Below are 55,013 nucleotides of genomic sequence, written 5' to 3'. Positions count from 1 at the left end.
CATTGAAAGGATGAACACAATGAGCCGAACCAGTCATATCTGCCTGATGGCAACCTATAACGAGTGGATGAACGCAAAGATTTATGAGGCAGCCAGAAGCCTGTCAGATGAAGAACTCTCAGTGGATAGGAAAGCATTCTTTGGTTCAATTCTCGGGACGTTGAACCACCTGGTGGCCGGCGACACGGTCTGGCTAAAGCGATTCGCCAAGCACCCAGCTAACTACTTGGCGCTGGAACCGATTCAGCAGCTTCCTGCCCTCAAAAGCCTCGACCAGTTGTTGTTCTCGAATATCCGAGAACTTTCGGCACATCGAGTGTGGCTCGACCAGAACATTGTCGAGTGGTCTTGCTCCATTGCAGAGTCGGATCTGGATCACACCCTCCATTACTCAAGCATGAAGGGAATACCCGCTGACAGGAACTTTTATGGTTTGGTCATGCATTTCTTCAACCATCAGACGCATCACCGCGGACAAGTGACTACCTTGCTTTCACAAGCGGGTGTCGACATAGGTGATACGGATCTGGTTGCCCTTATTCCATCCAAGTCCTGCACAAAGTAGAAAAGCCTGGCGCTAGACCAGGCATTGTCACATCCGATCGGGTCGGCGAAACAGCGCAGCCATCCGGACTGGTCGCCGATCCCGAGCAACGGTAAACGGTCGAAAGCTGCCGGTCGCGACAGGCAGAGAACGGCCAATAGCAGCCATCCATCTATGACCGTTGTCGACCCAAAGTAGACCTAGCCGGTTTCTGAAGCCATCCAGGTCAAAAAATTATGCAGCTGAGTCGTAAACTCTTTTGGCTTAGCGTAAGGGGTCCTTGCCTGGGACAAGAAAAAAGAGATCTGCATGCTCATACACGGGTAATGCTGAACAAACAGTTCGACATGCTCTTCCAGTGTTTGCGGCCACATCAGGTCCTGCTCAGAGCGAAGTACTTGAGTTGACCGGATGAGTTTGCGCGAAGCTTCGCGTTGCAAGCGTAGCGATTGCGTCGATGTCGCCGCCTGATCGATAAGATCGGCATACCGGGTCAGTACGGATTCGAAGTCACCATTTACGGCAATGGCGATATCACGCGACGGCTTGAACCGGTCGAAGCGCTTAGTCAGATCATTTCCCCATAAGCAACGACATTGATGCTTGAGCCAATACCCCCAGCTCAATCGATTGTCTGCCGCCAATACTTGAGAACGACTACCTATGTCGAAATCGATCTTGATGACTTCGGTATGCCGACTTTCCAGCGTGCGCCTTTTCGACTCCAGCATTTCCAGATCCTGCGACGCAGGAGTGCTGTGCAGAACAAGGGTCAGGTCCAGGTCGGAAACCCCTGGCACGGCGTCGCCTCTAGCGACGCTGCCATAAAGATAAATCCCGTCCAGCAGAGGTTCCGACCGAGTGAGCGTCATGCAAACATCAGCCAGCAAATCCTGAAACTGTGACTGCACCTCGACATTGGGCACGGTGAGGATATAACCGTCTGCATCAATGCCACTAGGATGGAATCGTTCCATGAAGCCGTCCATGAGTTGTGTTCAGAGAGGTACTTTAACAGAGCCAATAGTGTCCGCTTCTGGCCGTTACCTGCCATTCGTGACGGGCAGAGAACGGCCAGGAGCCGACGCACGACTCCAACAATAAATTCCCCCCTTTGCTCGTGAAACTTGTGTTGAGGCCCACAGTCTTAGCCCAGCCTTGGAATCCATCTGCGAGCCAATACAGCGAAACGCTCTGCGGTCATTCCTCTGCCCACTATCACCATTACCGTCGTCATCCCATCAGAGCTGCCCGCCTCATGCGCCAGACCGTTCGTTCCTCCTGCGTTTTCTCGCTCTGCCTTATTCCTTTGCTCCCCCTGTTCGCCAGTCCCGCCCATGCCGGCGGGGAAAGGCAACTGGTGGAGGACATCAACGACTACCGCGCCCAACCGCAGCGCTGCGCGGGGCGCACGGTCCAAGCCTTGGCGCCGCTGGCTCTGAAGTCGAGCCTGGCCTTGCCGATCGGCTATGGCGGCGTTACACGGGAGACGTTGAAGGATTCCGGCTATCAGGCGGTGTCTGTGCGGACTATCCGCCTGGTCGACGCAGAAGATGCCGAGGAGGCCTTTGACATGCTCGAGAGCCGCTACTGTGGGGCCCTGCTCGATACCCAGTTCACCGATATTGGCGTGTATCGCGACGAGAGTGAATGGCAGGTGGTGCTGGCGCGGCCCTTGCTCGATAGGCATCTGGACGACCCGCGAGCGGCGGGCAAGACGTTGCTGGCACAAGTCAACGCGGCACGGGCGAAACCGCGCCTGTGTGGTCGTCAGCGCTTCGCCGCTGCACCACCGCTGACCTGGAATGCCGCCCTGGGGACAGCGGCGCAGGGGCACAGCCGGGCGATGGCCAACGACAATTACTTCGCGCACCAGGACCCCAACGGTGATATGCCGTGGGACCGAGCGAAGGCCGCCGGCTACGGTGGCCGGCAGATCGGAGAGAACATCGCCGCCGGGCAGCGTTCGCCGGACAAGGCTATGGAAGGCTGGCTGGCCAGCCCCGGGCATTGCGCCATCCTGATGAACCCGATGTTTACCCAGGTTGGCGCGGCCTATGCCGCGAACTCGCGTAGCGACAACGGCATCTATTGGACGATGCTGTTCGGCGCGAAATGAGGAAATGAGGGACACCCGTTAGCCGGTCCTGCGTCAAGATCCAAAGCCTACCCACGAAGACTACGCTGCTGTGCTGTCGGTGAACCTGAATGGTTTCTTCTCCATCAGCCAACTCGCCATCGCCGAGATGGAAAAACAAGGCAGCGGTCATGTCGTCAGTATCACCACCAGTCTGATGTACTCAGCCCGTCGCGACAGGCTGAAATCGGCCAGGAGTGGGCGCTGGGATAAAGCTGAAACAACCAAAATCTACTTCCCTTCAAGCTTTCGTTTCAGTCGCCTGAGATCCCTATTGACGATCAGCTTATGGGCTAGACCTACGGGCAACATGTAGATGCGCCCAAAGACGTTATGCGTTACGACAGATGAGGTGATCGTGAACACACGATCTGTTATCGAAAGGCAAATCATGACATCCAGATGCCGGTCACGTTCGGTCAGAACCAGCATGTCGGGAGCACTATGTTCCACCAGAAAGAAATACAGTTGTTCGCCAGCGTGTACTGTCTCTCGCCTAGCGCCGGAGAACCCGCCGACCCGCTTCACGCCGAATAACGAGGAAATCGCGTCCCTCGTTCGGAACGCTAGCCGCATGAGCAGTCCCGGTTCGGCCGTCATGATGTTCCAAGCGTCAAGAGTGGTGATTTCAACAGGGAGCGAAACCGACCTGCTGTCATAGTAATCAAGATCGGACAGTGCACACAGAGTGTGAGCAGGTGATGGGGTAGCCAAACATTATTCCTTTCAGTGGCCCGACTGCCATTCCCGATAAAATCGGAAGCTGATTATCATGTAGCCATGCTACGTCATAATTACCCCCCAATATCCCTTAACTGTTCGCTGAGTGAATATCTGCCGGCTACAGGCCGGTATGGGTTGTGGATTCAACCGGTCGATGCAACAGATTGAATCCACAGCCCATAGCGGACGGTGGTGAACCGAGTTTGGGCCAGGCTACCCATTCGTCCCTATGCCGACCAAGCTCTTGAATCAATCATTGTCGACCTGGAGCTCCTGCAGAAGAAATCCAAGTGAATCCGGGGTTGAGCGATGACTTTTTTCCGAGCGTTGTTCATCCCATGGCATAGCGTCATCAGTGCAGAAATCTCCAACACACTCCATGCTCAGTTCGCCATCGAGAAGTCCAAGCGGAATCCAGAAGTAAGGCATCTCGCGAAGAGCATTAGGCACGGTCGAGCCACATCGTGAGCAAAAGTCATTTCTGTACCCGCTGGATTTGCGCCAACTTGTGATCGCAGCTAGCCCTTCTTCCCATCGAAAGTCGCGAGCTTTGACCACTGTGGCTAGATTATGGCCGACCCCGGTTTGCTTGCGGCATAGGGTGCAATGGCATCGATAAAAAAATCGTGGTTCAACCCCGAGGGAAAAGTGTACAGCCCCGCAAAGACATTGCCCTGATGCCATGGATATCTCCCTGAAGAACGATTCATCGGTATTCTGCCGGTTCGAGTGTTGGTACCGGAAAAGGGGTGGCCGTCATAGTACTGGCCTTTGATTGCCATGGATAATGCCCAGCCTGATTCAACGCCGAATGTCGAACACTGGATCATACGCAACGAGGATGCTCGCCCATTTCGAGCCTCCTCAGAAGCAATGGGTCAGTTGCCGACCGTAGCGATTTGCTTCGCACGATCGTTCTGTTTGCCAATCAGAAACACCAATAGCGAACCGATAGCGGTCACGATGCAGAGCGGCATCAGTGCAATTGGAAAGCTCCCGGTCTGATCACGCAGTACACCGATCACCGAACTCATGGCGCCCGTACCCAGGTGGGCAAAAGTATTGATCGCTGCAATCCCGGTGGCCAACGTCGCCGGCGGCAGGGATTCGGAGCAAAGTGCCCAGAACGGCCCCTTGATCGCATAGTTACCCATCAATACGAGCGTCAGCAGTACCAGCGTAATGGTCAGGGAGTCCGTGAACAGCGTGGCAGCAAAGCTCACCGCAGTAATGGCTAGCGGAATAGCAGTGCTCTTGATCCGCTCCCCGCTCTTGTCCGCACGCAGTCCCCAGAAAATCATGAACGCTGCGGCCATGCCGAACGGAATCATGTTCAGCAGACCCGTTTGCATGTTGGTCAGATGGAAGGATTTCAGGATCTGCGGCATCCACAACGACAGCGTGTTGCTGGTTGCCGAACTGCCCATGTAGATAATCGAAAGCACCCATACATATTTGTTGGTAAACACGGCCTTGAGGGTGCCACTTATGCTGTGAGCGTGCTGAGGAATGCCACTTTCGCGCGCGGCCTTATCGTTAGTCAGTTGCTCGCCTAGCCAACCCTGTTCCTGTTGAGTCAACCATTTCGCTTCGCTTGGCCGATTTGGCAACACTTTCAGCGCGAGCAATCCCAGCGTGATGGCGGGAATGGCTTCAAGCATCAGTAACCACTGCCATCCCTTGAATCCGGCCAGACCGTCTAATTGCAACAGCAGTGCCGACACCGGTGAGCCGAGAAAGTTGGAGAGTGGTATCGCCACCATGAATAGCGCAACGATTCGAGCCATGTACGCTTTGGGGATGCATTGCGTGAGGTAAAGAATTACGCCGGGAAAGAAGCCGGCTTCGGCTGCCCCCAAGAGGAATCGGGAGATCGAATAGGATATCGGTCCGACCGCAAATGCCGAACAGAAACCGACGATGCCCCAGGTGATCATGATGCGCGCGATCCACCGGCGGGCACCGAAACGTTCCATGGCCATGTTACTGGGCATTTCGCAAAGTACATAAGCGACGAAAAACAGCGTGGCGCCGAACCCGAAGGCACTGGCCGTCAGGCCGATGTCCTGGTTCATGGTCAGGGCAGCGAAACCGATATTGACTCGGTCAATGTAGGCGATGAAATAGCAGAGTACGAGAAAGGGGATCAGGCGAATCCCCAACTTGCGCATGGTCGATTTTTCAATTTCAGTATTGGATGGCTTGTTCATGGAAACTGCTCTCTTGTAGTTGTAATAGGCTGCTCTTGCGCAGAACCTCTCGATGCGGCACGAGAGGTTTGACTGCAACGTCGCATTTCAGACTGTCTGCAAGTTTTCGTTACACGTGGGTGGGATGAAGGGTCATCTGCAAAGGCGTGGGTGAGCTTCAGCCTTCACGTTTTGCAAAACCGAATAACCGTCGAGGTGCTTGCACGAGCAACGAATGGCTCAGTTGCATCGAACACTCCAGGGCTTGCCGCTGATCGATTACGGTGTCGAAACCGATGTTTTTCTCATGCTGCGTGTGTGGCCAGTCGCTGCCCCATACCAGTTGGTGGCGGCCGAAACTTTGCTCCAACAGCGGTAATGCCGATCGGGCGAAATTGAGGTTTTGTTGCGGCGTACCTCCCAGACGATAAATTCCCGATACCTTCATCCAGATCGACCCTCTCGATCCCAATTCCAGTAACTCGGAAAACCCTGGCTGATCGACGCCCAAACTGGCGTCCGGCCGTCCGAAGTGGTCGATGACCAGCTTCAAACCGAACGGCGTCAATTGATGGATCAGTGCCGGCAGATCCTTTACCTCCCGATGCAATTCGACATGCCAGTCAAGGTCAGCGATGTGGCTGAAAAATTCTCTCCAGGCGCGATTGCGAAAATCAGGTAACGCCTTGCCCATCAGGTTCAAGCGAACGCCAACCACGCCTAGGTGAGCCATGTCATTCAACAGGGCACGGCTAACACCCGGCTCTAGCACGACCACTCCTCGCAACTGCTCCGGCACTTGCCTCAGCGCCGCCAGCAGGTAGCTATTATCGGTGCCCAGAAAGCTCGGCTGCACCAATACGCCGTGACTCAAGCCATGGGCACCCAGGTGATTCAGATACTCCGCAAGCGTGGCATCGTAGTCAGGGGTGTAGCGCCGTGTAGCGGCCAGCTTCAGCTCCCGACTAAAGACATGAGCATGGGAATCGATGCCAGTGATCGGTGTTGAACAGGTATCAGACATGGGTTTCATCTATCGCAAGTAATGATCATCACGCTCGGGCGCTCTCGCTGCCTTGCACCGAGACGGATGGGATCGCAGCGTCGAGACTGCGACCACGGGTTTCCGGCAGGCAAAGGGCCGCGATAACGGCCACGCCGTAAGCGATCCCGGCGTCGATGCCAATGGCCGAGCCCAGTGACATGGAGTCACTCATATGGCCGACCAGAAACGGGAATACCGCCGAGAGCACTCGGCCGAAGTTGTAGCAAAACCCCACGCCAGCGCCGCGCACGTCCGCCGGGTACAGCTCATTGAACAGTGCGCCGAGGCTGGCCGGAATGCCCGCCGCGAAGAAGCCGAGCGGAAAACCGAGGAATAGCATTTGGGTATTGGTCAGGGGCAGGAACACGTAGCACTGCACGGTCACGACGCAGCACAGGGCGAACAGCACGATGTTTTTGCGGCGGCCAATACGGTCGATCAAGAATCCGCTGACGACGCAGCCACACCAGAAGGCAAGGATGATCACGGCAAGGTAGCCGCCAGAGTTCAGCACCGACAGGTTGCGTTCGGTCTTGAGGAAGGTCGGTAGCCACGTCATCACGGCGTGGTAACCGCCGTGTGCGCCCAGGCCCAACAGCCCGCCGAACAGGGTCACGCGGATCAGTTCAGGACGGAAAATACCGGCCAGGGATTTGAAAAAACTTTGTGGGATAACGTGTTCTTTTTGCAGACGCTGGAAGCTGTCGGGCTCCTCGACATTGCGCCGAACCCAGATGATCAGGAGTGCCGGCAACAAGCCGACGATGAACATCACACGCCAGGCCATGTCTTGCGGTACGAACGAATAAATCAACGCAAAAACCCCGACCGCCACGCCCCAACCTACGGCCCAGGCACTTTGGACGGTGCCCATCACTTTGCCGCGGTATTTCGGGTTGATGGTTTCGGCCATCAGTACCGCGCCGGCAGCCCACTCACCGCCAATGCCGAAGCCTTGCAGCGCCTTGACGATCAGCAACTGCTGGAACCCGGTGACGAAGGCGGACAGAAAGGTGAAGAAGGAGAACCACAAGATCATCCACTGCAACGTACGCACCCGGCCGTAGCGGTCGGACAACGTCCCCCCTACCCAACCGCCAATGGCCGAAGTGACTAACGTGACACCGCTAATCAGCCCGGCATCGCCCTTGGTCAGGGCGAAGGCGGCAATCAATGCCGGAATCGCCAGGCCGAACATTTGTACTTCCAGTGCGTCCAGCGACCATCCACCGAAGCAGGCCCAAAACGTTTTGCGCTCCCGAGGAGTGACTTGGCGATACCAGCTGAACATGATTTCTTATCCTTATAGGTGGAACATGAGGCAGCCGAGAGCGAACCGCGCCGCTACGAGGCCAGTCATGGCAAACAAAACGATGAATCCGCCAGCGATCGATTCGCCGGTGAGCGATCCGCTATTCAGGCAATGCGCTAGCGAATGTCCACGCTGTAACGGAAATGCTCGGCATGCCCACGGGAGCGCCGCCACTCCAGAGGCGTACCGGCGTAGTCACGCGCCAGACGCTCGATCACCACCACGGGACTGTTGACCGGTATTTTCAATAACCGCGCATGCACGTCATTTACAGACTCGGCGGTGAGTGCTTCTTCGGCAGAGGCGACGACCTGACCGCAGACTTCTTCGTAAATCGGGTAAAGCAATGGCCCTTTTCGATTCAGGTCGATCTCCAGTAGCGGCTGAAACCGGCTGCGAGGCAGCCAGATTTCTTCGGCAAGTACCGGCTGAACATCCAGAAGACGAACGCGGACAATGCGAATAACCGGCGCGTCGATTGGCAGCCCTAACACCTGGGCCACTGCCGAGGGTGCGGCCACCGATTCAATAGACAGGATGCGACTCTCCGGTACCTGGCGTTCACCCGCAGCGGTCTGGAAGCGGAAGAATCGGAAAAGCGAAGATTGAAACTGAGGCCGACGCACGAAGGTGCCTCGACCTTGCTGACGCTCCAGAACGCCCTCACTGACCAGCGCGTCGACCGCTTTGCGCACGGTGCCAGTGGACAGTGTGTACTCCGCTGAAAGCGCAGCTTCAGTGGGAATGGCCTCCCCCGGACGCCAGCGATTGTTGGCAATCTGTTCAGCCAACTGATCACGCAGGCGTTGATAAAGCGGTAGGCGGACATCACTGGACAGGGAATTCATCGACTTTATTCACCTTGTTATCTAGTCATATATATGAATATTGGCCGAGTATTCTCCTGATGCATTTTTCTGTCAATAAGGGTTACCGAACCTGGCGGACGAACGGTGGCGGCAGTCCTTTACCTACTAGCGCGCGCGAGGGGTGACGGTCAAGCACATGATCGAGGCGCTCGGGATACCGAGGTCGAACTGGTGCTGCTCAATGGCGAGTCGGTGGCCTTCGAGCGGGTGATCTTCGACGGTGACCGGTTAGCGGTGTATCCCAAGTTCGAAACGCTGGACATCAGCCCCCCGCTAATGGCTTCGAGGATGGCGCGTCCACCTAATCCCTACTCGCAAAACGCCTTGATCCAAAGCCCGACGGCTGGTGTATCGCGTCTCACGCGCCAGTTTGCTCAGCGCGCGCTTTCGCATGGCGCGCCAGACCAATCTTGATGCCGATCAGCATAGGCGCGGCGACCACAAACAGCAGGGCCACAGCGTAGAACGCGGTATCGAAAGCAATCACCGTGGCTTGACCTGACACGACCTTGCCCAGCAGGCTGGGCGCTACCCGGCCAGCGGCTGCTTGATCCATCCCCTTCCCCACCAGCATCGCCGTGATGGTCGTCAGCCGTTCGATGACGGCATTTCCCCCTGGGGTGACGTTGGCGCCGAGTGCCGCGACATTGATGACGATGTGATGATCGATCAGGGTTTGGAGCCCGGCGACGCCCATTAAACCGCCCAATTGACGTCCCGTATTGAACAGGCCAATGCCACTGGCGAGGTTGCGGCTGTTGAGGTCGCTGAAGGCGATCAGCGTGATCGACAGAAACAGGAAACCAAGGCCCAGGCCACGTAACAGGATGGCCGCCATCATGTCGTCGGTGCCGCTTTCGCTGGTGGAACCGGACAGCATCCACATCGCCCCCATGATCAACAGGATGCCAAAGGGCACTGTCGCAACCGGTGGAACGCGACGGACTTTGATGAGAAAGGCAGCGATGAGCAGCGAGCCAACAAAAAAAACACCACTGGGCAACAGGAGCATGCCGGCATCAGTCGGTGTGAACGCAAGCACTGACAGGGCGAACGCCGGAATCAAAAACGCACTGCCGAACAAGGCGGCACCGGCGACAAAACTGACGATAAAGGCAAAGGTAAAATCGCTCGATTTGAACACCGTGAAATCGAGCAATCCCTGACCTTTGGCCAACATTTGTTGGCCGAAAAATGCCAGCAGCGCGGCTGTACCGATCATCGTCAACATCAGGACCCGAGGTTCCTCGAACCAGTCCCATCGGCTGCCCTGGCTGAGGACGTAGGTAACACAGATCAGGGTGGCCGAGATCAGAGAGAAGCCGAGCCAGTCAAAGGGACGCTGCCGGCCCTTGGCGGGCATGGGGTGGTCTGCAATGAGCAAAAGGCCGGTTGCCGCCAGGGCCAGCGGCACCACACTGAAGAAAATCCAGGTCCAGGACTGGCTGTCGATCAACCACCCTTGAAGGGCCGGGGCGAGAGTCGCCGGCGCGACCACGGAGCCCATGGCAAACACGGCTTGAAGGATCGGCTGAAGGGCACGCGGCCAGGCACGAAAAATCATCGTCTGGCCCGCCACCAGCAGGGTGCCGCCAGCGAAGCCTTGAATGATGCGAAGCGCGATCAGCAGGTCCAGCCGAGCGGTGATGGCGGCGATGCAGCACGCCAGACCCATGGCCAGGGTTGAACCGATGATCAGGTTACGCGCAGTAAAACGCTGCATCAGCCATGGAGCCATGATGAAGCCGATCAGCTTTAGCGCGGTGTAGCCGACGTCCAGCCAGGCAAACTCATCAGGTGTTGCGTAGGTGTCACCGATGATATGGCCGCGCCCGATCGATAGAACGGTGCCGGCGATCGCTTCCGTCAGCGTGGCCAGTACGATGCCCACGATGAGCAAGGCGCCCGTCATAGCCTTGGCGCTGCTCGGCGTGGCGCTGGCAAAGGTGTTCATGAGCCTTTCCCTTGCCTCACCTCCACCCGCACGGACAAGCCAGGCACGATGCGTCCCGGCAGTGGATTGTTGGCCAGCCGGATCTTGACCGGAACCCGCTGCACGACACGGACAAAGTTTCCGGTTGCGTTGTCGGGCGGCAGCAAGCTGAACGCCGCCCCACTCCCCGGTGCAAAGCTATCGACCACGCCTTCAAGTACCGCGTCAGGGTAGCCATCGACCGTGATGCGCACGTGCTGACCGGGGCGGATATGTTCGAGCTGGGTTTCCTTGAAGTTCGCCACGACCCACACATCATTGACCTGCACGATATCGAGCAAGGCAACACCTGGCGTCACGAGCCGGCCGATACGAACCTGGCGATTTCCGACGACGCCACCCACAGGCGCGCGGACAATGGTGTTGTCGAGATCAATCTGGGCGAGATCACGTGCAGCCTGTGCTTGCGACACGGCAGCCACGGCAGCCTCTCTCTCGGCGGCATAGACGGCGATGTGTTGCTGTTGCGCCTCAACCGTTGCCGAAGCGGCCGATACCGACGCTTCGGCTCTGGACCGCGCCGTGTCGGTTTCATCGACCAGGGCTTGGCTCACCGCGTTGCTGACGATCAGTTTGCGGCTGCGATCATGGGTCTTGGTCGCAAGATTCATATCGGCAGTGGCCGAACGTCTTTGGGCTTCGGCCTGCCGAATCAGCGCACGCTGAAGCTGGGTCTGCGCATCAACATGGATCAGGCGCGCCTGGGCAGCGCTGACATTAGCCTCTGCTTGCACAAGCTTGGCGCGATAGTCCCGGTCATCGATACGGAACAGGACGTCACCCGCCTGGACGGTTTGGTTGTCCTCGACCTCTACCGCAGTGACGTAGCCGGCCACCTTGGCGGCGAGTGAGGTCACGTCACCACGAACATAAGCGTTATCGGTCAAGGTTGAACTGCTCGAAACAGCCATGGCCCCCCAGGCAGCCACGACCACCACGGCGCCAACACACAGCAGTATGCCGAATGTCTTGCGCTTGTTTTGCCGAGCCACTACGACGGGGGGCTCGGCGCTTGCACTGGAAGCAATGGCAGCCTTGTCCTGGAGCGAGTTCATTTTTTCATTTCCCGTTCAATGCCATGCACTGCAGCAGCCCCAGGGCGGCGGTGGCCTGCCGCCCGGCTGTCGAGTATTTATGAGCGCGTTGATCGGCTCACTTTTTGATCGGTGTGACGAGCGTCTTTTCGTCGGTGTCGAGGACGAACACGGCCAACAGGCGTGCAGGTTCGGTGGCGCTGGCGTTGGCGCTGACTTCGTGCACGGAACCCGGTTCCTCTACGAAGTTTTCGCCGACGTGGTAGATCTTTTCCGGCTGGCCTTTGACTTTGATACGAAATGCGCCCTCGAGGACCGTTGCATAGATGAAGGCCGTTTTCGGATGGGTGTGGGACGGCGACGCGGCGCCCGGCCCATACTCGACGACCACACCCTTCATGCTCTTGCCAGGGATGTTGGGAATGGGACGGTCAAACACGACTGTCACCTTGCCGGCGGGCGGCTCAGTGGCCGACGCTGCGTTGATCGACAGTGCTGCGAAAGCAGCGGCCAGGAGAAATCGGGTAACCATGGCAATACTCCTTCGTGGGTAGGTGTTGTGACGGCGCGCCCCATTACCGGGGCGACGCCTTCCTGAGTTGTCCCTGGAGGCCTCAGCGGCCCGCTTCGGCCATTGACTGGCTGAGCCAATCTTCGAAACGGATCGCGCCCAGGCGCGGATTCTTGCCGGGTGTCAGCGATTGATCGTCAAGCACGGCGCCGTAGTAGCGCGCGTGTACGTCCGGTACGACCTGGCGAGTATCCTGAGTGGCCCGCAGAAAGCGCCTGATCAGCTCGTCGAGCGGCATGGCCTCGGGCCCTGCGACTTCGACTGTGCCATTCACCGGAGCTGCCAGCACGACGTCGGTGAGTGCCGCCACCACGTCGTCGGACGCCAACGGCTGGATCAGCGCCGGCGAAACGCAAAGCTCTTCGCCGACGGTAAACGAATGGGCAATGCCGCCGACAAATTCGAAGAACTGCGTGGCACGCAAAATGGAGTAAGGAATGCCGGATGCCTTGATCAGGTTTTCCTGCGCGACCTTGGCCCGGAAATAGCCGTTCTCGGGAAGCCGTTCGCTCCCGACAATCGACAGGGCAACGTGATGCCGAACCCCGGCGGCCGCTTCGGCGGCCAGCAGGTTACGGCTCGACGTTTCGAAAAACTCGAGGACGGCCTGGTCCTCCCATGACGGAGCATTCGCCACGTCGACTACGATGTCAGCACCATCCATCGCCTGGGCCAGGCCCACGCGGGTGATGCTGTTTACGCCCGTGCTGGGGCTGGCTGCGAGCACGTCATGGCCGCGCTCGCGGAGGTTCTTCACAAGTTTCGATCCGATGAGGCCGGAGCCTCCGATGACGACGATCTTCATGGGCTTTCTCCACGTATCGACTGCAACCATTGCGTCGGTGTAAGGGAAGATTGCCTGCAGGTGTGAACGAAGTCCTTGTGCCTGCTGTGGATTCCCCTCCACGAAAGCTTGGTTTTACGTCCAAAGACGCCGCAGTCCGACGTCGTCTCTGCCGCAGACGGTGCGGCGGGTTTAGCGCTGCCGTATCATCAATATCAAATACTAATCGCCAGCCGCCTGGGACACGGAGTTGAGGGCGCGTCACCAGGGGATCCTCACTTTGCCATTCATGTTTGAAGACTATCTGCTCGATGAGGAACGCCGGGAACTCACCTTGCGCGGGCAAGTCGTGGCCGTCGGGCCGCAGGTTTTCGATCTATTGCTGCTGTTCGTCAACAACCCCGATCGCGTCGTCAGCAAAGACGACCTGCTCAAGGCGGTGTGGAACGGACGGATCGTCTCGGAGTCGACGATCACCAGCCACATCAATGCGGTGCGCAAGGCCATTGGCGATACCGGTGAAGAACAGCGCCTGGTGCGCACCGTCGCCCGCAAGGGCTACCGCTTCGTCGGCCAGATCAAGGTCGGCGGGATCGGCGAAGCGCAGCAGCCTGACTGGCCTGCCATCGACGAACGCTCACCCACAGACCCGAAGGAAATGCCCTCCTCCTCGCTCGTCCTCCCGGACAAACCTTCGATTACCGTCTTGCCCTTCCAGAATTTGAGCGGCGATCCAGAGCAGGAATATTTCGCTGACGGCATCGTGGAAGATCTCATCGCTGCCCTGTCGCGTATCCGCTGGCTGTTCGTCATCGCGCGTAATTCGAGCTTCACCTACAAGGGGCGGACGGTGGACGCCAAGGGCGTCAGCCAGGAGCTGGGCGTTCGCTACGTGCTGGAAGGCAGTGTGCGCAAGTGCGGGAACAAGGTACGCATCACCGGCCAGCTCATCGACGCGACGAACGGGACGCATATCTGGGCGGAACGCTTCGAAGGCGCGCTCAACGACATCTTCGAGCTGCAGGATCAAATCACCGAAAGCGTCGTCGGTGCCATTGCGCCGCAACTCGAACGGGCAGAAATCGAACGCGCCAAACGAAAACCCACGGAAAGCCTGGACGCCTACGACTACTATCTGCGCGCAATGGCAAAACTGCACAACGGCACCCGTGAAGCCATCGACCAGGCGCTGCCATTGTTCTACAAGGCTATCGATCTCGATCCGGAATTTGCATCGGCCTATGGCATGGCAGCCTGGTGTCACTTCTGGCGCAAGCTGAATGGCTGGATGACCGATCGGACGCAAGAGATCGCTGAGGGCGTACGGCTTGCGCGTCTGGCGGTAACGCTTGGCCGGGATGATGCGGTCGCGTTGACGCGAGGTGGACATGCGTTAAGCCATCTCGCCGGTGATGTTGACGGCGGCATTGCCTTGCTCGACAGGGCACGCCTGCTCAATCCAAACCTCGCCCCTGCCTGGTTCCTGGGCGGTATCCTGCGCGCACTGCATGGTGAAACGGACGCCGCCATCGAGCATCTGACCCATGCCGTTCGCTTGAGTCCGCTGGATCCGGAAATGTTCAGGATGCAGGTCGGAATGGCGCTCGCGCATTTCTTCGCCGGACGCTTCGATCTCGCGACGGACTGGGCGGAAAAGGGCTTGGGCAACTTGCCCAGTTTCCTGCCCCCGGTGGCTCTGGTGGCGGCCAGTCACGCCCTCAGCGGACGAATGGATAAAGCGAGGTTGGCGATGCAGCGTTTACGCGAGCTGGATCCCACTTTGCGCCTCTCCAACCTGAAAGACTGGCTGCCCATCCAACGGCCCGAGGATTTCACGCGCTTCTTTGATGGACTGCGGTTGGCCGGACTGCCTGAGTGACCGTGGAACCGTTCCATGTACTCAAACTCAACAGGAATGTGCAGGCAGACATAACCACGATTGATCTCAATATTTTCGCTAATCAAGAGGCTTCTATCTTCATGCCGCAGCGTTGGTGAGCTGACTCCTGTATCAGCTCAAATCAGCTCACCAAGATGCTGGTCGAGCGGGCCCTTGAGGCCGAAATGATCGAGCACCTGACACAGCGTGCAAGTGAGATCCGCCAGTTGCTGACGCATCTATGGGGCCTGCTGGAGAAGATCTCCGGATTGGACTCGCTCATCCTGCTGCCCTGCCATACTGTTCAGCATGACCCGTGCAACCTTCCGCTTCTACGAGGAGCTCAACGATTTCCTGCCGGCCGAATGGCGGCGGCAGTCCTTTACCTGCGAGTGCGCGCGAGGGGCGACGGTCAAGCACATGATCGAGGCGCTCGGGATACCGCACACCGAGGTCGAGCTGGTGTTGCTCAACGGCGAGTCGGTGGGTTTCGAGCGGGTGATCTTCGACGGTGACCGGCTGGCGGTGTATCCCAAGTTCGAAGCGCTGGACATCAGCCCGCTGCTGAAGGTTCGCGCGCAACCTTTACGGGTGCTGCGCTTCGTCGCTGACGCACACCTTGGCGGGCTGGCCAACCTGCTGCGCATGAGCGGCTTCGACACCCTCTACGACAATCGCTTCGAGGATGGCGAGATCGCCGAGATTGCCGCGCAGCAAGGACGCATCGTGCTAACCCGCGACCGCGAACTGCTCAAGCGGTGGATCATCAGCCACGGCTGTTACGTGCATGCCCTGAAACCGTCGCTGCAACTGCGCGAAGTGTACGAGCGCCTCGACCTGGCGCGTAGCGCGCAGCCCTTCAGCCTGTGCCTGCATTGCAACCTGCCGCTGCACGAGATCAGCCCGGAACTGGCCCGGCCGCTAGTGCCGCCACGCGTTGGCGCGCTCTATTCGCACTTCGTGCGCTGTGACGCCTGCCAACGGATTTACTGGGAGGGTTCGCACTGGCGTGGCATGTGTGCCCTACTGGCACCTTTGCTGGACCGATAGTCGAGCGCTTCGGGCAGATAACGGTCAAAAGCGCTCAAGTGCATACCTCAAGGCTCTGACCCAATATTTAAGCTGATATCATTCGAAAACGTACAAACCGAGTAGAGAAGATGAATCGTCGTAAAAAAATAAATCAGTTATTAAAGGCTAACGCCAAAAAGGCCAGCGCCAAATTGGCACCGAAAAGCAAGTCTAAATACATTTGCAAAGCTGACCGATTGAAGCTGGCGGCTGAAGCCAGTCACGACTCAATCACTTCTTCCGAGAGCGGATCTGTGTAGCATAAGCACCACCTGAACTTACAAATCAGCAGGCGGTGCTGTCGACGGACTTATCCCGTGGCTACGTATTAGCGACGATAGTAGCGGTGATCGTCCTCGTAGCGATGCTCATGATGGCGCTCCCAATCACGATGGCGTTCGGCTTCCCGGCGCTCTTGCTCTCTGCGCCATTCCTCCCTACGCCATTCGTCTCGGCGCCAATCTTCTCTACGATCGTGCCAACGGCCGTCACGCCAGTATCGGTCGTCATGGGCAAGCAACGGCCCTGGCTGCTTGCCGGCCGTACTGGCCAAGCTTGGCCAAGGGTTTCCGGCAGCCTGGACCGGAGCCTGAACGGCTGCGACTTCAGTTGTGAAAACAGGGGTTGAGGTCTTCATCTGTGTTGCTGATGCCGAGCCCACTGCCGCAAACGCGAACAGGCTGAGGAGCACCATCCGTGGGACATAAGATTTCATGGGCGAAGACAACCTCTGATTGACAATTGGACGTGGCGCCATTTGGCTGCGGGAAACCTTCGGGTCGCGCTTACCGAGCTTTATGTGCGTATCCACATAGACCAGTAAATAGGGAAAAGTTCTAGGAAGCCGCCGCATAAATAGCCGACGGGACACTCAAACAATAGATGGGTGCGACGCACTTCCTGACCCGGAGGCTTGCAGGTGTAGGCGCAGAAATGAGCTTGAACGTGCCCGCTATGGCGAGATAAATTCGCCGACAGCACTGGCTGCTAACTCGCCGGAAAGGTTGAATCCACAGTCGATAACGGCCCTTCATGAAGACCCTCAAGCCCTGCGCGTGGAGCAATACTCCACAATGAGCTGAGTGATCGCTGCCGCAATCGCCTGATCCGCTTCAGGCGAGGTAAACAACCGAAACTGCACATCCGGCAAACCCGGTAACCCTTGTTCGGCCCCAAGAGCCATCAGTCCTTGCCCCAACTGGCTGAGTGTCATGGGCGCGACCGCGAAGCCGGCAAGCGCCGCCGCCCGCAACCCGGCAGCGCTGCTGCATAACATCGCCGTGCGTTGGGCGATGCCCGCCTGGGCCAGCCTCGTCAATGCTATTTCTCGATAAGGGCACGGCTCGGGGAACAGGGCCAGCGGCAATGGCGTCGGTAACCGGGTGACCGGTTGCGCTGGCCAGGCCCACACCAGCGGTTCTTGCCACAGCAGCAGCCCCGCTTCGCTGGTTTCGCATAGAGAGCCGATGACCAGTTCCAGATGGCCTTGCTTCATCAGGTTCAGCAACGTGCCAGGAATACCCACCTGCACGTCGATCTCCAGGCCCGGGTACTGCGCCGCGAAATCCTGAAAAGTGCGCAATAACCGCGACTCGACAAAATCCTCGGACACCCCGATCCGCAGCCGTCCGTGAAACGGCGTGCGCGTCAGTTCTGCCCAGGCATCACGGTTCAGCACAAGGATTGTGCGCGCATAAGAGACCAGGCATTCGCCATCGGGAGTCAATTGCTGGGAGCGAGTGGTACGCGTCAACAGTGGTTTACCAATCTGTTCTTCCAATCGCCGCATATGGCCACTGACCGCAGACTGAGTGAGGTGCAGCTTCCGGGCTGCACGGCTGAAGCCTTCTTCATCGACGACCGTGACAAATGTCTTGAGCAGCAGCGTATCGAACATAGTTTTATTCGTGATTAATGGCGTATGGATTTACGATTTATATTTCAAATTCAACTATGTTGCAATGAGCCACCTGCCCCCCACCACTCGAGGCGCGTCATGACGACTCTTCTGCATATTCAATGTTCTCCACGCAAGCAGCGTTCGGCTTCCCTTGAAGTCGCTCGCAGCTTTATTGCGCGCTATCAAGAACACGCCCCAGACACCGAAATCATCACGCTCGACCTTTGGAACATGGCGTTACCGGAATTCGATGATCTGGCAATGGAGGCCAAATACGCCGGACTCAATGGCACGCCTTTGACCCCGGCACAACAAGACGCCTGGAACACGTTGAAAGCGTTGGCAGATCACCTGCACCGTTCGGATGTGCTGGTGATGTCCGTACCGCTGTGGAACTTCAGCATTCCGTACAAACTCAAGCACTTCATCGACCTGGTTTCGCAGAAAGACATCCTGTTCAGCGTTGACGCGAAACGCGGCCTGGAAGGCATGCTGCTCAACAAAACCGCTGTGGTGATGTACGCCCGCGGCCTGGATTTTTCGGCGCAGTCGATCACGCCGGCAACGCGCTTCGATTTTCAGAAGCCCTATGTTGAAGCCTGGCTGAAATTTGTCGGCGTGACCGATGTGCATTCGGTGATCGTGGAGAAAACCATCCTGGGCGAAGACGTTGATCGCAGCGCACGTGAGGCCGCGACTCAGCAGGCCAGGAGATTGGCAGACAGTATTTGTCGCTGACGTTTCAGGAGGCTGGTTAGTGATAGCATTTTTCCATCCTGCCGCTCTCCTCCTTGAACGCAATCGGTCTAAAAAAGCCCGGCCTGCGCTTTAGAGTTTTTGCTATCCTGAAACTGTAGGTGAAGACGCAGACTGATGCGCAAGAGGATAGCAAGGAAACGTGGGGCGACGTTCCGAAGGGTACACGGTTAGAAAGATCTCCGCGCTGAGATCCAGCCCTTATGCCGTGTGAAGCAGAAGAGCATATTTTTGTTCCCGTGCAATTCTGTGAGAGGCCTGATAAACCTTGTAAGCCGGGGACCAGCGCCGGCCACCTACTCGATTTTCAAAGCCCGCCTTGTGCGGGCTTTTTCGTATCCGCTGGTGCAAGAAAGGCCCCCTCTCCAACCGCGCTCGTGTCCAGAGCCCGCTCATTGCTGGGTTGTGCGCACACCTCCCGAAGGCAACCGCGCAACCAGCGATGCGCCAGGTCGGCATCCAGCCGTGGATGCCAGAGCATTGAGACGGTGAACGTCGGCAAGCTGAGTGGAAGCGCAAAGCTGTGCATGCCGGCGCGCAGGCTTTCGGTGTGCCGCTGCGGAACGCTGGCGACCAGGTCGCTGGCCCTAGCTAGCGCCAGTGCGGTCGAAAAGCCGCCGACGATGGTCACCACTTCCCGTGCAAGCTCGAGCGACTTCAGGGCTTCATCAATAGGTCCTCTGTCGAGCCCCCGCCGGGAAACGTAAATGTGCCTGCCCGCCGCGTAACGGACGGGCGTGATCTCGCCCTGGCTCAGCGGATGCCCCTTTCGCACAACGCCAATGAAACGGTCCCTGAACAGTGCCTGCGTACGCACCTCGGGGCCTTCACTTTTTCCCACCACACCCGTTTCCAGATCGACGCTCCCGTCGCGAAGTGGCGTGCTGTCTTTATCGGGCTTCTGCACAAAGCGCAGCCGCACACCGGGGGCTTGCTCGCCGACGCGTGCAATCAGCTGCGCGCCGAAACGCTCCACAAAACCTTCACTGGTGCGCAGCGTGAACGTGCGAACCAGCCGTTGGAGGTTGAGTGTTTCAGCCGGGCGCAGAACCGCCTCGGCATCCTGCACCAGCTGACTGACCTGCTCGCGCAGTTCGAGTGCTCTCGGGGTGGGCACAAGACCGCGTCCGGCCCTGACCAGCAGTGGATCGCCGGTGGTTTCTCGCAATCGCGCCAGTGCCCGGCTCATCGCCGACGGGCTCAGCCGCAAGCGCTTCGCGGCGCGTGCCACGCTGCCTTCTGCAAGCAACACATCGAGGGTGACCAGCAAGTTGAGATCAGGTGTCGACATGGATCGCCCCTGGAATGGCGTGAGAGTGATAAGGCGTTGAACGCACGAATAAAGTGCAAATGCTGCGTCTTCCGCCATGTTATGCGCCAGCGTAGATTTCTGACAGCTCCGTTTCGAACGTCGCCAAACAAAGGGAACATGATGAAGCCAATCAGTGCAGCACGAGATGAAGCCGTCGCCGGCAGCGCACCACGAGTACCCTCGGTTCGCTGGGCGCTCGCCAGCCTTTCGTTATCCATGTTGCTGTCCTCGCTCGGCACCAGCATCGCCAATGTCGGCTTGCCGACGTTGGCACAGGCGTTCAACGCTTCCTTCCAGGAAGTCCAGTGGATCGTCCTCGCTTACCTCCTCGCCATCACCACCCTGATCGTCAGCGTCGGACGCCTCGGCGACATCACTGGTCGTCGACGGCTGCTACTGGCCGGCATTTTCTTGTTCACACTGGCCTCGACCCTGTGCAGCGTCGCGCCCACGCTTTGGCTGCTGATCGCCGCCCGGGCGCTGCAAGGCCTCGGCGCGGCCATCATGATGGCCCTGACCATGGCCTTGGTCGGCGAGACGGTTTCGAAGGCGAAAACCGGTAGCGCGATGGGCTTGCTCGGGACGATGTCCGCGATTGGCACCGCGCTGGGGCCGTCGCTCGGCGGCGTGCTGATCGCCGGCCTCGGCTGGCAGGCGATCTTTCTGATTAGCGTACCGTTGGGCATCCTGACGTTTCTGCTTGCGCATCGTTACCTGCCCGCCGATCGCCAAGCGCCGAAGCCCGAGCGCGCCGGCTTCGACCCGTTGGGCACTTTGCTGCTGGCGCTGATGCTTGCGGCGTATGCGCTGGCCATGACGATTGGGCGCGGCAGTTTCGGTCCACTCAATGTGGCCCTGCTGTTGGCGGCTGCCTTCGGCGTCGGCCTCTTCGTGCTCGTCGAAGCGCGAGTTGCCTCGCCGTTGATTCGATTGGCGATGTTCCGCGATCCGGTGCTGAGCGGGAGTCTCGCCATGAGTGCGCTTGTCTCGACGGTGATGATGGCGACGCTGGTGGTCGGGCCTTTTTATCTCTCGCATGCCCTCGGGCTTGACGCCGCGCTGGTTGGGATTGCCTTGTCGGTCGGACCGATTTTCGCAGCCCTGACCGGGGTGCCAGCAGGTCGTCTTACGGACCGTTTTGGCGCGCAACGCATGACCGTCTTCGGGCTCATCGCAGTGGCGACCGGTTGCCTCATGCTCTCGCTGATACCGGAGACGCTCGGGGTCCTCGGCTACATCGCCCCGATGGTTGTCATCACCATCGGCTACGCCTTGTTCCAGACGGCCAACAACACCACGGTCATGAGCGATATTCGCCCGGACCAGCGCGGCGTTATCTCCGGCATGCTCAACCTGTCGAGAAACCTGGGGCTGATTACCGGTGCGTCCGCTTTGGGTGCAGTGTTCGTGCTCGCATCGGCGACAAACGACATCACCGCGGCGCGTCCCGAGGCCGTTGCCAGCGGTATGCGGATCACCTTCGCCGTCGCCCTGGCGCTGATCGCCGCTGCGCTCGTCATTGCGCAGGGAAGCCGCGCTCTGGCAATGCGCTCTACACTGCCTGGAGACGTCTCATGACGCGAAAAACAAAATCGGCTGCAGCCTAAAAAGGCATTGCGCTGGTTGGGGCTAGTTCGCGCATCATGGACGCAGTCAGCTCAAGGGAGAGTTTCATGCGCGTCCTGTCATCCGTTATGCGTCTTGCCACGTTGTCGCTGGGGCTGGTGTTTGCCGCCACTGCCGTGGCAACCGAAGAGTCGCAGCTGGTCGAGTCAATCAACACCTACCGCAGCCAGGTGCAGCGCTGCGCCAGCCTGGTGTCTCAGGAGCTGCCACCGCTCGCGGCCGATCCGCGCCTGATCCTGCCCGGCAACAATATCGGCGACCTGCAGCAGGCGCTGGCGCGTACGGCTTATCCGATGGTCAGCGTACAGGCGATCACGTTGGCCGGCCCGCGAGATGCGCCATCGGCCATGAAGGCTGTACGGGAGAGTTTCTGCCAGGTCGTGCTGGACCCGCAATTCGTCGATATCGGCGTGAGCCATGAAGGAACTACGTGGCGCATTGTGCTCGCGCGCCCACTGTTGGCCGGCCGCCTGGGCGACTGGCAGGCCGAGGGACAGAAGCTGCTCGAGATGATCAACAGCGCCCGCAAGCAAACGCGCCAGTGCGGTGCTCAATCCTTTGCCGCCACCCAACCGCTGGCCTGGAACGCCACGCTGGCGACGGCCGCCCAGACGCACACCCAGGCCATGGCCAATCAAAACTTCTTCGACCACAAGGACCGCGATGGCCGCACGCCGGGTGATCGGGCCGAACTGGCAGGCTACGCCGGCCAGCAGATCGGCGAGAACATTGCCGCCGGGCAAGACACCGTGCGCAAAGTGATCGATGGCTGGCTGTCCAGCCCCGGTCACTGCGCCAACCTGATGAACCCGCAGTTCCGCGAGTTGGGCGCGGCGTATGCGGTTGATCCCAAGAGTGATGCGGGGATTTACTGGACGGCGATGTTCGGTACGCCGTAAGGGCCTTTGGCGGACCTGCGTTGGACCTATACTTTGTGGATTACCACACTCGATGCGACACGCAATCGTGTTCGATGGACTGCGTGACGTGTCGAGCGGTCCGTTCACGCAGGCGCAGGCCTGCCTTCGTATGAAGGAGAACATCATGTCGCGTAAATACATCGATTGCCGTGAATTTCCAAGCGAAACCAAGTGTTCTGTCGCACTGTCCGCCGATTCTGAAAAAGAATTGCTGGATGCCGCCGCACAGCATGCGGTCAGTGTTCACAAGCACGTCGATTCGCCAGAGCTGCGCGCACAACTGAAGACCATGTTTCACGATGGCACGCCGCCGCTAGAAGCCCGACGCGCTTGATGCAGAAGGCTTGGCGGGGGATTCAGAATCGTCTGCGGGGCTCATCTTGATGAGCCCCGCAGTTCTAACGCGTCTATCGAAGCCTGTCACCCGCCTCACTCAACCCACTCAACTGCCGGTTCTGTCGTGGCGACCAGTGATCCCCTTCGAGCCGTCATTCCAGCGACTATGATGAGGGGGCAACACCACTGAGGAGTTGAACGATGTCGCTGACTCTTTACTACCATCCGCTGTCGTCGTACTGCCACAAAGTGCTGATCGCGCTTTACGAAAACGCTACCGAATTCGAAAAGCGGATCATCGACCTGACAGACGATGCAGATCGCGCGGAGCTTCAATCCCTCTGGCCACTGGTCAAGTTCCCGGTCATCAGTGACCACCTGCGCCAGCGCGCTCTGCCGGAGGCCACGATCATCATCGAGTACCTGGATCACTACTATCCGGGTGAGCAACCGTTGGTTCCGAACGATTGGGAGGCCGCGCTGGAGGTGCGTCTGTGGGACCGCTTTTTCGACAACTATGTGCATGAGCCGATGCAACAGATTGTCGGTGACCGCCTGCACAACGCCAACGCTGATTTGAGCAAACAACGGTCCACGCTGGAGACGGCCTACGCCATGCTCGACCATCGAATGGCGTCGCGAATCTGGGTGGCCGGCCAAGGCTTCAGCCTGGCCGATTGCGCCGCAACCCCGGCGCTTTTCTACGCCAGTACGCTCGTGCCGTTCCCGGACGAATTCAAGCATCTGCGGGCCTATTTCGACCGGTTGACGCGCAGACCGTCCATCCAGCGAGTCATCGACGAAGCCCGGCCTTACTTTTCGCTCTACCCGTTTGCAGACGCCATTCCCAAGCGGTTTCTCCGGGCGCCGGACATCACTTGACGACCCGCTACAAGCCCCGGCGACACACGACTAACGGTACTTGAGCGCACGCTCCCACCTTCCTAGGATAGTTCTGCGCAACTGTTAAATGCTCCAACAGTTGCGTAGGTGGTGAGTGATCTGAACCCCTACCAAGCTCACCACTTGCTTCACGTGCATCTTGAGCCTCTGGGCTCTACTTCCTCCCCATCAAAGAGCTTTGAGGCTCTTTTTTGGCCGCAAAAAACGCCAGAAACGATAAAGCCCGGCACGAGTCCGGGCTTTATTGTTTCTGATCGGTCCAGCGCGCAAGCCCCGCCAAACAGTGTTTGGCGGGGCTTCGTCTTACAGGGCCATATCAGACGCTGGATTGCTTTCTTTCTGTGGTTGCGCTGGAGCTGGAGCGGCTGGTTGCGCGGCCGCTGCCTTGCCAATCACAGGCGGTGTGGCAAGTTGCAGAATTTGACTGGTGTAGGTCCATTCCTGGTAAACACGCTCAGGACTGTCGTTCAGCTTGGTGCCGTAACTCGGGATGATCTGGTGCAGCTTTTCCTGCCAGGCAGGAGTCGCAACCTTGTCCTTGAAGATCTTCTCAAGCACGCCCAGCATGATCGGAGCCGCAGTGGACGCACCTGGCGATGCACCCAGCAGACCAGCAATGCTGCCGTCCTGGGAACTGACAAGTTCGGTACCCAGTTTCAGGATGCCGCCCTTCTCTTCGTCACGCTTGATGATCTGAACGCGCTGGCCGGCTTGCCACAGGCGCCAGTCTTCCTTCTTGGCGTTCGGGAAGTATTCCTTCAGGGCATTCATGCGGTCGTCGTCCGACAGCATCAACTGGCCGGCCAGGTATTCAACCAGTGGGTACTGCTCGATGCCCACCTTGGTCATTGGCCAGAAGTTGTGCGTGGTCGTGCTGGTCAGCAGGTCGAAGTAAGAGCCTTCTTTCAGGAACTTCGTGGAGAAGGTCGCGAATGGGCCAAACAGAATGACGCGCTTGCCATCCAGCACGCGGGTATCCAGGTGCGGAACCGACATCGGCGGTGCGCCAACCGAGGCCTTGCCATAGGCCTTCGCCATGTGCTGTTCAGCGATTGCCGGGTTATCGGTCACCAGGAACGAGCCACCGACCGGGAAGCCTGCATACTCTTGTGCTTCAGGGATGCCCGACTTCTGCAGCAGATGCAGTGCACCGCCGCCCGCGCCGATGAACACGAACTTGGCGTCGGTCTGGGTTTCGGAACCGTCTTTCAGGTTCTTGTAGGAAACGCGCCAGCTGCCATCTTCATTGCGCTTGATGTCTTCCACTTCACTCGAAAGCTTCAGTGCGAAGTTCGGCTTGGTTTGCAGATAGCCGACGAACTGGCGGGTAATCTCGCCGAAGTTCACGTCCGTACCAATCGGCGTCCAGGTTGCTGCGACCTTTTGATTCGGGTCACGGCCTTCCATCATCAGCGGAACCCATTTCTTGATTTGCGCCGGGTCTTCCGAGTACTGCATGCCGGCGAACAACGGGCTCGCCTGCAGGGCTTCGTAGCGCTTCTTCAAGAACTGGATGTTGTCATCGCCCCACACAAAGCTCATGTGCGGAGTGGAGTTGATGAACGAATGGGGATTCTTCAACACGCCATTCTTGACCTGCCAGGCCCAGAATTGACGCGTGATCTGGAAGCCTTCATTGATTTCAACGGCCTTGGGGATCTCCACCTTGCCATTCTTGTCTTCTGGCGTGTAGTTCAGCTCAGCCAGAGCAGAGTGACCGGTGCCGGCGTTGTTCCAGCCGTTCGAGCTTTCCTCGGCGACGCCATCAAGACGTTCAACCATCTCCATGGACATGCCGGGCTCAAGTTCATTGAGATAAACGCCCAAGGTCGAACTCATGATGCCGCCGCCGATGAGGAGCACATCGACTTTCTTTGTCTCAGCTGCGTGCAAGGGCATAAGGACCATCGACATGGCCAGGCCGAGTAGCCCTGTGTTGACTTTTTTTAACATTCAGTAATACCTAGGATAGAACGCCATCCACCCACCATTCTTGATCATGAGCTGCCCGGGCTCACCGCATGCAATGCCGCATGCCGTCGAACCCTGTACTCGGAAAGACTGATGGGTAGACATATAAGACCGACAGACACCATCGGTCTCACGTTTAGGCCCCTCCCGCGCTGACTTTTTATTAGTCATTGGCTTCAGCTACTCGGGTGACACTAATTCTGTTTTTAAAATATCGGACGCAGAAATGAACAGAAGAGCGTCCAGAGCGCGATATTCTACCTCAGGTCTGCCAAATCGACGAAGACGCATAATGTTCTCACTCTTCGACGGGTGCTGCATAAAGGACCTCGCGCAGCACCTGTTCCAAAATGGCAAAAAAACCTTTGATGTGGGCCTGCTTCAACGCTTGAGGGCGGGTCACCAGATAGACCTCCATATCCGGCAGCTGGATATCCGGAAACACCGCGATCAGGTCCTTTGCCAGAATACGCGGCAGCACTGCGACGCCCATCCCGCGCCTTACCGCTTCGATCTGTGCTGCAAACGAATTCACTCGGATCTGCGCACGCTCCAGACCCGCGGCCCTTGCCGCACGCATTTGCGGCAACATGTCCAGCGGCGGGAGCAAGGCAATATTCACCGCGGTGGCTGGAGCCGCTGCTGGAAAACGCTTCAGATAGGCCGCATCGGCAAAGACACCATAAGCGAGCTTGCCTATGGGTCGATAAACCAGCGACGGCTCGCCCAAATGGGCCGTACGGATAGCGACATCCGCCACGCCGCGGACGATCTTGTGAAAGTCGGCGGTGACCAGCAACTCCACCGAGCAGCGCGGATGCACAGACGTGAAGCGATGCGAGGCCTCCAGCACACAAGACGAAAATCCTTCGCCAACGCTGACCAGGACACTGCCGCTAAGCTCCGTCGGCAATTGCGATGCGCCAGCAGCGGCCTGACGCCTCAAGCCCTCCTCCGCGGCCAGCGCAACTTCAACCAGGGATTGGCCCCGCGAGGTCAGCCAGCAGCCTTCAACTCCACGCTCGACGAGTGGCTCGCCGAGTGAACCTTCAAGCTGAGTGATCCGTCGGGACACCGTCGACGCCGCGATGCCCAGCAATTGGCCGGCCTGAAGAAAGCTGCCACGTCGCGAGACGGCCAACAACAGACGCAGATCGTCCCAATTCGCTTCTGAACTCATGTACATGCTCGCTGCTTTGCAAATGTGCAAAACCATTATGCACCAGTCGCTGTTTTTCGGGAGTGGCGGCACGGGTATATCTATCCGCTTTAATCAATGTAAGGGATGACACATGCGCAGTACATTCGTCACCGGCGCAACCGGTTTGCTGGGCAACAACCTCGTGCGTGAACTGGTCGCCGGTGGCTACGAGGTCAAAGCCCTGGTCCGTTCCAGAGCCAAAGGTGAACAACAGTTCAAAAACCTGCCAGGCGTGAGACTGATCGTTGGCGACATGGCCGATGTCGATGCCTTCGCCGCGTCGATGCAGGGCTGCGATACGGTGTTTCACACGGCGGCGTTTTTTCGCGACAACTACAAGGGCGGCAGCCACTGGGAGGCGCTTGAAAGGATCAACGTGACTGGCACGCGGCGCCTGCTTGAGCACGCCTACGCAGCCGGTGTCCGCAGCTTCATCCACACTTCGTCCATTGCCGTGCTCGACGGCGCTCCCGGCACATCGATCGATGAGACGTGCCAGCGCGACGAGGCCGATGCGGATGACTACTATCGCAGCAAGATCCTCGCTGACCGTGTCGTGTTGTCATTCCTGGAAGACCATCCCGACCTGCATGCCTGCATGGTCCTGCCTGGCTGGATGTGGGGGCCTGCCGATATCGGGCCGACCTCCTCGGGGCAGTTACTCAACGATGTCGTGCGCAATAAGCTGCCCGGCCTGGTTCCCGGCAGTTTTTCTGTCGTCGATGCCCGCGATGTGGCATTGGCGCAAATCGCCGCTGCGCAGCACGGGCGACGTGGCGAACGTTACCTGGCGGCGGGACGCCACATGACCATGGCTGAATTGGTGCCCTTGCTGGGCAAGGTAGCGGGCGTCAAGACGCCGCTACGGCAATTGCCGCTACCTCTGCTATACGCCTTGGCGTTTACACAAGAGCTCTATGCGCGCCTGACCGGCAAGCCGATTCTGCTGAGCATGGCGACCGTGCGCCTGATGGTGCGCGAAGCCGGGCGCACGCATTTCAACCCTCGCAAGAGCGAGCAAGAGCTTGGCCTGCGGTTTCGCCCCGTCGAACAGACCCTTACCGATACGCTGGCCTGGTACCGCGATCATGGCTGGTTTGAAAAGCCCTGACACTGCACCCGCGTCATCGCGGATTACACAGATTCACCTTGCACGCCAACAGCGGCGACACTCAGGCGATTTCTGCCCTGGGACTTTGCCAAATACAGTGCGCGGTCGGCCAGATCGATCAGCGACTTTTCATCATGGTCGCTATCGTAGGTGGTAAAAGTCGCCAGCCCCAGGCTGGCGGTCACGCTACCGAAAGGGCTCGACAGGTGTTCAAGTCGCGCATGAGCAATGCCGAGGAGAATGGCCTCGGCAACCGAATGGGCGCCCGACTCGTCTGTGTTGGGCATCACCACAGCGATTTCTTCACCGCCGTAGCGGGCGGTCATGTCGGCTGGACGGCGCACGCACTGCTTGATCGACTGGCTGATGATGCGCAGGCATTCATCTCCGGCGAGATGCCCATAGTGATCGTTGTAACGCTTGAAAAAATCCACATCGATCAGGATCAGCGACAGAGGGCTTCGCAGGCGCTTGGCGCGCTTGAATTCGATGTCCAGAAACTGATCGAAATGCCGGCGATTGGCAAGACCGGTCAGCTTGTCCTCGCTGGCGAGAACTTCCAGCGTCTGGTTAAGCTCGATCAGCGCAGTCTGGGTGGTTCGCAACTCTGCCTCTGCCCGAATACGATGACTGATATCGGCAATCAATCTGCGCCCAAGCGTAATCAGGAGTCCCAGCAACACCATCACCACCGTAACCGTTTGCCTGGTCTGGCTCCACCACGCTTGCATGGCCTCGTCCTGGCCCACCGCAACAGTCGTGACGAGGGGATATTGATCACTTCTGGTGAACCCGTAGATTCGATGTACACCATCGACTTTTGAAGCAAAATCCACGGTGCCTGACGACATCTTGCGCAGGTACTCGGAAAATATCGGTGCCGGTGACAGATCACGCCCGATGTCCTGCTCCTGGAAGGGATACCTCACCAGAAGACGCCCTTCGGATGAGGTCAGGCTGATCGCGCCGAACTGCCCCACTTGAATGGTTCGATAAAGCTTGAGGAAGTGCTCGAGACTCAAGGTGGCGGCGATCACCCCGGCAAAACTTCCATCCGGATGATCGATTCGTCGACTGACCGAAATCACCCAGACGCCAGTGGCACGACTGAGAATCGCCGGACCGATGAAGATGCCGCGGTCCGGATTATCACGGTGATGCTTGAAGAACGCTCGATCAGCGTGGTTGCTGTTGGGTGAGGCACGCTTGTTGGTCGAGAATATCCAGTTCCCCTGAGCGTCATATAGCGCCACGCTGTTCAATTGCGTCAGCGCCTTCATCTCCTGAGCAACCAGTACTCGCAGGCGCTCGAGCTGCTCCGGGCCGGTGCCGTCTTTCTCGATCCTGTCGGTCAGCCCCAGCAGTACCACTTCACTTTGCTTGAACGTGCCCTCGGTGTACGTGTTGAGCGCATTGGTCAAATTCAACGTGTCGGTTTCGATGTCACTCAGGGTGTTCTCACGGGCTGTCCAGATCTGCCAGGCAATCAGCACCACCACGGATACACACACCAGGGAGGTCAGCAAAGTGGCAAGTCGGAGATCGCGTTTCAAGTGAGTACCCAGGCGGTTGAGCGCACGTTTATCAAAAGCCCGCGCAGTATAAACGCCTTCGAACGATACAAATGACTGAAATGAAAGCTATTGGCCATCTTTCTTCCATACCAAAGATTGACTGCGTTGCTCCGAAGCGGTGAGTTAGCCGCCATTCAGCGGAGCCCTGAAACAGGGCTCCGCCGCTCACTCAATAGCCCAGCGACAGTCCGGTGTTACGCCGCGGATCGTTCGCGCCATAGAAGCGGTTCTTGCCGACCGGTTTTGCACCGAGTGCCGGCGCACCGACCAAAATCGCCGCCAGGTGGTTGGCGTCCTGCGGACCAATGAACTTCTGCCCCCAGCTTTCGAGAATTTTCCGGGTATCCGGGCTGACCGCAAAAGCTTCGAGATTGGTCTCTTCAGGCAACCACTGTTGGTGGAATCGCGGTGCATCGACCGCTTCCTGAATATTCATTCCGTAGTCGATCACGTTGAGGATGGTCAGCAAGGTCGCGGTGATAATCCGGCTGCCTCCCGGCGTGCCGACGACCATCACTGTCTTGCCGTCCTTGGTGACGATGGTCGGGCTCATTGACGACAGCGGTGCTTTGCCTGGAGCGATCGCGTTCGCTTCACCTTGCACCAGACCGTACATGTTGGGCACGCCCACCTTGGAGGTGAAGTCGTCCATCTCGTCGTTGAGCATGATGCCGGTCTTGCTGGCCATGACCCCTGCCCCAAACCAGTCGTTGAGGGTGTAGGTCACCGAGACCGCGTTACCCCACTTGTCGACGATCGAGTAATGCGTGGTGTTGTTGCCCTCGTGTGGCGCTACCCCAGGCTTGATATCGCGGGAGATACCGGCTTTTTGTGGGTCGATGGCCCCACGTAGCTTCTCTGCATAAGCTTTGTCCAGCAGATGCGCTATCGGGTTCTTGACGAAATCGGGGTCGCCCAGATAGCTGTTGCGGTCGACATAGGCGTGACGCATGGCCTCGATCTGATAGTGCAAGCCCTGCGCCGAGTGAAAGCCCAGGCTTGGCATCGGGTAGCCTTCGAGGATGTTCATGATCTCGCAAATAATCACCCCGCCCGAGCTTGGCGGTGGCGCAGAGACGACGTGGTAGCCACGGTAGTCGCACTCGATCGGCGCCAGCTCGCGGGTCTGATACTTGTCGAGGTCGGCTTGGGTGATGAGGCCCTTGCCGGCCTTGCTTGAGTCGACGATGGCCTGGGCAACCCAGCCCTTGTAGAAGCCGTCAGCACCTTTGCTGGAAATTTCCCGTAGCGTCTTGGCCAGGTCCTTTTGCACCAGCTTCTGGCCCACCTGAAGCGGCTCGCCATTGCTCAGGAAGATCGCGCCCGAGTCGTGAATATCTTTCTTGAACTGGTCGGTGGCGGTATCGAGCAGATCGACATCGCCCTGCTCAAGCACGAAGCCGTCCTCGGCGTACTTGATGGCCGGGGCAATGACATCGGCACGCTTCATCGTGCCGTATTTTTTCAGCGCCAGCTCCATCCCCGATACCGTTCCCGGCACGCCGACGGCCAAATGACCTTTAGAGCTCAGGTCCGGGACAACGTTGCCATCCTTGTCGAGGTACATGTTCGCAGTCGCGGCCAGGGGCGCCTTCTCGCGGAAGTCGAGGAAGGTTTTGCGACCATCGGCCAGCTGAATCGTCATGAACCCACCGCCACCGATGTTGCCTGCCGCGGGGTAGACCACCGCCAGCGCATAGCCCACCGCGACCGCTGCATCGACTGCGTTGCCGCCGTCCTTGAGGACGTCGACACCAACGTGGGTGGCCAGACGCTGGGCGGTGACCACCATGCCGTTTTCGGCGGCGACCGGGGCTTGCGAAGCGGCCTGTGCGCAGGCGCAACCAATAACGAGTGCTGTCGCTATCAGGGATTTGGCAAGGGGCTCGAATGTCATAAGTCGATTCTCTTGTTTTTGTTTTGTGGGAAAGGGGGCGTCGTATCGGATGGCGACACCCCACAAACTGTAGGACAGTTTTGGCATTCCCGAACCGGCAAATCTTCACAATGGGGCTATCGCCCCTGCTGCCCACTGAAGAGTCGACTTTTTCAACACAATCGACCCTGACCGGACATTCGCCAACGACAGATCCAGGTCGAAAGCAACGTGCTCCACAACCGCTATTGCAACGGAATATAAATATCGGTTTGCCATTGATCCTGTGGTGTCTCGGGATAAGCACTCAGGTAATCGAAGTACAGCGGTTGGTCACGAAGCTCCTCACCGCTGGCAGGCAGCCAGTCGCGGTAGATCGGATAGATCGTTTCGCCGATATGATCCGTCGAGCCCACGTGTCGCACCACCACGCAGCGGCCGCCAGGAATGACGATCTCGCGCACGCCAAACTCATTCGGCGCCACTGCCTCGTGAATTTCGCCGCAGATTGCGAAGCGGAATTCTTCCGGCGGTGTCGTATCGGGATTGCCGTAGGGAATGCCAAAAGTCCGACTCGATGCCACCGGCGACTGTCCGCTCTGCATACGCCACTCGATGAACTTGCGCACGCTCTCATCGACGAGCCCGGCTGGCCCACGGTGCTCAAGCGCCGCGACCCTGACTTCAGAAAATTCTACGATTCGTACCTGCATGATGATGCTCCTGGAAAAATGAGGAATTGCAAACACCGCACCCCAGACCTGCCAGTTCGGTTGCTTCCTGAACGCACTCGGCGTCATACCGAACGCCCGCCTGAACGCCCTGCAAAATGCCTCGGGACTTTCAAAGCCGGCACCGAGTGCGGCATCCAGCACCGAATGATCTGCAAGGGAGGCCAGGCGATGTGCCGCGCGTCGTAGCCGCATCAGTTGCACATAACGTGAGACCGGCACGCCGACGAACGCGGTGAATTGTCGATGGAAGTGATACTCCGAAAAGTTCGCCACACGGCTCAACGCCCTCACCGAAAGGACACCTTCAAGGTTGGCATCGATGTAGGCGAGTACGACGTTGAAGCGTTTCGCGTAGGCGGCGTTGATCGGCATGTCAGACACTGGGTAAAGGCTCCGGGAAGTACGGTAGGCATAGGATCGACTATGCCGGTATGAGCGCGCCTAGCCGTGTTTGCTCAAAGCGCTTGGGTAGCCAGTAAAGCCGCATCCCTTTACGATCAGGCGACCACACGGAAGGCGTTGCCCTCGGTGACAGAAAAAGGAGCGACCTTATGAAGCCCATCAGAATTCGTACCCTGCAAAGTACCGATGTTGAGGCGTTACTGACGTTTGAACGGGACAATCGCGAATGGTTTGAGCGCCACATTGACGCACGCGATTCGGCTTTTTACTCGGTGCAGGGCGTCACCGACCACATTGCGGCTTATTTATCCGATTTTGCCGCCGGAACCTGGCACCCTTTTGTCATCGAAGATCCTGACAGAAAGATAGTGGGTCGAGCGAACCTGAAAAGCATCGACATAGCCGAGCGCTCGGCAGAAGTCGGCTATCGGATTGCTCAAAGCGCTTGCGGACAGGGACTGGCAACGCTGGCGGTGAGGCATCTGATCGAGGAGGCGCAGCTGCATTGGAACCTTAAACAACTGGTTGCCAACGTATACGCTGGCAATATCGGCTCGGCAAAAGTACTCGAACGGTGTGGCTTCTCGATCGAACATGCCTCTCGACAAGAAGGGACAGAGCACGATTATCGGTTTGGCCTTTCGATTTAGATCGGTGAATGATTGGCCAACACCTGTAAAACGGGCGCCTTCAGGGTTAATGCAAGTCAGCCAAGAGACCGCGCAGGCAACACATGCCCCGTAGCAGTCGGTGCAAGATCGGGGAACTCAACCAGCAGTGCCTTGTTACCCCTGGCGATGTTTTCCATCACCGCCAGGGTGATGTTTTCACGCACCGCTCCGGCCGAGACGTAATACATGGCCCAGGCTTGTTCGGGCGTGCAATGGGCGATCTGTTCCTCAATTTCCTTGTAGGCTTTGTATTCGTCCGACTCCAAGTAGCATTGGCAATCACCTTGGCGCATGACTTTTCTCCTTCCCTGGAACTGCTGTGACAACCCTTTGGTCAGTCGACTGATAAAGGCAGCCCCGGCTCCCTACGTGATGACCAGCATTTTAAATAAACGCTGGCTATTGCAGGAAACGGAAGCAACTCTTCAATAAAGACAACACCCCAATCAGATCAAATGCCAGTCTTAACTTTGGTCCAAACTCGGGTGCGGACACGCTCCAACTTCAATGGCAGCGGCTCAAGTGGAATAAGTGTAGCAACCGTCTTTTGATCTGGGTAAACCCAAGGATTGTCTGCCAGCGTCCGCTCGACAAACTCAGTGGCATCTTTATTAGCGTTAGGGTATAGAGTGTGATTTGAGGTCTTGGCGATAACTTCTGGCCGCAACATATAATTAATAAACGCCAACCCGTCCTTCGGGTGAGGTGCGTCTTTTAGCAGAACCAGATTTTCCGACCACACCAGCGCGCCCTCGCGAGGAAGGCTGTAAGCAATCTTGCGCCCAGTTTTGGCCTTCTCGTTTATGGCCTGCGCAGCAAGGGCGCCATTAGCCCATCCCACAACCGCACAAATATTGCCATCCGCCAGGTCAGCGTCGATTCTGGATGAGTCGAAATAGAGGACGTAGGGACGGATTTTTAACAGCAGGGCTTGTGCTTTCTGGTAATCATCCGGGTTCCTACTGTTGCTGGGGAGCCCAAGGTAATGCAAAGCAATCGAAACGATCTCACTGGGAGAATCGAGCATTGCCACACCACACGACTGGAGTTTGCTGATATTTTCTTCTTTGAAGATCAGATCCCAGCTATTCACCGGAGCGTTATCACCCAATGCCGCTTTGACTTTATCAACGTCATAGCCAATGCCGGTGGTACCCCATAAATAGGGCACCGCGTAGCGATTACCAGGATCATTGACCGCGACCTGGGACAAGATATCAGGATCGATATGGGACAAATTACTCAGTTGATTACGATCCAAGGGCTGAAGGACTCCCGCCTGGATCAGGCTTGGCAACACATTGGAGGTAGCCACAACCACGTCATACCCCGTGCGCCCAGCCATTACCTTACTCTGCATGATTTCGGCACTGTCGAACGCATCCATCTGCATTCTGGTACCGGTTTCCTGCTCAAACTCCTTTGGGGTCTCCGGTGCGATAAGCCCGAACCAGTTATACAGATACATCCCAGGCTCTACAGCCGCCACTGATGTGCTGATCCCTACACAGAGAAGCGAGGCTGAAAAAATGCTTCGCAAAGGTGATTTTCTCATGCAACTATCCTTGTCAAGACGATGTGCCCTCATGGCCATCCCAAGCCCTGAATAGTGAATATACCGGGCATTAGCGAATAGTAAATACCTACGAATACTTACCTCTGACCTACGAATCCCTAACCCTAAAGGGGTAGAAAATGCCACTCGACCTTCATAGCCTGGCCTGGCACCGATCGATTGGGAAGCTGATCATGCAGTTGAACCGCCCAGAATTCTGGAGCTCACTCATTCGCACATTGAATGAATATGTGCAGATCGATAACTGGGTTGTATTGATTTTTAGCAATCAACACGTACACGTTATCAGCCTTCCTGAAGTAGCCGATATCGAAGAGATAGACGCATTCATTCATCGCTATGTGAAAGGGCTTTATCTGCTGGATCCATTTTATATAGCCAATCGAGAAAACCCGCAGAGCGGCTTCTTTCATCTGCTGGATATTGCACCGGAGCACTTCCTTAAAACCGAGTACTATCATCAATATTTCGCACAGTACATTTCCGTAGATGAAGCGCAGTACAATGTCCAGCTCGACGCCGACAGAACGTTATGCATGTCCCTTGGCAGCAACATCCATTTCAATCAAGAACAAATAACAATACTTGACATTATCAAGCCATGGGTTATTGCACTAATGCATCAACGCATGTGTTTTGAGATTGACGTAGAAAAAAATCTCACCGAGCCACCGGTATGGGCAGAAACGATTACCCCGCTTGGAGCACAAATAACAACACGCGAAAATGACGTACTCAAATTGCTACTGAGTGGCTTCTCCAACAAAGAGATAGCCGGAAAACTTTCCCTGTCGACAGAAACGATAAAAGTGCACCGCCGCAATATTTACGCCAAATTAAATATCAAATCACAATCCGAACTATTTGCTCGTTTCTTTATGCCAAAACAGGATACCTCCCCTACAAATTGAAGTCAGTGCTTTAGTCTGGACATCACCTCTAAACGGGTTCACGGCTTCAGGTACGAATCTGGTCTGACCACAACTTCATCCACCGGATCATTGCGACCAGCATAACGAGGCTATTCCTGGATTGAGGACCACCATGCCCGGCGCTGGTGGCACGCTGTCGAAGACTATTTAACGCGGCACGCAGCTGCAGCAACCAAGTCATGAGTGACTATTTTGTGTGGGTCGCGTGATCTTCGAACGCGCCGACGATGCAATCAATCATTGCTGCGATGCGCGCGGTATGCCGAAGGTCTTGATGCGTGACGAGCCAGACTTCGTAGACCGCCCCACGTGCCGATTCGGGCCATATCTGCACAAGGCCGTCGTGTTCAGCCAGATGTATCGGAAGTTCACCGATGCCGATGCCGGCCTTTACCGCAGTACGCAGCATGAGGCTGGAATTGAAGGTCGATACGATGCGTCCCGCGTGTATCGGTTCGCCAGCAAGTGTCGGTGATCGATTGCCGATCCCATGTCCCTGATAAACGACAAGATCGTGACCCGAGAATGCGGAACCAACGGCGGGCTTGCCGTGTCGTTCGAGATAAGCATTCGATGCGAAGAGCGCCATGGGCCAGCGAGTAAGGCGCCGCGCGACAAGATCGGGATTATCCGGCCTGACTGACCGGACCGCGATATCCGCTTCACGCTTTGCCAGGTTCAGCATGCGCGTCGACGTGTCCAGCAAAACCCGCACTTCGGGATGCGCAGCATGCAGGCGTTCGATGGCGGGAAGCAGGAATTCGAGCGCGATCAAGTCGGTGCTGGTGACTCTTACGTCCCCCGCCAGCCGTGTATCCGTGCCTTGAGTTTGTCTGACGAGTTCGTGTGCAGAGTGCTCCATTTTCTCCGCTGATCTCAACACGATCTCGCCTGCGGTGGTCAACGCGTAACCTTCAGAGGTGCGCAGAAAGAGCGTTGCACGTAGAGCGTGCTCCAGTGCCGCAATCCGTCTGCCGACCGTCGCCTGATCGAGATTGAGCACCCTGCCTGCTCCACGGAGCGTTTTTTCGCGCTCCACCGCGAGAAACACTCGCGCGTCATCCCAATTCATCACGTCCTCCTGTTGATGCAAATTTGCATCTCACCCAATGAATAATGCTGCGCGCCAGCATCACTGTCGATACCTATACTTCGCTGACTTGGGGCCTCGCTCAATGATCCTCACGGATCAATCGAGCATCATTTATTGAAGGAGTGGTAGCTATGTCTGCTTCAACGTATCGCGTGCCGTCGTCCATGACCGCCATTGAAATCAAACAGCCCGGCGGTCCTGAGGTCCTGGTACCGACTACGCGCTCGGTGCCTGTGCCGGCCGCCGATCAGGTGCTGATCCGCATCCACGCGGCTGCCGTGAACGGCCCGGACGTTTTCCAGCGTAAAGGGCTCTATGATCCGCCCGCTGGAGTAACGGACATTCCAGGGCTGGAAGTGGCAGGCCAGGTGGTTGCCGTTGGCTCCAATGTGCCCAACTTCCAGATCGGTGAACGGGTGTGTGCATTGATTCCCGGTGGTGGTTACGCAGAATTTGCGGTCGCGGATGCCAGCAACACGATGCGTATCCCCAAAGGCCTGACATTGGTGGAAGCGGGGGCCATGCCTGAAACGTTCATGACGGTATGGTTGAACCTATTCCAGCGCGGCAAGCTGGTAGCCGGTGAATCGGTGTTGATCCATGGCGGCGCGTCAGGGATCGGTACCACGGCGACCATGCTGGCGAAGGCATTCGGCGCTGCGAAAATCATCACGACCGTTGGCTCGCAAGCACATCGGGAGGCCAGCCTGGCGCTCGGCGCGGACCTCGCGATCAATTACCTCGAAGCAGATTTCGTCGCCGAAACGAAGCAGTCCACCAATGGAAAAGGCGTCGACGTGATCCTCGACATCATTGCTGGTGACTACGTACAGAGAAACTACGACGTAGCAGCGATGGACGGCCGGATCCTCCAGGTGGGTGTGATCAAAGGCCCGGCGAAGGACCTCGACGTCGTGCCTATGATGATGAAACGTCTAACGCACATGGGCTCAACCTTGCGATCGCGCACCTCCGCAGACAAGGCGACCATCATCAATGAACTCGAGCAGCAGGTCTGGCCGCACATCGAGAGCAGCAAGATCAAGCCGGTTATCTACAAGACCTTTGCGCTTACCGACGCTCGCAGCGCTCACGAGCTGATCGATTCCGGCACACACTTTGGAAAAATTGTCCTGACAACAGGTGCCGATCTCATTGGTTGAAAAATGTGGGAAGTCGGCGAGGTCTTCCAGGCGCAGCACATCCGGGTTGCCGTATTCATGCACACGTATGGCTTTGATGGTGAATCCTCGGATTATTTCGAAAGATGAAACCCGAGAGGCGCCGCACGCGTTCATCCACTGCGGCGCTCTTGGCTCAGCGACGACGGGCGTCGAGGCTGAAGCGACCGGCGCCGAATGCGACGACCTGCAACAGGCCACCCGCCATGGCGATGTTCTTGAAGAAGTGGATGAACTGGTTCTGGTCGCCAAGGCTGTTATGGAATGCCAGCGCGGTGATCACGCTGAACAGCGCAAGCACCAGCGCCACGGTACGGGTGCGGTAGCCCGCGATCAGCGCGATACCACCACCAAGTTCAATGATGATAGCCAACGCTAGTGCGAGTTGCGGGAATGGCAAACCCACCGAACCGATGTAGCCGATCATCATCGCCGGGGCGCTCAGTTTGGAGATGCCCGAGAGGATGAAGATGGCGCTGAGGAACACACGGCCGACCAGAGCCGCCGTGGCGCTGGTAGCGACAGAGCTGGACAGTTCATGGGTATCGCGAGAAGGAGTAGCTGCAGATTGGGACATGGTCGTTCTTCCATCAAGTTGGGCGCATCCACCATTGGAGCACCGCGTTGAAGAAAGTCTGCCACCCACTCTACAATCGTAATAGCCGACTAATTTCGACGATTACGTTCGAGGAAATCGAAATGATCTCAGACCCAGGCACTCCCACTCTCGATCAACTGCGTGTGTTCCTGACGGTTGTCGAGGTCGGCAGTTTTGCGGCCGCCGCACGAAAACTGCACCGAGCCACTTCAGTCATCAGCTATTCGATCGCCAATCTTGAGATGCAACTCGGCGTGTCGCTGTTTGACCGCCATACGACTCGTAAGCCCCTGCTCACCGATGCCGGCCGCACCGTTCTGGCCGAAGCCAGAACCATCGCCAATGGCATTCACGGGTTACGCGCCAAAGTAAAAGGCCTGCTTCAGGGGCTCGAAGCTGAAGTTCATGTCGTACTGGATGTGATGCTTCCCGCTGAGCGCGTGGTGGACGCACTCAAATCATTTCGAGAGGAATTTCCTACGGTTGCACTCCACTTGCATATGGAGGCGCTCGGCGCAGTCACTCAACTGGTGATCAACGGCGGCGCGTCAGTCGGCGTCAGTGGCCCGATGAATGAGGGGATTGATGGCATCGAAAGAATTGCGGTCGGCAGTGTTGAGCTGATTCCGGTGGCAGCCCCCAATCATCCACTGGCTTCAAGCGATTCGAATATTCCAGGTGCTGGACGTGAGTTCATCCAACTTGTGCTGTCCGACCGTTCGCTCCTGACAAAAGACAAGGATTTCGCAGTCCTCAGTACCCGCACGTGGAGACTGGCCGACCTGGGGGCTAAACACATGTTGCTACGTGAAGGTATTGGCTGGGGGAACATGCCGATCACGATGGTTCGGGAAGATCTGGATACTGGCCGACTCGTCCACCTGAAAATGCCGGAATACAAAAGCGGGATGTATACCTTCGACGCCATCTATCGCACGGATCTGCCGCCAGGACCCGCCGCAAGGTGGTTGATTGATCGGTTCGCTCAACAATGCTCAGAGGGTGATGCGCCCGCTCGTCCAAAGCACAGGGAGCCTTTGCATCACTGACCGTAGAGCTTCCATCTTTTCTATTTTTTAGAACCTGGAGTTCGATTTTAAGCTGGTTTTTCTGAACAGAAATCCATGGGAAATTCTCATCAGTCGCGGCCTATAGCCGTGATGAGCAGCCAAACGGCCGCCTTCCTGGACCAGGCCGGTGGACTCTGGCTTCGTGGTGCATTGCATGGAAAAGTCGGTGGCGCGTTCACGTCCTCCGCCACTCAACATGGCGGCCAGGAAACCACGCTGTTCTCGATCATTACCAACCTCTTCCATTTCGGCATGACCGTCGTTGGCTTGCCCTACAGCCATCAAGGGCAAATGAACATGACGGAAATCGTTGGCGGCGCGCCCTATGGCGCAACGACGATCTCCGGGGGAGACGGTTCACGCCAGCCGAGTGAAATCGAGTTGGCAGGTGCTCGCCACCAAGGTGAATTGATTGCGAAAACCGCAGCTAAACTTTTCGACTGAGCCGTTAACGGCAGCCGGTGCAAACCGGCTGCCAAACCTTGAAGGGGCAGAAAACAGCCCAGAGCAGTCCTTCGGATTACAGTCACTGCCGAGAATGAACGGCTTTACTCGAACGAAAGACCAGGCAGCTCGCCGCCACTAGTACCCATGCAGCAATTCCGCCATAGAGCATCACCCAGCCAAACCCATGCGCCAAAGCTGCGTTGGCGACATCGACCGGAATCGTGAGCTCCTGGCCAGTCTGCGCCCATACGGCAGAGTTGCCGGCTGAAATATTTTCCGCCAGCAACCTCAGTTGCACATCATCGGACAGGCCGGGGAACTGGTTGTGCAGGGAAGACAGGATACCTTCCACCAAGATGAATCCCATCAGCGCGATATTGATTGCAAGACTGATCATACGAGCGCTGATATCAATGCCCGATGCCATGCCAGCGCGCTCACTGGGCACCGATCCGGTGGTGGTATTGGTAACAGGCGTATTGGTCAGCCCCAGCCCGATCCCGGCGATCAGGCAGCCCGGAAGCATCGTCAGCCAGCTGGCATGCGTGACACTGCTGCCCCATTTCATCAGCAAGAACCCCAAACCTATGGTGAACAAACCTGCGGGAATCACCACGTCAGGCCGATAGCGCAGCGCCAGCCGCTCGCTCAACGGTGGGACAACCAGCGTCGGCAGCGTATAGGCCAGTAGTGCCAGACCAGTGCCGACACTGGCGTAGCCCAGGCTATTTTGAAAATACAGAGGCAGGTAGATCATGAATGGCCAGAAGCTGAAGTTCATGGCCGCCGCCCCCAGCAACGCACCCGAGAAGCGGCGGATGCGGAACACTGAGAAGTCGAACATCGGATCGACATAGCGTCGCTGCGCGACGACAAAGACGATGAAACTCATCATTGCCACAACCAGACTGGCGATGGACGAACCGCTGGAGAAACCCACCCCTGCTCCCTGAGTGATGAACCAGGAAAGGCCTAGCACCGCCAGCGACAGTGAAATAATACCCAACACATCAAGCCTGCGACGCTGCGGATCGCGGGATTCATCGACACCGGCGATCACCAGCCCCAGCGCGAGTACGGCAATTGGCGCATGCATCAGGAATACCCATTCCCAACTCGACAACGCCACGATAACTGCGCCAATAATCGGACCGAACCCCAAACCGATGCCAAACACGATCCCCCAGGCACTAAAAGCCTTGCCGCGCGCAGCGCCCGACTGGAATCGGTGAGACAGCACTGCCACCTGACAGATCAGCATGGCACCACCGGACATACCTTGCAGGAATCGACTTGCGATCAACACGCTGGTGCTTTGCGCCCATCCACAGCCCAGTGAGGTAACGCCGAAAAGCACCAGGCTAATGACAAACACTCGCTTGCGCCCATACCGATCCGCCAGTATGCCGGTGGCCATCAGCACCGTGGTGCAGGCAATGGTGTAGGCGTTCATGATCCACTGCATATCTTTGAAATCGCTGCGCAGAACCGATTCAAGAATGGGCAGGATTGTCGGCACGCTCGAGATTTCCAGGCCGAACATCAGCGAGGCCAAACAAACGGCGGCTATTGTGAAAACATCTTTTTGCGAAGAAGTGAACTGCATCATGATCTTCCAGATCAAGTTGATGGGCGCTGGCAAGACCACCCTGAACGCCATCAGGGAGGAGACGCGATAGTCTCGCCAGCGTCACCAGGCACACGTCCAAGTGACCGGCCGCATTCTGGAAGTAATTAAAAAATGACAGAAATGATTTAATTTCGTAAGTTTTATTAATATCCCTCATGAGTTGACTTAATGGACTTCGATCCAACTCTGTTGCGCGCTTTTGTCGCGATCAAGGAGACCGGTAGTTTCACTCGCGCCGCAGAGCGGCTGCACTTGAGCCAGTCAGCGATCAGTCATCAGATCCGGCGTTTGGAAGAACAAACCGGTGCCACGCTACTGGTGCGCACCACCCGACGTTTGATGCTGACAGAAGATGGCGAAGATTTTCTGCGCCATGCCGAACACGTCCTCAGAGCGCAAGACGCCCTCTCCCGGCGTTTCGAAAGGTCATCGGTATCCGGGGCAGTGCGCTTCGGTGTGCCAGAAAACTTCATCGGCGACGGCCTGCCGCCGTTACTGACTCGGTTCGCCAGACAGTTTCCCGCAGTACGTCTGGATGTAACCGTCGGTACCTATCTCGATCTGCGCGCACTGGTCGATGCCGATGCGCTCGATCTGGCCGTGGTCATGGGATTTCCGGGCAGTCAGGCCGGCGGTACCGTACTGCGCGAAACCCGATTTGTCTGGGCCGCGACGCAGAGTTTCGAGTTTACCGGCGACGCCCCATTGCCGCTGGCGTTTGCACCAGCGCCCTGCTTGCACCGCCAGGTGGCCGTAGAGGCATTGGAGCGTTCCACCGTGGATTGGCGAGTCGCCTTCACCTCTCCAAGTCAACAAGGACTGCGGGCGGCGGTATTGGCGGGGCTTGCCGTCACCGCTCTACCGCTGGGCGATCTAGAGCCCGGAATGGTGGTGATTGACGGTCAACATGGCCTGCCACCGCTGCTGGATGCTGATTTCAGACTGATTTGGAGTGTCACAGGAAAGACACCTGCGGCCCACGCATTTGGGCAACTGCTGGTGGAAATGTCCGAGTCGCCATCGACCTGGGACCCGCTGACAGCCATTGGTATTCCAGGGTAAGTGCCCGATTGATTGCGAATCGCTACTTTGGGTCCAGGCTGTGTGAAAACGCATACCGTGTTGGAGCACATCAGCCCTGGCCTCGAACAAGATTGCATTACAACTTTGTAATGGCTCTGTTCGTCGGCTGTTTGAGTTGCCTTGTTACTGTGAACTCACTGCCAAACAACAGGCAGCCCACCGTAAACAGGGAGATACTGCCATGAAACTGTTCATACTCGGATTCGCCACCCTCCTCGCCACCGGTTCAGCCTTTGCCGGTACCAGCGACACCTCGGCGGTGATCCACGACAGGACCGGTTTCTTCGTCCACCTGGACGTTGCGAAAGTCCTGTCCATGACCGACATTTCGGACCAATGTGACGTCACTCCGGCCCGTCTCGATTACCTGGATCATCAGGGCCGGGAACATGTGCTGGACTATTCGGTTCAAGGACGTTGCACCAACGAAAACTGATGGGATGCTGTATGTACATGACTGTCCGGGAGCAGGCAATACGCAACAAAACCTGATGATTGGGCTAAAGTTGCGCCACCTGTTCTCGGCTTTCAGGCCCGCTTTTTGGGGGCGAATGCCGACACCGAACCAAGGTCATTCTCATGAACATCCTTGTCGTGGAAGACGAGCCCAAGGCGGGCAATTACTTACTCAATGGTCTGCAGGAGCAAGGATACTCCGTCAGCCTGGCCCGCGATGGCGTTGAGGGTTTATACCTGGCCCTGGAAACGCCTTTCGACGTTATCGTGCTGGATGTGATGATGCCGAAGATGGACGGCTGGGAAGTACTGCGTCGCCTACGCAAGGAAGCCGACACACCGGTACTGTTCCTGACCGCGCGCGATGACATCGCCGACCGAATCAAAGGCCTGGAGTTGGGGGCCGACGACTACCTGATCAAACCCTTTTCTTTCGCCGAGCTGGTCGCACGCCTGCGCACCCTGACCCGCCGGGGCCCGACCCGGGAAGAAGAGCAACTGCAGATCGCCGACCTGCAGATTGACGTCATCAAGCGCCGCGTCACCCGCGCCGGTGTGCGAGTGACGCTGACAAACAAAGAGTTTGCGTTGTTGCACCTGTTCGCCACGCATCAGGATCAGGTGCTGTCTCGTTCACTGATCGCCTCCCGGGTCTGGGACATGAACTTTGACAGCGACACCAACGTGGTGGATGTGGCCGTGCGACGCCTGCGCCTGAAAATCGACGACCCTTTCCAGCTGAAGCTGATCCACAGTGTGCGGGGCATTGGCTACCGCTTTGATACGCAACCATGAACCGTCGTCATTACTCCCTCACCCTGCGCCTGGCCGTGGTGTTCGCCTTACTGGCCTTCGCCCTGCTGGCCACCACCGGCGTCGCACTGTATCGCGACCTTGAGCGCGAACTGATCCGACGCGACGAGTCCACCCTGGCCTACCGCATCGATCAGCTGCGTACTTTTCTCAATGGCAGCAATACGCGGGAACTGATCAGGACCAAACCTGTGCTGTTTCAGAACATGCTGGGCAATCGCGAGTACATACTCACGATTGGCGTTCCAGGGGAAGTCCCTTTACTGCAGGTCAATCCCCGTCATATCGATATTCCCGACCTCACTCCCGTGGCCATGGACCAATCCCTGTCACTGACCGATGTACAGCATCTACCCGCCGTGAACGGAACCCCCTTCGCGGCCATCTCCGCGAGTATCGACTCGGGCACGCTGAAACTGACTGTTGGCTGCCTGATGACCGAACGAACCGCGGTGCTCGCCAGCTATCGCCTCAGCGTTTACATCCTCGCCAGCCTCGCGGCGATTGTCCTGGCGCTGGCGGGATACGCATTGGTTCACCGCGGCTTGTTGCCCGTCAGGCGCCTGGCGCAGCAAGCCCACGGTATCGGCATTGGCAACCTGACAGAGCGACTCGACAGCGAAGGCGCCCCGAAGGAGTTGCTGCCGATGATCGACTCGTTCAACACCATGCTTGAGCGACTCGCCAAGGGTTTTGCGCAACTGAGCCAGGTCTCGACCGACATGGCCCACGAACTGCGCACGCCCATCAACAACTTGCTGGGTGAAACCCAGGTCGCCATGCAGCAGAACCGCAGCGTGGAACATTACCAGCAGTTGCTCGCCTCCAACGTCGAAGAACTCGAACGCTTGGCACGCATGCTCGACAACATCCTGTTCCTCGCCCGTACGGCCCCCGGTAGCGCTCGTGATCAGCGCCAGGAGCTGGGCGCCGCCGACGAGCTGGAACGCGTAGCCGATTACTTTGAAGGTCTGGCCGCGGACGTCGATATGACCATCCGCGCGGAGGGCGACGGCCTTATCTGGGCCGAGCCCATGCTGCTACGCCGCGCCTTGGCTAACCTGTGCGCCAATGCGATCAAATATGGTGCCCCTCATTCCGAACTGTTGATCCAGGCCACACCCTCCGAGGACGGCATCAATCTGCGCGTGCGCAACTACGGAACAACCATCCCGGCGGAACACCTTCCGAGATTATTCGAGCGTTTCTACCGCGTTGATCCATCACGCGAGCGCTCGGCCCAGTCCAACGGCCTGGGGCTTTCGATCGTCGCCACAATCATGCAGCTGCACAGTGGCCGCTACAGCGTCACCAGTGAAAATGGCGTGACCTGTTTCGAGCTGTTTTTCCCGATACGGGAACAGTAAGGGCGCCAGGCCGCGGTCATTCACTCCATCGACTTACTTCACGCAATCACTCTCGCATACACCGATCGGTCCACATTCCCACCGGACAGAATCACCCCCACTCTTCTTCCAGCCATTGCTTCACGCTCCTGAATGAGCGCCGCAAGGGCCGCCGCACCCGCCCCTTCAGCAAGATTGTGGGTATCGGTGTAATACACGCACATGGCCTCGGCAATCTGCGCCTCACTGACCGATACGATTCGCTGCGCACCTTGCGCGTAGATAGCAAAGGCTTCTGGAATTGGCTTACGCACGGCAAGGCCGTCGGCAAAGGTATTCGCCGAGGCGGTTTCGCATAGTGCTCCTGCGTCAAACGACAACTTTGCGGCCTCGGCATTAGTGGAAACCACACCCACCACCCGGGTGTTCAGCCCAAGTGCGTCGCGGGCGGCGATCACCCCACAAATCCCCGAGCCACAGCCAATCGGCACGTAGACCGTATCCAGATCCGGCGCAGCCATGAACAGCTCCAGCGCATATGTGGCCACACCTTTGACCAACTCGGCATGGAACGGCGGAACCAGATAGAGGCCATGCGCTTGCGCCAGGCGCGCGGCCTCTTCACGGGCTTCATCGAAATCGCGGCCACACTCGACTACTTCACCGCCAAAGGCGCGCATGGCATTGTTCTTTTCTACCGAGTTACCCTCCGGCACGACAATCAGCGCCCTCAAACCCAGCGTGCCGGCTGCCAGCGCCAGGCTCTGGCCATGGTTGCCGCGGGTGGCGGTGACAATGCCCTTGATGCCCGGGTGTTCGCGCTTTAGCCAGTGCATGAAGGTAATGCCACCACGCACCTTGAAAGCACCTGTCGGTGTGTGGTTTTCGTGCTTGACCCAAACCGTGCAACCCAAGCGCTCGGCCAACAAGGGCCAAGGGTATTGAGCGGTAGCGGGCATGACCTGGTACACGTGGTGAGCAGCGTGTTCGATATCGTCGCGAGTCAGTCTGAGCATGAGTCGTCTCCCTGAGGTTTTGCCCAGTCTAGACACGAGCGCATCACGCAGGCTTTCAAAAAACTGACCTGACTTTTGTGCCCTCGCTTCACTACTATGGTGTTCATGAACCATCGAAGCCGCCTTCAGCCAACGCCCCGCCCCGAACCGGTCCGTCGAATCGAGGCAGGGCCATGGGCGATTGAATTGCTACCCGGTGCCGCCTACGCGACCCGGTATGTAGCGCCCCAGGCAGCGATTGGCTTTGCCTTCGACAGCCAGCGAGGCCTTCACGCCATTGGCAGCGACCGAGTGCTGCCCTTCGATGCCATGCCCAACGGTCTGGCGTTCGTCCCCGCCGGCTGTGACGTGCTGTCCGAGTCCCCCATGGGCGGTGAATACCTGCGGGTAATGCGCACTGACGGTAATGCGTTGGTAGGGAAAAGTGCATTCAACAATCGCATTGATCAGCAGGCCATTACCCTCGCCCTGCGAATGCGCAGCGCGTTGTTGCACGCCTCAGTGGAGGACGATTGGGAGGCCTGGGCACTCGCATTGGCTGAACGAGCGACGGGCGATCAAACATTTTCGGCTCCACCCCAAGGCTCTATCACCGGCAGCCGGATGCGTCTGCTCGATGAATTCATTGACGCGTGCCTCGACGGGCCACTGGGCATACCGGCAATGGCGGGCTTACTTGGATTGTCCGAAGGATATTTCATGCGGGCATTCAAGAACGCGACGGGCAAGAGCCCGCACAGTTACCTGATCGACCGACGCCTTGCCAAGGCCCGCGCGCTGATACGCGATTCGACAGCAAGCCTGGCAGAGATCGCCCACACCTGCGGTTTTAACTCCCAGGCGCACATGGCAACCACGTTCAGGCAACGTCTTGGATTAAGTCCGGTACAGCTGCGTGGATAGGTGAGATCGTTAGTGCAGGTGTCGGACAGATATCGGCCATAAAGCAACCATTGGAATATCCTCCCGGCCATGAGACAAAGACCGGGAGCCCCGCGAACCACCTACACAATCAAGGAGAGTTGCACATCATGGACGAAGCCATTACTTACCGAACCGCAACGGTAGAAGACGCACTTAGCATTTGTGAGTTGGGACAATTGCTTAACGCGGTGCACCACGCTGCCCGTCCCGATATTTACGCGGCTGCCACCCAAGACTTCTCGCGCGACCTTCCTCACTGGTCAGGCCTTTTCGAGAAACCGGGTCAGGTTGTATTCATCGCGAATGTCGGTCACCAGACCGCCGCCTTCATTACTGCCAGCCTGTCGGCAAGTTCTGGGCCGCTGATGCAACCGCTGAATGTTGCTCGCATCGGATCGGTTTGTGTTGCCGAGCAATTTTGGGGGAAAGGTATTGGACGTAGGCTTATTCAACTCGTTAAGGACTGGGCAATCGAACATGACGCTCAGGACTTGAGGTTGTCTGTCTGGCCGTTCAATGCACGTGCTGCTCGCATGTACACAGAGTTCGGGTTTGAGACTCGTGCTTTCGAGATGGGAATGCGCCTGTAAAGGCGATCACCCTAAAGGTGAAAAGAGGTTCAAGGGACCTCTGCGGGGTCATTCGTGACTGACAGCCAATAGCGGTCAGTCATTCATTCTTGAACACCAAAAAATCGATAGGACTGAATATGAGCGAGCTACCGAAGTCCGGCGCGGGCCATGATGATGTAACACGGAAGAAAATCCATGCTGCCGTAGCTGCGAGAAACTTGGCAAGCGCATCGAACAATACCAAGTGGGATGAGCTGATCAACCATTTCCGCCAGCTTCAGGGTTGGCGTCCGTCATACCGATTCAAATCCGTCACAGGATACATCTCAGGGTGGGATGTCGAGTGGTTTTACCATCTGCCGTTTCCATTTGCGTCCGTCGAATGGTTCGACATTGGCTTGTTGGAAGCAGCCCCCTCAAAAGGAAGACTGCTTGCACGTACAACCATTGACCATACAGACGAAATATCGAAGGTCGTCGCACAAATTGGATTCGAGTTTGACGTGCGCGCTGACGTTCTGAGAATTTGGGGGTACATCCCAAAATCGTATGAAGACTTTCCACCTGCATGACAGGCTGAGATCGGCTGTCTGCTAACCCCTTCACCCCAGTAATTACAATATCTAACCTGGATGCTGGGGGACCGCTTTGGGTCGACTCCAGTCGATTGCCACCGGCAGCAATCAGCTGTGGATTCAACCGGTCATCGAACCTTGCAGCATCCTTTTTGCCCTCCTGCTGACTCTTTCAATCCCACCTTCAAGGACCGAATCTGTGATCGCATCTCCCGCCAAACTCCTCTTCCTGCCCGGAGCCTCAGGTAACACCCGGTTTTGGTATCCGGTTGCTGAGCGCCTCGCCCACCCTGCGCAGCAGGTCCATATCGGCTGGCCCGGCTTTGGAGACACTCCGCCCTTGCCCAGCGTGACCGGCATGGATGATCTGGTGACTCGCGTGCTGGCCGAAATCGACCGGCCCACAGCGCTGGTGGCGCAGTCCATGGGCGGCATAGTCGCGGTGCTTGCAGCGCTTGAACGCCCTGAGCTGATCACGCACCTGATACTGAGCGTCACTTCTGGCGGGGTGGATATGTCTGCTCTGGACGCGCATGACTGGCGCCCGGATTTTGCTGCCGACAACCCGACACTGCCGAGGTGGTTTCTCGACGACCGCACCGACCTCACGCTCCGGCTGGTCGAGTTGCGCATGCCAGTCCTGCTCCTCTGGGGAGATTCAGATCCGATCAGCCCCGTTAGCGTCGGCCAGCGCCTTGCTCAACTGTTACCCCGTGCGGAACTACACGTTTTCCCTGGCGCCGATCACAGTCTGGGTTTTACTCACGCAGCCGAGGTGGCAAGGTTGATCGAGAGACATCTGGCCTGCTGGTGAGCGGAACACTTGTTGCCACCGCGGCGGACTGATGGTGCGGCCCCGTGCGTTTCAAGACATCTCGGGTAGCGGACAGAAGTTAGTCTATGACATGTAATTTCGCACCTCGTTGACCACCTGCTACGGGGCGTTTTCTGCCGACTTTGACAGGAAGATAACGACCAGAAGCAAACGTTCGATCCATGCCTGCTTTCAGCCAAAAAGCGAAGCTGGCCTTCTCCCGCAGGCCCGTATAGCTCAAGTTCCCGACTCACCAGCCGACAGCCTTCGTTCCCACTTCACGGATGATTTTAATATTCCGCTCTCTTTTTTTCGGCGTTGCTTTGCTCGCCGTCGGCGCCGCCTGCACTGCCCAAGCCCAGACCGTCACCACGCCCGAACAACTGCTGACTGAGTTCTCTCGTTGCGATGCGCATTTCTTCGAGAGCCTGCGCGATGCCCGCCTGCCAGCAGGTACCTTGCGTCTGAGTGACTACGGCTTGGTCAAGGCACCGACCATCATGAGTCCGCTGCAGGAAGGTGGCACTTACCAACACTTCGAAACGCCCCTGATCGTTAACGGCGTGCGTATGGTCGGCTATTACAACCAGGCCGAAACCATCAAGAACGTCGGCAATTTTCTGTTCTGGGGTTTCGTAGCCGATGGCTTGCCGCAAGAGGTGTCCGCAAGAGGTGGCCGCAAAACTCAAGCCGCTGATCGTCAACAACGCACGCTTTGTCAGTCAGGGCAAAGCCATTACCCGCGCCGAAATTCGCCGCGTCGGTGACCCGATCGGTCAATGGCGCACTGAAGGACTGACCGGCCCCGGCGTCGTCACGCCGTTTGGTTTCGTAGACCGCGTGCTGATCGTCGACACGGGCGACACGACACCGCCGCTCGCGGGACACACCACCGTGTTCTGCTCGCTACAAGGCACCGTGACCGCGCCGCTCTTGCAGGTCTATCGCCCTGACCTCAACGCTCATCTGCTCGACTGACAAGGATGCTTATCATGAATACTCGCTGGCCCGCACTGATCGCCTGCTCCGTCATCCTCACAGGTTGTGCAGGGATGCAGAACCCGCAAAAAGCCAACCTTGTCCACTGCGCTAATCAGCTTAAAGCGTCCAAAGCCGAAAACTACCCTCTGGTGCTGCAGGAAGGTGATCTATGCCTGCAGAAAAATACGCTGCCCGCCTCGCTGCAAAGTTTGATTTACGCGGTGCAGGCCGACGCCTACAGCAACCTCAAGCACTTTCCAGAAGCCGTGGCCGCCAAGGAAAAATCCATGCAACTGGCGGTCAAGCCTGATCCGCGCGCCAACCTGGACTTGAGCGCCATGTATCGCGACGCTGGCAACCCGAAAAAAGCCCTTGAACTCGTGCAGTACAACCTTGATAACGGCATGTGGAAGCCGGAAAGGGTTCCGGCTTCCACATGCCGACTTACTATCATCTGGGCCTCGCGCTGACAGACCTGGGTCAGTATCGAGAGGCCGCTGAAGCATTCAGCACCGGCCTTCAGCGCCAGCCGGACTATGCCTGGGCCTATTACGCACGCGGGATCGCGTACGACCATTTGGGAGACAAGGACGACGCCAAGGCCGACTTCATGAAGTTCTCGCAGATCGCCAACAAGAAGTACGTGCTGGAGGAGCAGAAGGCCAAGCTCGCCGAGTACAGGATTTCCATGCCGTAGCAGGAGAGCCGGCTTAGTGACGAATGCGGTGGGTCAGCGAGCGCGGAGTGACCGCTTGCGTCGCATCTCAGATGAGTGAACGACTGCTACTGACCGATTTATGCCCATCGCGAAGGGCAGAAAACGGCCAGAAGCAGCCGCTAGCCGTTCGGTTAGCGGGCCTACTTCGCCGGTCCCGACGAGCGATTAGAGCTACTAATTAGAATAGTTTAATTTGGCGAAAATATTTATAACGCGTTTATCTAATAGCAAAGGTCCTCGCACATGCAGGATGTGGCCGTTAACATGCGCCTTATACGAGCTATAGTCTGAAATTACAGAGTGCGGAATTAAGTATGCCTCAATTATTTCAAATGTTTCATTGAAAATTACAGCTATCAGTTCGTCAAAGTCATTCTTTTCGAGGTTGCGTATGACGCCTAACTGCCTTGATCGGTTATTTGCAGTTATACGGCGCCCTTTAATTTGGATTTTTTTGCCATCACTAGTCTCGGCGTCATGGCCGGCGGCTGAATTTTTAGCAAGGGTTAGGTTTAAAGCAGATGAAACCAACCATTCGGCGTAATCTCCAACAGGATTGTTTTTTGTTCTAAGTACGCCGCGACTCTTAAGCTCATCAATCGCCTTGGCGTGCAACTTTAGCAGTTCAGATATTGATAGGCTGGCTAGGTTCATATTATTAAATTCTTCTGAGGTTAAAATACGGTCACAGTAGGCGCGAACTTCGCCTACGGGGCATTGAGGACTCTATAGATCTCAGAAGTCACCTGCATCGTTGCGTCTTCGATCGTTCCTTCATTACGGCATAAAACCCAGCCGTGATCTGCAATCGCTCGCTCGAACGCCTTGGTACAAGCAACATGTTCTTCCAGCTTATGGATCACAGTACTGCTCAGCCCACGCCGTCGTGCCGCTGCCCTCGCCCATGAAATGTCAGGGGCGGTGACAACCCCGACATGCAGGTCTGGCACTCGCACGTTTCGATCAATGTTCAACTGTAGAATCTCTGCAAACGGGACTATCCGGCGAAACGCGGCATCAGACGGGTACCAGCGATCGATCAAGATGATGCTGCCTGGTGGCTGTTTAGCCAGCACGTGCAGGGAAATCCAAGTACGGCTATCAGCAAAGCGCTCACAAACCCTCAACTCCAAATCCCGGGTGGAATTTCTGACGAGCTTGTTAACGAGGGCCATTGTTTCGCCCCTATAGGGATCGCTTTTTTGCTCGCAAAGTCGGATCACCTTTTTGTTGTCTGCCCTCAGTACTTTCGTAACGGCCTCCAACAGTGTGGTTTTGCCGGTTCCCTTGGGCCCATCTAGAGAAACAAACAGCGGACGATTCATTCTTCAAATAACGATTGATATACGGTTTTTTTGCCCGGTTCGTTCGCTGGAATTGCTTGGCGCGACTACGCGAATCGAGTGGATGGCCCTTATGAACAGACATCGACTAACACTCTAACCTAGTTTCTGGTTAATCCGACATGGTCGGCCCCCCACTCAGGGCAAATATCTGGAGCAGCAACGAGGCGCGTGGCCGAAATTTTACTTGTCACGACTGACCGGAAATGGCCTGTAGCGACCTTTCGCGACAGGCCGCTTAGGGTCGACTGCTGCCCCTAGCCAGAGTCAGAAATCGGCCAAAAGCAGCCTTTATGATCCTCGCTACACATTGCGCCGATCTCAAAGGTGGAAGCTGTAGGAGAGAGGTTTTTTGGTGATGCGGGCGGCTTGTTCTGCTCTGGAGCTGGGGCTTGCTCGCGATAGCGGTCCAACTCCCAACCGGTCAATCACTGCCAAAACTGATAAGGACGCCGCTATGCTCGACTCCCTGGAAAAAATGCTCGCCAAGGGTGCCTGCTTAACTGACCGGCATTCACCGCTCCCCGCTCCAGCCAGATGAAATGATTTGAATCCAATACGCTCGTTGTAGAGAATCGCCACCTTTGCCTCAAAAGGAAATGAGCGATGAAGTTCGAAGGGACTTTCCAATACATGGGCAATCACGGGATCGTCTTCAACATCTCGCAGATCACCCTCACCGACAGCGAACGTGGGCGCCTGCGCGAGCTGCATTTTGGCGAGGCAAAAAACGCCCACTATGAGGTCAACAGCAAGGTCGTCGAGGTGTACGACAAGATGCTGGCCAAAAACCTGCCGTGCGTGATGATGATCGGCATCTCCAAGCCGTTGACCCGGCAACAGGGCGATGCCCTCAACGCCCAACGCACCACGATCGCCAACCTTGCCACCACTGCCTTCGCCGCCGCCTCCAAGGCTGTGGCCCCTTCTTACGTGGCGATACCTGTAGGGGCCGGTGTACGCAGGTATGTCAATGAAATCCTACCCACCTACCATGCGGGTGACGTACTGGTCAGCATCGAGGCACAGGTCAATGGCGGTATCGGCCCGCAACGCACCCTCTCGACATTAATCATCAAGACCTGACTGGAGACGTACATGTCCGACATTACTCAATTGGTCATTGCCTTGGTGGTGTCCTTTCTGTTCGATCAATTCCTCAAACCGTATCTGCTGCGCAAGTGGCTAGGAGTGGTGTTGGTGGTGGCGGGTGCGGTTGGCTGCGTTGTTGCCGGTCAGACCCGCTTGTTGGGGTTTGATCTAGGGTTGCTGTCGGCTTTTGCCGTGGCGATTGGGATGGGGTTGTTCATGAAGCGGCGGCGGTTTGAGTAGGTTGGCTGAGCGAGAAAGGCGGGCGGATTTAATATCAGAAAATAAAGCCGTCCCCTTAAGTACATTGGCCACTGCTTCTGGCCGATTTCTGCCTGTCGCCACCGTCAGCTTTGGGTCGATTTCATCCCCTGGCCATAGGCAGAAATCGGCCACGAACGGTCACTGGACTGCCCGGCCTGGATTGACGACAATCTAAGAGACTAACCTTCATCGCACCTGATTCACTTGTCCCCTGAAGATAGGCAGAACTAGCTCGCGCCCTTATGAAAATGACCCGAAGAACAAGACTTCTTGAACATAATTGAAAGTAAAATCGGGCAGATTCCATCGAGAAAACAGGACTGGTTTGCCGTGGGCCACTTCTGCGTTTGGCTGGTGTTCGGAACTATTTTCTATCTTGGTGACGAGTTGGACCGGCTTTTTGGACTTTGGCTTCTCCTGATTCCACTGCTCGCCATCCCTGCACTGATCGCTTCGGGTACTTTCGCCATAGGGCTTGTGGCAAATCTTTGGGCTCGTCGATGGCGAAGGTTGGTTTCTGTCGTCGCAGCGCCAGTTGTGACGATCGGGCTACTTGCGGCATCGATCCACTATCAGATAAATCCCGACTGGATTCACTTTCAACTGACACGTGATCATTACACGGAACTGGCTCGCAACCTGCCCGGGCCGTCTCCGAAGTATCACGAATGGAGCTGGGGCGGAACCGGTGGAGCTGTTGGCCCGAATATCTTCTACGGCCTTGTTTACGATGAAACGGACAAGCCGCTTAACCGGCCTGAAGAACCAGGACACAAGGGAGTAACCTCTTCGGCGCGACCATATGGGCGTCATTTCTTTTTAATCACCGAGATTTTTCAATGACGTGCCACGGGCGTCCGCCAGCGCGGCGAGCATGAGGCGCAAGATGCCTCCAAACTATTACCGGCCAAAAGCAGGCATTCAAGACTGGCCCGTAGCCACACGTAAAATTGCCGCTGCTATCATCGTCCTCTCAACCCGCATCCCTCGTGACTGGACTTGCCCCTTCAAAACCGGACACCAACTCCCCGTTAAATTGATGCCACTG

General features: G+C 57.3%; 58 protein-coding genes and 2 pseudogenes. 32 read left to right on the top strand and 28 right to left on the bottom strand.

Features of this window, described 5'->3' with window-relative positions; all coding sequences use genetic code 11:
- The first annotated feature begins 19 nt into the window (after window positions 1–19).
- Window positions 20–565 carry a DinB family protein gene (locus tag FPT12_RS26045; RefSeq protein ID WP_145021980.1) on the top strand — a complete coding sequence of 182 codons (546 nt, stop codon included), beginning with the start codon at window positions 20–22 and terminating at the stop codon, window positions 563–565.
- Between the two features lie 179 nt (window positions 566–744).
- Here the strand turns inward: FPT12_RS26045 and FPT12_RS26040 are convergent, their stop codons facing one another.
- Window positions 745–1,521 carry a nucleotidyltransferase domain-containing protein gene (locus FPT12_RS26040; protein ID WP_145021977.1) on the bottom strand — a complete coding sequence of 259 codons (777 nt, stop codon included), beginning with the start codon at window positions 1,519–1,521 and terminating at the stop codon, window positions 745–747.
- Window positions 1,522–1,802: 281 nt separating this feature from the next.
- Between FPT12_RS26040 and FPT12_RS26035 the strand changes: the two genes are divergently transcribed.
- The gene (locus tag FPT12_RS26035; protein WP_145021974.1) at window positions 1,803–2,663 is read left to right on the top strand and encodes a CAP domain-containing protein; all 861 of its coding nucleotides are present in this window, start codon (window positions 1,803–1,805) and stop codon (window positions 2,661–2,663) included.
- Window positions 2,664–2,712: 49 nt separating this feature from the next.
- A pseudogene (locus tag FPT12_RS26030) lies at window positions 2,713–2,841 on the top strand (SDR family NAD(P)-dependent oxidoreductase); the annotation flags it as partial.
- A 71-nt stretch (window positions 2,842–2,912) separates the two neighbouring features.
- Here the strand turns inward: FPT12_RS26030 and FPT12_RS26025 are convergent.
- The 6 genes from FPT12_RS26025 to FPT12_RS26000 form a co-directional block, all read right to left on the bottom strand.
- Entirely contained in the window at window positions 2,913–3,395 is a 483-nt protein-coding gene (locus tag FPT12_RS26025) for a DUF2867 domain-containing protein (protein ID WP_145021971.1), read from the bottom strand.
- A gap of 258 nt (window positions 3,396–3,653) precedes the next feature.
- Window positions 3,654–4,088 (bottom strand): GFA family protein, encoded by a 435-nt coding sequence (locus tag FPT12_RS26020; protein ID WP_145021969.1) that lies wholly within the window; start codon window positions 4,086–4,088, stop codon window positions 3,654–3,656.
- Window positions 4,089–4,282: 194 nt separating this feature from the next.
- Window positions 4,283–5,614, bottom strand: coding sequence for an MFS transporter (locus FPT12_RS26015; RefSeq protein WP_145022004.1), 1,332 nt, complete (start codon window positions 5,612–5,614; stop codon window positions 4,283–4,285).
- A gap of 157 nt (window positions 5,615–5,771) precedes the next feature.
- Entirely contained in the window at window positions 5,772–6,617 is an 846-nt protein-coding gene (locus tag FPT12_RS26010; RefSeq protein ID WP_145021967.1) for an amidohydrolase, read from the bottom strand.
- A gap of 28 nt (window positions 6,618–6,645) precedes the next feature.
- The gene (locus tag FPT12_RS26005) at window positions 6,646–7,929 is read right to left on the bottom strand and encodes an MFS transporter (protein WP_145021966.1); all 1,284 of its coding nucleotides are present in this window, start codon (window positions 7,927–7,929) and stop codon (window positions 6,646–6,648) included.
- Between the two features lie 137 nt (window positions 7,930–8,066).
- Entirely contained in the window at window positions 8,067–8,798 is a 732-nt protein-coding gene (locus FPT12_RS26000; protein ID WP_145021964.1) for a GntR family transcriptional regulator, read from the bottom strand.
- Window positions 8,799–8,889: 91 nt separating this feature from the next.
- On the opposite strand from FPT12_RS26000, the pseudogene FPT12_RS25995 reads away from it, so the two are divergent.
- A pseudogene (locus tag FPT12_RS25995) lies at window positions 8,890–9,095 on the top strand (twitching motility protein PilT); the annotation flags it as partial.
- A gap of 82 nt (window positions 9,096–9,177) precedes the next feature.
- Here FPT12_RS25995 and FPT12_RS25990 read toward each other — a convergent pair.
- From FPT12_RS25990 to FPT12_RS25975, 4 genes are all read right to left on the bottom strand, one after another.
- Window positions 9,178–10,773 (bottom strand): DHA2 family efflux MFS transporter permease subunit, encoded by a 1,596-nt coding sequence (locus FPT12_RS25990; RefSeq protein ID WP_145021962.1) that lies wholly within the window; start codon window positions 10,771–10,773, stop codon window positions 9,178–9,180.
- Window positions 10,770–11,867, bottom strand: coding sequence for an HlyD family secretion protein (locus FPT12_RS25985; RefSeq protein WP_145021960.1), 1,098 nt, complete (start codon window positions 11,865–11,867; stop codon window positions 10,770–10,772). The genes FPT12_RS25990 and FPT12_RS25985 overlap by 4 nt, the downstream gene beginning before the upstream one ends.
- Before the next feature lie 97 nt (window positions 11,868–11,964).
- Window positions 11,965–12,378, bottom strand: coding sequence for a cupin domain-containing protein (locus FPT12_RS25980; RefSeq protein WP_145021957.1), 414 nt, complete (start codon window positions 12,376–12,378; stop codon window positions 11,965–11,967).
- Between the two features lie 82 nt (window positions 12,379–12,460).
- The gene (locus tag FPT12_RS25975; protein ID WP_145021955.1) at window positions 12,461–13,222 is read right to left on the bottom strand and encodes an SDR family oxidoreductase; all 762 of its coding nucleotides are present in this window, start codon (window positions 13,220–13,222) and stop codon (window positions 12,461–12,463) included.
- 259 nt (window positions 13,223–13,481) lie between these two features.
- On the opposite strand from FPT12_RS25975, the gene FPT12_RS25970 reads away from it, so the two are divergent.
- The 3 genes from FPT12_RS25970 to FPT12_RS25960 all read left to right on the top strand — a co-directional run bounded on the left by FPT12_RS25970 (window position 13,482) and on the right by FPT12_RS25960 (window position 16,411).
- Window positions 13,482–15,080, top strand: coding sequence for a winged helix-turn-helix domain-containing protein (locus FPT12_RS25970; protein WP_145021953.1), 1,599 nt, complete (start codon window positions 13,482–13,484; stop codon window positions 15,078–15,080).
- A gap of 309 nt (window positions 15,081–15,389) precedes the next feature.
- The gene (locus FPT12_RS25965) at window positions 15,390–16,130 is read left to right on the top strand and encodes a Mut7-C RNAse domain-containing protein (RefSeq protein WP_145021951.1); all 741 of its coding nucleotides are present in this window, start codon (window positions 15,390–15,392) and stop codon (window positions 16,128–16,130) included.
- 110 nt (window positions 16,131–16,240) lie between these two features.
- Entirely contained in the window at window positions 16,241–16,411 is a 171-nt protein-coding gene (locus FPT12_RS25960; protein WP_145021950.1) for a DUF2986 domain-containing protein, read from the top strand.
- Window positions 16,412–16,479: 68 nt separating this feature from the next.
- Here FPT12_RS25960 and FPT12_RS28160 read toward each other — a convergent pair whose 3' ends face one another.
- Both FPT12_RS28160 and FPT12_RS25950 read right to left on the bottom strand, forming a co-directional pair.
- Window positions 16,480–16,866 (bottom strand): hypothetical protein, encoded by a 387-nt coding sequence (locus tag FPT12_RS28160; protein ID WP_145021948.1) that lies wholly within the window; start codon window positions 16,864–16,866, stop codon window positions 16,480–16,482.
- Between the two features lie 327 nt (window positions 16,867–17,193).
- The gene (locus FPT12_RS25950) at window positions 17,194–18,048 is read right to left on the bottom strand and encodes a LysR substrate-binding domain-containing protein (protein WP_145021946.1); all 855 of its coding nucleotides are present in this window, start codon (window positions 18,046–18,048) and stop codon (window positions 17,194–17,196) included.
- 99 nt (window positions 18,049–18,147) lie between these two features.
- On the opposite strand from FPT12_RS25950, the gene FPT12_RS25945 reads away from it, so the two are divergent.
- On the top strand, window positions 18,148–18,789 hold the full coding sequence (locus FPT12_RS25945; RefSeq protein WP_145021943.1) for an FMN-dependent NADH-azoreductase: 642 nt from the start codon (window positions 18,148–18,150) through the stop codon (window positions 18,787–18,789).
- Window positions 18,790–19,114: 325 nt separating this feature from the next.
- On the opposite strand, the gene FPT12_RS25940 is transcribed toward FPT12_RS25945, so the two are convergent.
- Window positions 19,115–20,098, bottom strand: a complete 984-nt coding sequence (locus FPT12_RS25940) for a LysR family transcriptional regulator (protein ID WP_145021940.1) — start codon at window positions 20,096–20,098, stop codon at window positions 19,115–19,117.
- Between the two features lie 141 nt (window positions 20,099–20,239).
- On the opposite strand from FPT12_RS25940, the gene FPT12_RS25935 reads away from it, so the two are divergent.
- From FPT12_RS25935 to FPT12_RS25920, 4 genes are all read left to right on the top strand, one after another.
- Window positions 20,240–21,697, top strand: coding sequence for an MFS transporter (locus FPT12_RS25935; RefSeq protein WP_145021937.1), 1,458 nt, complete (start codon window positions 20,240–20,242; stop codon window positions 21,695–21,697).
- Window positions 21,698–21,792: 95 nt separating this feature from the next.
- Complete coding sequence (locus FPT12_RS25930) at window positions 21,793–22,644, top strand: CAP domain-containing protein (RefSeq protein ID WP_145021934.1); 852 nt, start codon at window positions 21,793–21,795, stop codon at window positions 22,642–22,644.
- A gap of 145 nt (window positions 22,645–22,789) precedes the next feature.
- Complete coding sequence (locus FPT12_RS25925) at window positions 22,790–22,999, top strand: DUF1059 domain-containing protein (protein ID WP_145021931.1); 210 nt, start codon at window positions 22,790–22,792, stop codon at window positions 22,997–22,999.
- Window positions 23,000–23,202: 203 nt separating this feature from the next.
- Entirely contained in the window at window positions 23,203–23,883 is a 681-nt protein-coding gene (locus FPT12_RS25920; protein WP_145021928.1) for a glutathione S-transferase family protein, read from the top strand.
- A 324-nt stretch (window positions 23,884–24,207) separates the two neighbouring features.
- Here the strand turns inward: FPT12_RS25920 and mqo are convergent, their stop codons facing one another.
- Together mqo and FPT12_RS25910 are read right to left on the bottom strand one after the other, a co-directional pair.
- Window positions 24,208–25,857 (bottom strand): malate dehydrogenase (quinone), encoded by a 1,650-nt coding sequence (gene mqo / locus FPT12_RS25915; RefSeq protein WP_145021925.1) that lies wholly within the window; start codon window positions 25,855–25,857, stop codon window positions 24,208–24,210.
- Window positions 25,858–26,173: 316 nt separating this feature from the next.
- The gene (locus tag FPT12_RS25910; RefSeq protein ID WP_145021922.1) at window positions 26,174–27,055 is read right to left on the bottom strand and encodes a LysR family transcriptional regulator; all 882 of its coding nucleotides are present in this window, start codon (window positions 27,053–27,055) and stop codon (window positions 26,174–26,176) included.
- A 112-nt stretch (window positions 27,056–27,167) separates the two neighbouring features.
- Here FPT12_RS25910 and FPT12_RS25905 point away from each other — a divergent pair, with 112 nt between their 5' ends.
- Window positions 27,168–28,187, top strand: a complete 1,020-nt coding sequence (locus tag FPT12_RS25905; RefSeq protein ID WP_145021919.1) for an SDR family oxidoreductase — start codon at window positions 27,168–27,170, stop codon at window positions 28,185–28,187.
- Window positions 28,188–28,210: 23 nt separating this feature from the next.
- Here the strand turns inward: FPT12_RS25905 and FPT12_RS25900 are convergent, their stop codons facing one another.
- From FPT12_RS25900 to FPT12_RS25890, 3 genes are all read right to left on the bottom strand, one after another.
- A complete protein-coding gene (locus tag FPT12_RS25900) occupies window positions 28,211–29,740 on the bottom strand; it encodes a diguanylate cyclase (RefSeq protein WP_256676865.1) in 1,530 nt (509 codons plus the stop codon).
- A gap of 190 nt (window positions 29,741–29,930) precedes the next feature.
- Complete coding sequence (gene ggt / locus FPT12_RS25895; protein WP_145021916.1) at window positions 29,931–31,658, bottom strand: gamma-glutamyltransferase; 1,728 nt, start codon at window positions 31,656–31,658, stop codon at window positions 29,931–29,933.
- 224 nt (window positions 31,659–31,882) lie between these two features.
- A complete protein-coding gene (locus FPT12_RS25890; protein WP_145021913.1) occupies window positions 31,883–32,752 on the bottom strand; it encodes a GyrI-like domain-containing protein in 870 nt (289 codons plus the stop codon).
- A gap of 170 nt (window positions 32,753–32,922) precedes the next feature.
- Between FPT12_RS25890 and FPT12_RS25885 the strand changes: the two genes are divergently transcribed.
- The gene (locus FPT12_RS25885; protein ID WP_145021910.1) at window positions 32,923–33,423 is read left to right on the top strand and encodes a GNAT family N-acetyltransferase; all 501 of its coding nucleotides are present in this window, start codon (window positions 32,923–32,925) and stop codon (window positions 33,421–33,423) included.
- A 56-nt stretch (window positions 33,424–33,479) separates the two neighbouring features.
- Here the strand turns inward: FPT12_RS25885 and FPT12_RS25880 are convergent, their stop codons facing one another.
- Entirely contained in the window at window positions 33,480–33,737 is a 258-nt protein-coding gene (locus FPT12_RS25880) for a hypothetical protein (protein WP_145021908.1), read from the bottom strand.
- 158 nt (window positions 33,738–33,895) lie between these two features.
- Complete coding sequence (locus FPT12_RS25875) at window positions 33,896–34,999, bottom strand: polyamine ABC transporter substrate-binding protein (protein WP_145021905.1); 1,104 nt, start codon at window positions 34,997–34,999, stop codon at window positions 33,896–33,898.
- A 140-nt stretch (window positions 35,000–35,139) separates the two neighbouring features.
- Here FPT12_RS25875 and FPT12_RS25870 point away from each other — a divergent pair, with 140 nt between their 5' ends.
- Complete coding sequence (locus FPT12_RS25870) at window positions 35,140–35,931, top strand: helix-turn-helix transcriptional regulator (protein ID WP_145021902.1); 792 nt, start codon at window positions 35,140–35,142, stop codon at window positions 35,929–35,931.
- 208 nt (window positions 35,932–36,139) lie between these two features.
- On the opposite strand, the gene FPT12_RS25865 is transcribed toward FPT12_RS25870, so the two are convergent.
- Window positions 36,140–37,024 (bottom strand): LysR family transcriptional regulator, encoded by an 885-nt coding sequence (locus FPT12_RS25865; RefSeq protein ID WP_145021899.1) that lies wholly within the window; start codon window positions 37,022–37,024, stop codon window positions 36,140–36,142.
- Between the two features lie 185 nt (window positions 37,025–37,209).
- Between FPT12_RS25865 and FPT12_RS25860 the strand changes: the two genes are divergently transcribed.
- On the top strand, window positions 37,210–38,208 hold the full coding sequence (locus FPT12_RS25860) for an NAD(P)H-quinone oxidoreductase (RefSeq protein ID WP_145021998.1): 999 nt from the start codon (window positions 37,210–37,212) through the stop codon (window positions 38,206–38,208).
- A gap of 154 nt (window positions 38,209–38,362) precedes the next feature.
- Here the strand turns inward: FPT12_RS25860 and FPT12_RS25855 are convergent, their stop codons facing one another.
- Window positions 38,363–38,803 carry a DoxX family protein gene (locus FPT12_RS25855; RefSeq protein WP_145021896.1) on the bottom strand — a complete coding sequence of 147 codons (441 nt, stop codon included), beginning with the start codon at window positions 38,801–38,803 and terminating at the stop codon, window positions 38,363–38,365.
- A gap of 122 nt (window positions 38,804–38,925) precedes the next feature.
- On the opposite strand from FPT12_RS25855, the gene FPT12_RS25850 reads away from it, so the two are divergent.
- Entirely contained in the window at window positions 38,926–39,873 is a 948-nt protein-coding gene (locus FPT12_RS25850) for a LysR family transcriptional regulator (RefSeq protein ID WP_145021996.1), read from the top strand.
- A 111-nt stretch (window positions 39,874–39,984) separates the two neighbouring features.
- Window positions 39,985–40,338: an NAD(P)H:quinone oxidoreductase gene (gene wrbA / locus FPT12_RS25845; RefSeq protein WP_256676864.1), complete on the top strand. Its 354-nt coding sequence runs from the start codon at window positions 39,985–39,987 to the stop codon at window positions 40,336–40,338.
- A gap of 82 nt (window positions 40,339–40,420) precedes the next feature.
- Here wrbA and FPT12_RS25840 read toward each other — a convergent pair whose 3' ends face one another.
- Window positions 40,421–41,947: an MFS transporter gene (locus FPT12_RS25840; protein WP_145021893.1), complete on the bottom strand. Its 1,527-nt coding sequence runs from the start codon at window positions 41,945–41,947 to the stop codon at window positions 40,421–40,423.
- Window positions 41,948–42,139: 192 nt separating this feature from the next.
- Between FPT12_RS25840 and FPT12_RS25835 the strand changes: the two genes are divergently transcribed.
- The 4 genes from FPT12_RS25835 (at window position 42,140) to FPT12_RS25820 (ending at window position 45,690) form a co-directional block, all read left to right on the top strand.
- Complete coding sequence (locus tag FPT12_RS25835; RefSeq protein WP_145021891.1) at window positions 42,140–43,033, top strand: LysR family transcriptional regulator; 894 nt, start codon at window positions 42,140–42,142, stop codon at window positions 43,031–43,033.
- Window positions 43,034–43,235: 202 nt separating this feature from the next.
- Window positions 43,236–43,490, top strand: coding sequence for a DUF2790 domain-containing protein (locus FPT12_RS25830; protein ID WP_145021887.1), 255 nt, complete (start codon window positions 43,236–43,238; stop codon window positions 43,488–43,490).
- Between the two features lie 143 nt (window positions 43,491–43,633).
- A complete protein-coding gene (locus FPT12_RS25825; protein WP_019689699.1) occupies window positions 43,634–44,305 on the top strand; it encodes a heavy metal response regulator transcription factor in 672 nt (223 codons plus the stop codon).
- Complete coding sequence (locus FPT12_RS25820) at window positions 44,302–45,690, top strand: heavy metal sensor histidine kinase (protein ID WP_145021884.1); 1,389 nt, start codon at window positions 44,302–44,304, stop codon at window positions 45,688–45,690. The genes FPT12_RS25825 and FPT12_RS25820 overlap by 4 nt, the downstream gene beginning before the upstream one ends.
- Before the next feature lie 38 nt (window positions 45,691–45,728).
- On the opposite strand, the gene FPT12_RS25815 is transcribed toward FPT12_RS25820, so the two are convergent.
- Window positions 45,729–46,685 (bottom strand): threonine dehydratase, encoded by a 957-nt coding sequence (locus FPT12_RS25815; protein WP_145021881.1) that lies wholly within the window; start codon window positions 46,683–46,685, stop codon window positions 45,729–45,731.
- Window positions 46,686–46,781: 96 nt separating this feature from the next.
- On the opposite strand from FPT12_RS25815, the gene FPT12_RS25810 reads away from it, so the two are divergent.
- From FPT12_RS25810 to FPT12_RS25795, 4 genes are all read left to right on the top strand, one after another.
- Complete coding sequence (locus FPT12_RS25810) at window positions 46,782–47,588, top strand: helix-turn-helix transcriptional regulator (protein WP_145021878.1); 807 nt, start codon at window positions 46,782–46,784, stop codon at window positions 47,586–47,588.
- A gap of 128 nt (window positions 47,589–47,716) precedes the next feature.
- Window positions 47,717–48,199, top strand: a complete 483-nt coding sequence (locus FPT12_RS25805; RefSeq protein ID WP_145021875.1) for a GNAT family N-acetyltransferase — start codon at window positions 47,717–47,719, stop codon at window positions 48,197–48,199.
- Window positions 48,200–48,318: 119 nt separating this feature from the next.
- Window positions 48,319–48,753 carry a DUF6678 family protein gene (locus tag FPT12_RS25800; protein ID WP_145021872.1) on the top strand — a complete coding sequence of 145 codons (435 nt, stop codon included), beginning with the start codon at window positions 48,319–48,321 and terminating at the stop codon, window positions 48,751–48,753.
- A gap of 202 nt (window positions 48,754–48,955) precedes the next feature.
- Window positions 48,956–49,570 carry an alpha/beta fold hydrolase gene (locus FPT12_RS25795; protein WP_145021869.1) on the top strand — a complete coding sequence of 205 codons (615 nt, stop codon included), beginning with the start codon at window positions 48,956–48,958 and terminating at the stop codon, window positions 49,568–49,570.
- Window positions 49,571–49,860: 290 nt separating this feature from the next.
- Here the strand turns inward: FPT12_RS25795 and FPT12_RS28155 are convergent, their stop codons facing one another.
- Window positions 49,861–50,226 carry a hypothetical protein gene (locus tag FPT12_RS28155; protein ID WP_256676863.1) on the bottom strand — a complete coding sequence of 122 codons (366 nt, stop codon included), beginning with the start codon at window positions 50,224–50,226 and terminating at the stop codon, window positions 49,861–49,863.
- A gap of 16 nt (window positions 50,227–50,242) precedes the next feature.
- Here FPT12_RS28155 and FPT12_RS28150 point away from each other — a divergent pair, with 16 nt between their 5' ends.
- The 3 genes from FPT12_RS28150 to FPT12_RS28145 are packed head-to-tail and all read left to right on the top strand — an operon-like array spanning window position 50,243 to window position 51,248.
- Window positions 50,243–50,548 carry a hypothetical protein gene (locus FPT12_RS28150; RefSeq protein ID WP_256676862.1) on the top strand — a complete coding sequence of 102 codons (306 nt, stop codon included), beginning with the start codon at window positions 50,243–50,245 and terminating at the stop codon, window positions 50,546–50,548.
- 14 nt (window positions 50,549–50,562) lie between these two features.
- Window positions 50,563–51,021: a hypothetical protein gene (locus tag FPT12_RS25785; RefSeq protein WP_256676861.1), complete on the top strand. Its 459-nt coding sequence runs from the start codon at window positions 50,563–50,565 to the stop codon at window positions 51,019–51,021.
- Complete coding sequence (locus tag FPT12_RS28145) at window positions 50,988–51,248, top strand: tetratricopeptide repeat protein (RefSeq protein ID WP_256676860.1); 261 nt, start codon at window positions 50,988–50,990, stop codon at window positions 51,246–51,248. Before FPT12_RS25785 ends, FPT12_RS28145 begins: the two co-directional genes overlap by 34 nt.
- A gap of 195 nt (window positions 51,249–51,443) precedes the next feature.
- On the opposite strand, the gene FPT12_RS25780 is transcribed toward FPT12_RS28145, so the two are convergent.
- Together FPT12_RS25780 and FPT12_RS25775 are read right to left on the bottom strand one after the other, a co-directional pair.
- Window positions 51,444–51,923, bottom strand: coding sequence for a hypothetical protein (locus tag FPT12_RS25780; RefSeq protein ID WP_145021866.1), 480 nt, complete (start codon window positions 51,921–51,923; stop codon window positions 51,444–51,446).
- Between the two features lie 53 nt (window positions 51,924–51,976).
- Window positions 51,977–52,594: a dTMP kinase gene (locus FPT12_RS25775; RefSeq protein ID WP_145021863.1), complete on the bottom strand. Its 618-nt coding sequence runs from the start codon at window positions 52,592–52,594 to the stop codon at window positions 51,977–51,979.
- 624 nt (window positions 52,595–53,218) lie between these two features.
- On the opposite strand from FPT12_RS25775, the gene FPT12_RS25770 reads away from it, so the two are divergent.
- From FPT12_RS25770 to FPT12_RS25760, 3 genes are all read left to right on the top strand, one after another.
- Window positions 53,219–53,698 (top strand): hypothetical protein, encoded by a 480-nt coding sequence (locus FPT12_RS25770; protein ID WP_145021860.1) that lies wholly within the window; start codon window positions 53,219–53,221, stop codon window positions 53,696–53,698.
- A 12-nt stretch (window positions 53,699–53,710) separates the two neighbouring features.
- Complete coding sequence (locus FPT12_RS25765; RefSeq protein WP_145021857.1) at window positions 53,711–53,944, top strand: hypothetical protein; 234 nt, start codon at window positions 53,711–53,713, stop codon at window positions 53,942–53,944.
- A gap of 291 nt (window positions 53,945–54,235) precedes the next feature.
- Window positions 54,236–54,808, top strand: a complete 573-nt coding sequence (locus tag FPT12_RS25760) for a hypothetical protein (RefSeq protein WP_145021854.1) — start codon at window positions 54,236–54,238, stop codon at window positions 54,806–54,808.
- Window positions 54,809–55,013: the final 205 nt, after the last annotated feature.

Source organism: Pseudomonas sp. H3(2019) (assembly GCF_007713465.1).
Classification (GTDB): Bacteria; Pseudomonadota; Gammaproteobacteria; order Pseudomonadales; family Pseudomonadaceae; genus Aquipseudomonas.
This window is presented reverse-complemented; position numbering and strand designations above follow the sequence as displayed.

Bases quoted from the DNA above. Each gene is read 5' to 3' on its own strand.
- FPT12_RS26045 (WP_145021980.1), top strand. From the start codon at position 20: ATGAGCCGAACCAGTCATATCTGCCTGATGGCAACCTATAACGAGTGG.
- FPT12_RS26040 (WP_145021977.1), bottom strand. From the start codon at position 1,521: ATGGAACGATTCCATCCTAGTGGCATTGATGCAGACGGTTATATCCTC.
- FPT12_RS26035 (WP_145021974.1), top strand. From the start codon at position 1,803: ATGCGCCAGACCGTTCGTTCCTCCTGCGTTTTCTCGCTCTGCCTTATT.
- FPT12_RS26020 (WP_145021969.1), bottom strand. From the start codon at position 4,088: ATGGCATCAGGGCAATGTCTTTGCGGGGCTGTACACTTTTCCCTCGGG.
- FPT12_RS26015 (WP_145022004.1), bottom strand. From the start codon at position 5,614: ATGAACAAGCCATCCAATACTGAAATTGAAAAATCGACCATGCGCAAG.
- FPT12_RS26010 (WP_145021967.1), bottom strand. From the start codon at position 6,617: ATGTCTGATACCTGTTCAACACCGATCACTGGCATCGATTCCCATGCT.
- FPT12_RS26005 (WP_145021966.1), bottom strand. From the start codon at position 7,929: ATGTTCAGCTGGTATCGCCAAGTCACTCCTCGGGAGCGCAAAACGTTT.
- FPT12_RS26000 (WP_145021964.1), bottom strand. From the start codon at position 8,798: ATGAATTCCCTGTCCAGTGATGTCCGCCTACCGCTTTATCAACGCCTG.
- FPT12_RS25990 (WP_145021962.1), bottom strand. From the start codon at position 10,773: ATGAACACCTTTGCCAGCGCCACGCCGAGCAGCGCCAAGGCTATGACG.
- FPT12_RS25985 (WP_145021960.1), bottom strand. From the start codon at position 11,867: ATGAACTCGCTCCAGGACAAGGCTGCCATTGCTTCCAGTGCAAGCGCC.
- FPT12_RS25980 (WP_145021957.1), bottom strand. From the start codon at position 12,378: ATGGTTACCCGATTTCTCCTGGCCGCTGCTTTCGCAGCACTGTCGATC.
- FPT12_RS25975 (WP_145021955.1), bottom strand. From the start codon at position 13,222: ATGAAGATCGTCGTCATCGGAGGCTCCGGCCTCATCGGATCGAAACTT.
- FPT12_RS25965 (WP_145021951.1), top strand. From the start codon at position 15,390: ATGACCCGTGCAACCTTCCGCTTCTACGAGGAGCTCAACGATTTCCTG.
- FPT12_RS25960 (WP_145021950.1), top strand. From the start codon at position 16,241: ATGAATCGTCGTAAAAAAATAAATCAGTTATTAAAGGCTAACGCCAAA.
- FPT12_RS28160 (WP_145021948.1), bottom strand. From the start codon at position 16,866: ATGAAATCTTATGTCCCACGGATGGTGCTCCTCAGCCTGTTCGCGTTT.
- FPT12_RS25950 (WP_145021946.1), bottom strand. From the start codon at position 18,048: ATGTTCGATACGCTGCTGCTCAAGACATTTGTCACGGTCGTCGATGAA.
- FPT12_RS25945 (WP_145021943.1), top strand. From the start codon at position 18,148: ATGACGACTCTTCTGCATATTCAATGTTCTCCACGCAAGCAGCGTTCG.
- FPT12_RS25940 (WP_145021940.1), bottom strand. From the start codon at position 20,098: ATGTCGACACCTGATCTCAACTTGCTGGTCACCCTCGATGTGTTGCTT.
- FPT12_RS25935 (WP_145021937.1), top strand. From the start codon at position 20,240: ATGAAGCCAATCAGTGCAGCACGAGATGAAGCCGTCGCCGGCAGCGCA.
- FPT12_RS25930 (WP_145021934.1), top strand. From the start codon at position 21,793: ATGCGCGTCCTGTCATCCGTTATGCGTCTTGCCACGTTGTCGCTGGGG.
- FPT12_RS25925 (WP_145021931.1), top strand. From the start codon at position 22,790: ATGTCGCGTAAATACATCGATTGCCGTGAATTTCCAAGCGAAACCAAG.
- FPT12_RS25920 (WP_145021928.1), top strand. From the start codon at position 23,203: ATGTCGCTGACTCTTTACTACCATCCGCTGTCGTCGTACTGCCACAAA.
- mqo (WP_145021925.1), bottom strand. From the start codon at position 25,857: ATGTTAAAAAAAGTCAACACAGGGCTACTCGGCCTGGCCATGTCGATG.
- FPT12_RS25910 (WP_145021922.1), bottom strand. From the start codon at position 27,055: ATGAGTTCAGAAGCGAATTGGGACGATCTGCGTCTGTTGTTGGCCGTC.
- FPT12_RS25905 (WP_145021919.1), top strand. From the start codon at position 27,168: ATGCGCAGTACATTCGTCACCGGCGCAACCGGTTTGCTGGGCAACAAC.
- ggt (WP_145021916.1), bottom strand. From the start codon at position 31,658: ATGACATTCGAGCCCCTTGCCAAATCCCTGATAGCGACAGCACTCGTT.
- FPT12_RS25885 (WP_145021910.1), top strand. From the start codon at position 32,923: ATGAAGCCCATCAGAATTCGTACCCTGCAAAGTACCGATGTTGAGGCG.
- FPT12_RS25880 (WP_145021908.1), bottom strand. From the start codon at position 33,737: ATGCGCCAAGGTGATTGCCAATGCTACTTGGAGTCGGACGAATACAAA.
- FPT12_RS25875 (WP_145021905.1), bottom strand. From the start codon at position 34,999: ATGAGAAAATCACCTTTGCGAAGCATTTTTTCAGCCTCGCTTCTCTGT.
- FPT12_RS25870 (WP_145021902.1), top strand. From the start codon at position 35,140: ATGCCACTCGACCTTCATAGCCTGGCCTGGCACCGATCGATTGGGAAG.
- FPT12_RS25865 (WP_145021899.1), bottom strand. From the start codon at position 37,024: ATGAATTGGGATGACGCGCGAGTGTTTCTCGCGGTGGAGCGCGAAAAA.
- FPT12_RS25860 (WP_145021998.1), top strand. From the start codon at position 37,210: ATGACCGCCATTGAAATCAAACAGCCCGGCGGTCCTGAGGTCCTGGTA.
- FPT12_RS25855 (WP_145021896.1), bottom strand. From the start codon at position 38,803: ATGTCCCAATCTGCAGCTACTCCTTCTCGCGATACCCATGAACTGTCC.
- FPT12_RS25850 (WP_145021996.1), top strand. From the start codon at position 38,926: ATGATCTCAGACCCAGGCACTCCCACTCTCGATCAACTGCGTGTGTTC.
- wrbA (WP_256676864.1), top strand. From the start codon at position 39,985: ATGAGCAGCCAAACGGCCGCCTTCCTGGACCAGGCCGGTGGACTCTGG.
- FPT12_RS25840 (WP_145021893.1), bottom strand. From the start codon at position 41,947: ATGCAGTTCACTTCTTCGCAAAAAGATGTTTTCACAATAGCCGCCGTT.
- FPT12_RS25835 (WP_145021891.1), top strand. From the start codon at position 42,140: ATGGACTTCGATCCAACTCTGTTGCGCGCTTTTGTCGCGATCAAGGAG.
- FPT12_RS25830 (WP_145021887.1), top strand. From the start codon at position 43,236: ATGAAACTGTTCATACTCGGATTCGCCACCCTCCTCGCCACCGGTTCA.
- FPT12_RS25825 (WP_019689699.1), top strand. From the start codon at position 43,634: ATGAACATCCTTGTCGTGGAAGACGAGCCCAAGGCGGGCAATTACTTA.
- FPT12_RS25820 (WP_145021884.1), top strand. From the start codon at position 44,302: ATGAACCGTCGTCATTACTCCCTCACCCTGCGCCTGGCCGTGGTGTTC.
- FPT12_RS25815 (WP_145021881.1), bottom strand. From the start codon at position 46,685: ATGCTCAGACTGACTCGCGACGATATCGAACACGCTGCTCACCACGTG.
- FPT12_RS25810 (WP_145021878.1), top strand. From the start codon at position 46,782: ATGGTGTTCATGAACCATCGAAGCCGCCTTCAGCCAACGCCCCGCCCC.
- FPT12_RS25805 (WP_145021875.1), top strand. From the start codon at position 47,717: ATGGACGAAGCCATTACTTACCGAACCGCAACGGTAGAAGACGCACTT.
- FPT12_RS25800 (WP_145021872.1), top strand. From the start codon at position 48,319: ATGAGCGAGCTACCGAAGTCCGGCGCGGGCCATGATGATGTAACACGG.
- FPT12_RS25785 (WP_256676861.1), top strand. From the start codon at position 50,563: ATGAATACTCGCTGGCCCGCACTGATCGCCTGCTCCGTCATCCTCACA.
- FPT12_RS28145 (WP_256676860.1), top strand. From the start codon at position 50,988: ATGCCGACTTACTATCATCTGGGCCTCGCGCTGACAGACCTGGGTCAG.
- FPT12_RS25780 (WP_145021866.1), bottom strand. From the start codon at position 51,923: ATGAACCTAGCCAGCCTATCAATATCTGAACTGCTAAAGTTGCACGCC.
- FPT12_RS25775 (WP_145021863.1), bottom strand. From the start codon at position 52,594: ATGAATCGTCCGCTGTTTGTTTCTCTAGATGGGCCCAAGGGAACCGGC.
- FPT12_RS25770 (WP_145021860.1), top strand. From the start codon at position 53,219: ATGAAGTTCGAAGGGACTTTCCAATACATGGGCAATCACGGGATCGTC.
- FPT12_RS25765 (WP_145021857.1), top strand. From the start codon at position 53,711: ATGTCCGACATTACTCAATTGGTCATTGCCTTGGTGGTGTCCTTTCTG.